Source organism: Haloarcula sp. Atlit-7R (assembly GCF_003666065.1).
Classification (GTDB): domain Archaea; phylum Halobacteriota; class Halobacteria; order Halobacteriales; family Haloarculaceae; genus Haloarcula; species Haloarcula taiwanensis.
In genome coordinates, this window is sequence record NZ_QXIK01000011.1 from 53,502 (window position 1) to 108,399 (window position 54,898).

Below are 54,898 nucleotides of genomic sequence, written 5' to 3' on the forward strand. Positions count from 1 at the left end.
GTCGCTATCGGGTTACTGGTCGTGCGGTCCGTGGTCGGTATCGGGACCGTTCTCGGTGTCGTCCCGATGGTCGTACACCACCTCACTGAGCACGGGTTCGACTTCCTGATCGCGCTGCTGGTACTGAGTGCGATCTATTCGGTCGCACCGCCGAGCGTCCCCGACTGACCGGCGTTTCGACGGTCGCACCATGAACCATTTGGTGTCGTTCAGTGTACTACCTCGTATGTCCAAACACACAACAGGGTTCACACGGCGATGCTTCTTGGCCGGGGCTGGGACTGTGGCCGTCGTCTCGCTTTCGGGGTGTCTGGGAACCAGTGAGGAGATGGACCCGGTCAGCATCGAAAGCGGCCAGAACTGTGACCAGTGTGGAATGGTTATCGACCAGCACCCGGGGCCAGCCGGCCAAACGTACTATCAGAACAATTCGCCCGAGGGCCACGACCCGCCGGCACGGTTCTGCAGTACGACCTGCACGTATCGCCACCGATTCGCCAAAGAACAATCGGGGTGGACGCCCGCGGAAACGTTCCTCACCGACTACAGTACACGCGACTACGAGACCCAGACCGACGGGGGCAAGACAATTATCTCTCGCCATCTGGGGCGAGAAGCCTTCGCTTCGACGGAACGCCTCACTGTCGTCGCGAACTCCGAGGTAGAGGGTGCGATGGGGACCGCTATCGTTCCGTTTAGCGACAGCGGGGACGCCGAGTCGTTTGCCGAAGAACACGGCGGTCAGACGCTCCCCGCAGAGGAGATATCGCGGGAACTAGTCGGCGGAATGTAGGCGAGTTCCCACGCGGTGAGAACGTTCGATACCCTGTTGTTTCGGTGGATAGAACGCTGTCTTGAAGACAATGTCCACGGTTACTGAGCAAGTGCGTTCCCACGTCGAGTCCAAACCGGGAGTTCATTTCAACGCGCTTGCAGCAGATCTCGATATCGCGACTGGCCAGGCACAGTATCACCTGCGGAAACTGCGCCGTGCCGGCGATATCGTCGCCGAAGAGATTCAGGGTAAAACGCACTATTACAGCCGGGAGTACGACCCCTGGGAGCGGCGTGTACTCGCCTTTGCCCGGCGGGAGACTGCGCGGACGATTCTCTTGCATCTTCTGGAAGCGGAGTCCCTGTCAGCAGACGAACTGACCGACCGGCTGGGCGTCGCCCGGAGTACGGTTTCCTGGCACGTTTCGGCACTGGCCGACGCAGAGATACTCGAGAAGTCGTACGGTGACCGGGGTCGTGTCGTCGTGACCCTGACTGACCCGGACGAGACACAGCGGCTGCTTGCGGCGGTTCGTCCGTCGCTTACAGATCGTCTTATCGACCGGTTCACGCGGCTGGTCGACGAAGGGCTCGCGGCCGCGGCAGACGACGGCTGAACTCAGGCCGCATCCGTCGCGAGCATCGCCCCCACAAACGTGAGTCCCCACCAGAACAGCAACGAAAGGGAGGCGACCCACGTCGGGACGAACGCCGACCGGCCCGGAACAGCGACGTACAGGACCTGATCGAACACGAGTCCGCGGTAGGCTCCCGCCGGGGTCATGGCGAGCGCGCCGCCGAGGGTGTCCGTGGTAACACCGGTGTCAAGCGCTGCGAATACCGCCAGATCACTTCCGACAGTGAGGACGAGCAGCCCGGCGAGTGCGAGCACAAGCGCCCGGCCCCGGCTGCCGGCGAGCGCTGACAGCAGGAACGCGATAGTCAGCGAGGAGAGCGCATACAGGACGGTCAGCGCGATAAACCGGATGAACAGGAACGGTGAGTCGACGCCGCGATGGCTCGCAAACACTGTCGTCTCCGGTCCTGCAGTCGTCGCCACGTTGATGCCCAGCGCCAGCAACGGACCGACGACAATAGTGAGCAACAGCAGGGCGCGGCCCGCGTACACTCCGCCGACGTACGCCCACGTCGACAGCGGATAGGTGTCGAGGATGTCGAGTTCGCCCCGGACGGCGGGGTCAGCAATCGCGCGATAGCCGACGGCAAAGGCAAGCGTCGGCACGAGTACTTCGACGGCGACGAGCGTATCAACGACGGTTGGAACGTAGCCGCCGGCTGGGCCACCGCCGGCGTGGGCGAGGCCGAACAGAACAACCCCCGTGACCACACCGAGGGCGATATATGTGCGTGTCCTGACTGCGCTCCGGACCTCTCGGACGAAGACCGTCCAGAAGCGACCGCCCGCTGTCATGGCTTCTCTCCCCCCGGCGCAGCGATAGTGGTTCTGTCCTGTTCGAGAAGCGCTGTAAACGTCTCGTGGAGCGGCCCGCCGGTCTGTTCCCGCAGAGATGCAACCGACCCGGTTCGGACAAGGCGACCGGACTCGAGCACAACCAGTCGGTCAGCCGTTTCCTCGACGAGTGGCAGTTCGTGCGAGCACAGAACCACGGCGCGACCGGCGTCGGCAATCGATTCGACGATGTCGAATATCAGACGGCTCATCGCCGGGTCGAGCCCGCTCGCTGGCTCGTCGAGCATCACAATCGGCGGGTCGCCGGCCAGTGCCTGCGCGATTCCCAGCAGGCGCGTCATTCCCCCGGAGAGTCCTGAGACGGGGCGGCTGGCCACTTCTTCGAGGCCGACACGTTCAAGCAGTCGGTCCGGATCGTCGTCGACGAGGTCCGCGTAGAATCCGGCCGTCTCCCGGACGCTGAACCCCGGCCGGAAGGTCGGCCGCTGTGGCAGGTAGCCCAGTTGCCGTTCGGCGTCAGGCCCGCTGTACGAGACGGTGCCGCTTGTGGGTCGCTCGACGCCCAGAAGCATGCGCAGGAGCGTCGTTTTCCCGGACCCGTTCGGACCGATGAATCCGGTGACGGCGTTGGACGGGATGTCGAGTGACACTTCTGAGACGGCCGTCACATCACCGTACGATTTCGTGACATCCGACGCCGTGAGGTACGTCTCGCCGGTCATGCTGGGTCCTCCATGGCTGTCTCGTTTCGAAGTCGCCTGACGGTCTCGGGATTCGCAGGGTCCGACAGAGGTGCCCTGTCGACGATGCTTCCCCGGCGAAAGCCGGGTGTGGTGCCGCGAAGCGCTCGGAGACCCCGGACGCTCGGGGCCGACCTGAGGGCGATGGCGGCGTCAGTCTGATGGAGCCGACGGTCGACGGAATCGGTGGGTGAGTAGGACTGGGCCAGCACCGGGCCAGTTTTGCCAGTGAGGTCGTACGCGCCGCTCCAGTAGTTCCCTCTGCCGTCGTGTGTGTACACGCGTAGCGGCCCCGGCCCGGAGACGGCGTGGCGGTCGTTTGCGATGAAATCGTTCTCGGTGACGATGTTCGACGGGACGACTGTCGACGCTCTCACACCGATGTCGTTCCCGTACAGGACGTTGTGCTCGTACAGGGACTGGTCGGCGTTGGTCGACATCGCCTGAGTAGTGTCGACCACCACGTTGTGCGCAATATAGCTCCGGGAGCCGGCTAACATGACGCCACTCCCGGAGTGGCGCACGTCGTTCCCGACGATGGCGTTCGCCACGGGGTTCGTCATGACGACGACACCAGCGTACTCCTGTCCCCGGGCGACGTTGTCGGCAACGAGCGACCGGGAGGTGTACATCAGGTGGACGCCGAAGCGGTTGTCCCGGAAGGTGTTGTTCCGGATGACGGTCCCGTCGGCCCGGTGGAGATACACGCCGTCACGCCCGCCGTTGAACACCGAGTCCTGCACGACAATCGGCCCATGCATCCCGATAACGCCCATAAACCCGTCCTGCCAGTCTGCCGTCCCGTTGACCGTGACGTTCTCGACGACCGAGCCGGATGCCTGTCGCAGAACGACGCCGCTTGCGGGCGTCTCGGCGGTGAGATTCGCGACGTACAGTCCTGAAACGTTGCGACCGGTCACGGCGGCGTCGCTGTTGCCGTAGGCGGTCGTGACGGTCGCGTCCCAGGCGCTGTCGTTGGCCGTCGCTGGGTCGCCGACTGTCCTGTTGCCGACGCCGACGATTTCGAACCCGGTGACGCCGACCCGGTCGGCGGTCACTGTCACGACAGTACCGTTCCCACCACCGTCGAGCGTCGCTCCGGAACCGCGGAGTGTGAGTGGTTTGTCTATCGTCACCTGCTCATTGTACGTCCCGGTCGGGACAACGACCGTCGTGTTCGGCGGGGCCGCATCGACGGCCGCCTGCACCGTTGGGGCATCGGTTCCGACTTCGACAGAGACAGGTCGGTCTCGACGCTGTCGTGTTGCCTGTACGATTGCGTTCGCATCATTTCGCCGCGGACCGACCTGTTTTCGGACTGCCGCCGCCTGCTGGAGGTCGAACGAGTGTGTCTTGAGGGCCTCCCAGTCGACGATTCGACCGCCACAGCTATCGGTGAACGCTTCGGCGTCGTCCCGGTCGGCGAACGGCACAACTGCCGACCCGGACGGGACCCGCGCCGACCCGTCGACGACGTAGTAGGCCTGATTAGCTTCGACCCAGTCCGGCGGCGTTGCGGTCCGGAGCGAGCCGTCGTCACCGCACCTGACTGGCCGGTCACTGTAGTCAGAAACGTACACCGCAAGTGGATAGCCGAACTGCTGCTCGTGCCCCGGTTCCGTGAGCGCGGTCACAGCCTGATCGATGCCGACGTAGCCGACAACGTAGCGGTACTGTGAGTAGAAGACTTGCGCCCGCGGAACGCTGATGCTCCGATTCCGGGCGATCTGTTCGTCGGCCATCGTGATCCCACGCTGGACAGTGTTATCAAACGGGACTGGTTCAGGACGGGCGCTGGTTGTATCGACGGCAAACGACATCGCAACGATCAGTGTGCCAAGAACTACCGCAAGGAGCGCGACGAGTTGCACAGTCGACAGGGCTAGTCGCATCTGCCGGTACTACGAGTGAGGCCCCATTACAGTATGTGGTGTGGCTCTCGAAACTGGCAGCGCACCCGCACACGGTCACCCACACCAGACCGGAGCACAGTTCTAGGGCGTTCAAGTGGCGTCGTTTTGCTACCCTGATAAAATCGCCTACGTTTTACCGGTCGGCTACTTGTAGCTGCACTCCCATTACTCAGCGTAGAAATGGGCACCGACCAGAACCGAAATCCCCGGGCCGAGCAGACAGTCTGTCCGTACTGCGGCGTCGGCTGTACGATACAGTACGCGGACAACGGAAAGGCGACCGGCACAGCGGGGCCAGTGAACACGAAAGGAGAGATCTGTCCGAAGGGTGGAGCCGCGTACGACGTGGTCGAACACGGGGACCGACTGACCGAGCCACTCGTCCGTGAGAACGGGCAGTTCGCCACTGCGCCCTGGGAAACCGCCATGGCTCGCGTGGCCGACCGGCTCAATGACATCGTCGACCAGCACGGGCCGGACGCCGTCGAGTTCTTCGCGTCCTCGAACTGCACGAACGAGGAAAACTACGTCTTTCAGAAGATTGCGCGGATGCTCGGCACCAACAACGTCGACAACTGCGCTCGCCTCTGTCATTCGTCGACGGTCGCCGCGATGAGCGAGCGGTTCGGTGCCGGAGCGATGACGAACACGCTCGATGACCTCGCGGAAACCGACTGTTTGCTCGTCACCGGCGCGAATCCGGCCGAACAGCACCCCGTCATTTTCCGGTCGTATTTCCTGCCGGCGATTCGGAACGGGGCCACGCTCATCCATATCGACCCGCGCGAGACGGACACGACCGATGCCGCCGACATCCACCTCGATGTTCGCCCCGGATACGATATCGAACTCCTCAATTCGATGGCGAAAGTCGTTCTCGACGAGGACCTCGTCGACGAGTCCTTTGTCGAGGAACGTACAACCGGCTATTCAGACTTGACGGCACATCTCGACAACGTCGACGTCGGATCGGATGCCGACGTAGCCGGCGTCGACCCGGAAACCGTTCGGGAGGCAGCCCGAGCATACGCCGAGGCCGATACAGCGGCAATCGTCACCGGGATGGGAATGAGCCAGCACACGTGCGGGACCGACAACGTCCACGCGCTGTTGAACCTCGCGCTGTTGACCGGCAACGTCGGTCGCCCGGGCACGGGTGTGAACCCCCTCCGTGGCCAGAACAACGTCCAGGGGGCCGGCGACGTTGGCGCGCTTCCCAGCGTGCTCCCCGGCTACGAACCCGTTACGGACCCGGATGCTCGACAGCGTGTCGCCGACGAGTGGGGTGTCGAGCCGCCGAGCGAACCCGGCCTGACGGAGACGACTGCGACACATCAGTTCGGCGACGCGGTCAAGGCTGCGGTGGTGTTCGGCGAGAACCCGGCCGTCACGGAACCGAACGCCAGTTCTGTCAGGGCCGGCTTTGACGACCTCGATTTCTGCGTCGTCATCGACCTTTTCGAGACAGCGACCGTCGACTACGCCGATGTCGTGCTGCCGGGAAGCAGCTGGGCGGAGAAAGCGGGGACCGTGACCAACACGGACCGGCGGGTGATGCGGATGCGGCCGAACGCCGATCTGCCCGGAAACGCCCGTCGGGACCTCGATATCCTCACAGACCTCGGTCATCGGTTGGTCGACCAGCCAGACGCGTTCGACTACGACGGGCCTGAAGCGGTGTTCGAGGAGCTAACGCGGGTCACTCCGCTGTACGCCGGTATGAGTTACGACGGCATCGGTGAGGGCTACCAGCGCTGGCCGTTCCCGGCAGAGGCCGATTCCGGAACCGACGTGCTCCACACGGAGACGTTCGCCTCGGGCGAACAAACGGCGCCGCTACGCCCAGTCTCGCCGACACCGCCAGCCGATGCCGTCTCCGGGGACCAGCTCGTGCTCACGACGGGACGCGCGCTCCAGCACTTCAACAGCGGCGCGCTCACTCGCCGGTCGGAGACGCTCATGCGAATGCGCGGAGAGGACGTGCTCGAAATCCATCCAGACGACGCTGCCGCTCGCGGTATCGAGGACGGCGATGCTGTCGTCGTGGAGAACAGCCGGGGCAGCGTGACAGTGTCGGCGGCTGTGACGGCGGCTATTCGGCCCGGTGTCGTATTCTGCACGTTCCACTATCTGGACCCGCTCGCAAACGCCCTAACCGGTGACTCGCTCGACCCGGTCGCCGAGATTCCCGAGTACAAGCATTCGGCGGTGACGGTGCGGAAGGCAGGGTAGCAGAGCCGGCGGGGGACTGGGCGTGCAGGTTGCCGGTTCGAACGGCTTGCGGAGCGTGGTCGATGCGCTCTAGACACCAATAAAACAGTTTCTACGTTTCTCAATGGAGTGGATTAGTCGCAATAGTAATTCCTGTCGGACGCGTAGATGAATGTATGTTGGATAGTCGAAAAAGTCGTAAGCTCAGTGCAGCAGTCGTCCTCTTCCAGGGGGTCGTGACTGCGCTCTTCCCGCAGATAAGTGTCAAGTTCATCAAATCCATGATCGGGAAGAACTTCGACAATGCGTCGGAGTTGCAGGTGAAGCTAGCGTATCGCCGGCAGTTGCGCGCAGTCGGCGTTGGTATGGTTGCCGCAGCCGGTACGGATCTCCTGTTGCAGAGCGCTGGAGAGACAGACGACGACCTGCCCGCGGCTGACGGGGACGGCGAATAGCGAAGGCAACAACATCGCCGGAACTCCAGTCTCCCAACTCCTTCATCAGCGAGAGTGGCGCGGACCGGTGGGGTTGAAGTTCATCACGCGGGCACCTTTCTCGAACACACTGAAGCCGGCTCAGTCGTCGCTGTCGACTGTCGCCTCGGTGCCGGCGGTACGGACCTGTGTGGCTTCACTCTCCACGTTAACGCCTTCCCAGTCGTGGTCCGTGTGGTACCCCTCGCGTTCTTTCGCGCTCTGGGCGACACGGATGAACTCCGCCTTATCACGGGCCGCAGCGATGGTCTGTCCGCCACAGTAGGAGAGTCCGGAGCGAATGCCGGCACAGAATTCCTCAGCCACAGCAGCGACCGAGCCTTTGTACGGAGTCAGTGCTTCGACTCCCTCGTCAGCGCTGACGTTGTTCTGTTTGTCGTCACGGTCTTCGGCCGCGGCGGTGGTCGCCATCCCCCGCGACCGCTTGTACTGCGTCCCGTCGACTTCGACGATCGCACCGGGAGCCTCCTCCGTGCCGGCAAAGAGGCTGCCGAGCATCACGGTATCGGCACCGGCCATGAGGGCTTTCACCGCATCACCAGACGTGCGAATCCCGCCATCCGCACAGAGGGTGATGTCAAGATCCGCAGCGGCTGTGGCGCAGTCATCGACAGCGGTCAGCTGTGGGACGCCGGCACCCGCGACCTTCCGGGTGGTACAGTGTGACCCTGGTCCGATGCCGACTTTGACACAGTCGGCTCCGGCGGCGGCAAGGTCTTCAACACCTGCGGGCGTCGCAACGTTGCCGGCGATGAGGTCAGTGTCGGGAAACTCGTCAGCGAGCGTCTCGACGGCATCAAGCGCCCGCTCAAGATGACCATGGGCTACGTCGACGACGAGCGCATCAACGCCGGCCGCAATGACGGCCGCGCTCCGCGCCACGTAATCCTCATTTATACCGACGGCAGCACCGACCCGTTCGTCCGCGGTCTTCACTTGCGTGACCTGTTCGGCCTGTTCGTCCGGCGTCAAGAAGCGATGCAACACCCCAAACCCGCCTGAACGCGAAAGCTCGATTGCCAGTGCTGCCTCTGTGACAGTGTCCATCGCGGCCGAGACGAGCGGCGTGTCTAGTTCAACGGTTGGAGTAAGGGGCGTCGAGAGGTCGATGTCGCTCCGACTGTCGACCGGTGATCGTTTCGGGACGAGAAGGACGTCGCCATAACTCAATCCAGTACGTAACTCGTTCATGCCCCGCTGCTAGTGTACCGCCTAGAACAAAAGTAGGTCGGATTGGAGAGTTCCCCCGGAAACGTGAGTGGCCGAAACAGAGGTTGCGCTCCAGCAAGGAAGCGGATGACGGGTGGCGGTGGGCACCGTGTGTGCCACCCACTGCAGTCAGAGGCACGATCGGGTTCTGAATCCGAGGCATGGGGTGAAACGCGTGGGCTCAAAGTATGAAGAAGCCCAGAGCGGGAGCCAGAACCCGTGTTTACGTAAGCCGCCGTTGGTCATATCTTTTGTGGTAAGCCTTAACACAGTGGCAGGTCTGCACAATCCAGTCAGCACCGGAACGCGCAACTCTGCCGATCACACGAACGAATGGTACGTTGCTGTGGGGTGGGAGAGGTGGGTGCAACGCACCATCGGAAGTCGTCGAAACTGACGATGGGGTCCGGCCCGGGCAATCGTGTGAGAATAGCCAGCGCGATTGGGCAGGCTCAGAACCCATCTAGCTCCGCTACCAGTATATATAAAATGCTTGCGGGATCCGTTCGCTGTCTGTTGGTTTGACCGCAAGTCGCACAGTTCTCACGGGCGTTACTCCCGTCCGGTCGCGTCAGCAATACACCCGAATGCTACTAGCGACGGAATGGTGGGCAGCCGGGGGGAGTGTGCACCGCACCATTCACGGTCGTCATCCACGACGACGGGTTCTGGACCCGGGCCGTTTGCTGAGGGTGCCCGGATTCAGTGGGGGAGAGGTGGCGCGGGAACCAGAACCCTATTAGAGATAATAGGGTTACTTGGGAATAACGACTGTGACGTTTTAGTTCATTTTATTGGCTCTGTGGTTACTGAGCGTCCGCAATCGCAGCATGGGCAGTCGCGATGAGCGCGCACCCGCTTGTCAGCCGGGATTATTCCACGGCTTCGAGGCCCGTAATCTCGAATCGTGTCCCACCCATCGAACTCTCAGTTGCGTGAATCTCCCAGCCATGAGCGTCAACGACTCGTTTGACGATGTTGAGACCCAGACCAGTCCCCGATTCGGAAGTCGAGTAGCCGGCCTCGAACACTTTTTCCCGGTCCTCGTCGGGGATGCCTGGACCGTCGTCTTCGATGTAGAATCCGTTGGCGTCTCCGAAAATCTCGCCGACTACCACAGTAACGTCTAGACCTGCGTGATCAATCGTGTTCCGGAACAGGTTTTCGAGCAGGTGCCGGAGTTGGTCGGGGTCAGCTTTTATCACTGGCTGTGCATCGGCCCCACAATCACAGTACAGCTCGGCCTCGTCTGCAGGGTCAGAGACAAGCTTCCACGCAGCCGCAGCGACTGCGTCGATTGCGACAGGTTCCAGTGACCCGATCTCTTGTTGCTCCCGCGCGAGCCAGAGGAGGTCCTCGACAATGCGTTCCATCCGATCAGTCGCGGTCTCGATCACATCGAGATGATCGCTCGACTGTTCGGCTTGAACGAGTCCAAGCCGACCCTGTATGACGTTGAGCGGGTTCCGCAGGTCGTGGCTGACAGTTGCGGCAAACTGCTCCAGCTGTTCTTTTTGATCCTGCAGTTCCCGTTCACGCCTCGTACGTTCGGCTATGTTTCGACCGGTGCCGACAAGCCCTATCATGGTACCGTCGGCGTCAGTTAGTCGGTCAGCAGTGAACTCGTAGGGAACGCGGTTCCCCTCTGCGGTACGGAAATCCGCTTCGATGGTCGAGTGCCCCGTTGTGAGCGCCTCCTCAATCGCCTTAGAGACTGCCTCCCGTTCCTCTTCCGGAAAAAGACTGCGTACGTCAAGGTCCGTCATCTCTTCGTCGGTGCACCCGGCCAGCTTTTCGAAGTGTTCGTTACAGCGCTGGACGTTGCCTTCGGAATCAAGCACGTAGAATATATCGGCAAGTGAATCGAGCGCCTGATCGATAAAAGTCCGTTCTGTCCGGAGTTCGTTTCGGATCTTTAGCGAGTGTATGGCGTGCGAGATGCTGTTCCCGAGTTCGGTGAGTAGCTCCTGTTCGTCCTCTGCGAAAGCGAACGGACGGGACGAATAGACGCACAGAAGGCCATAAAGCGTGTCATTGTATTCTAGCGGAACCGCAGCACTGCTCCGATAGTCGCGGTCGAGTGCTTCCTCTCGCCAGACCTCGAACGCCGGGTCAGCCTGAATGTTCTGCGACGTAGCAATGCGTCGGTGCTGGACGGCCCTGCCCGCGGGGCCCTGTCCGGTCGGAGAGTCGTCCGCCGTGACAACAATCGTATCGAGATACTCGTCTTCGACGCCGGCCCAGGCCTGTGGCTCGATTCGGTCTGTCTCAGGATTGGGCTCGCCGATCCAAGCAAAACGGTAGGGTTCAGAGTCGCTAATAATCTCACAGACACGCGTTTTGATCTCCGAGAGCGAACTCGCCCGGATGAGAGCCTGGTCGATACTGCTTACGAGAGCGCGAACCCGTTCAAGTTCAGCAGCGCGCTGATTGGTGCGGTACTGGTCGACGGCGTTTTCGATACGATTTGCGAGGAGTTCGTATCGTTCCGTGCCGTGCCCTTTCCGCAGATAGTCGGTTGCACCGGCGGCAATAGCATCGCTGGCGACCGCTTCGCTCCCCTCTCCGGTAAAAAGAATAAACGGGAGATCAGGGTACTCCGTACGGACGGTTTCGAGGAGTTCGATGCCATCTGTCTCGGGCATCCGGTAATCGCTGACAATACAGTCAATAGACCGCGTCGCGAGTCTGTCGAGCCCTTCAGCAGCACTCGTCGCAGGGACGACAGTGAGTTTATCTGATTGCTGTGTGAGTATTTCTGATGCCACATCTAAAAAGTCCGGTTCATCATCGATATGAAGCACAGCGATACTCGACATCTCTGACACGATACCGACTGTACCGAACTTCGGAGGATAAAGTTGCTGACCCGAGTATCAGAACCTATACTCTAATCTTGGACGTGGTATGTGTCAATAGCGGAAATTTTCAGCACTGAATCACCTGACACCCGTTATTTCTGATTTCGGCGGGTCGTAATAGTATCACAGATAAAAACCGGGCCACTCGACTGATAAAAGCCCACTACGTAGTAATTCCAATGGCCTACACAGGTGACAGGACTCCCGATTCAATTCAGGTTCTGTATGTAAACAACGATGGTGAGTTTGCTGAGCTAACACAGACGAAACTCGCACATCTCTCATCGGATTTTGACATGACAGCTGTCGGGACTGTGGAGGCTGCTCTCGACTCGCTCGAAACATCGACTATCGATTGTGTGGTCACCTCGTATTCACTGCCGGACGGGACGGGGATCGACCTCCTGAATCGGCTCCGGGCTGGCGAGTACGAACTACCGACGATTCTATTTACCGGCCGCGGGAGCGAGCGAATTGCGAGCGAAGCGACACAGGCGGGTGTTTCCGACTACATTCCGATCCGCGCGGGCCAGAACAGTTTCGAGGTGCTCGCGGGCCGCATCCAGACGCTCACCGATGCCGCTCGCAAACAGGCGGCCGCCGAGCGGCTATCCGACCGCTTCCAACGAACCTTAGAGCGGGCGACTGACGGGATTTATGCCGTCGACAGCCAATGGCGAATCGAATACGTAAACGAGAAGATGGCTAACCGGGTCGGCCGCGACCCCAAGGCTATCGTCGGTACGGTCATCTGGGAAGAGTTCCCCTCGGTAGTTGGGACGGAACTCGAAGACAAATACCGAACGGCAATGGAAACCGGTGACCCGGTGTCGTTCGAACAGTACCTTGGCGAACCCTTTGAGTACTGGGTCGAAGTGCGGGTATTCCCGGACGATGACGGGCTCACCGTCTTTTCACGTGAAACGACGGCCGAGCGGGAGCGCGAACTGGAACTGGAGCGCAGTGAAGCGATCCTCGAAACCATCCACGACGCCGTGTTCGTCCTGAACGATGAGGGGACGATCGAATTCGCGAACGCGGCGTCGAAACGGCTGATTGCCGGGGAACGGGCAACGCAGGTCGCGGGGCAGCAGTTAGAGACAGTCGTGGGTGACCGCGTTTCCACGTCTGATGCGGAGCAGTTTACATCTGCGGTCCGCTCGACGCTCAATGACATAGAGGGCGACGGTGGCGTCACGGGGTTGTACGACGCGGACTTACAGCTTGATATCACGACCGGTGGCAATAAACGCACACTTGATGTCCGAGTGACACCGTTCCAGAGCAACAAGAGCAGTCAAGCGCTTGTCGTTGCTCGGGACATCACGGAACAGAGCGAAGCCAAGCGACAGTTGGAGCGAGAGCGCGACGCGCTCCGGGAACTCCAGAATATCATGGCAAGCAGCGATGTCTCGGCCGAAACACGCCTTCACGAACTTCTCGAACTGGGGTGTCAAACGCTCGGTCTCGACATCGGCATCGTCTCACACATTCAGGGGGATGAGTACACGGTCACGGCAGTGCACGCGCCGACTGCCGAAATCGAATCCGGGGATCAGTTCGATATCGGATCGACGTACTGCGAAGAAGTCGTGGGCACAGATTCCCTCTGTTCGTTTACCGATGCGGTGGCCGACGGGAAAGAAACCCACCCAGCATATCGTGAGTTCGAGTTAGAATCGTACATCGGCGTCCCATTGGTCGTTGACGGGAGTCAGTACGGGACGGTCAATTTTTCGAGTCCCACAACGCGGGTCGCTCCCTTTGGAGCGCTCGAGCGGACGTTCGTGAAGCTACTCTCAGAGCTCGTGAGCGCCGAAATATCGCGTAGACAAGACCGGGCGGAGCTCCAGCGACAGGAGTTCCTGTTCGAACGAGTGCAAGACATCGCGGATATCGGTGTCTGGGAGTACTACCCGTCTACAGGCGACCTCGACTGGTCCGATGGAGTGCGTCAGATTCACGGGGTCGACGACGATTACGAGCCGATTATCGACGACGCAGTCGAGTTCTACCATCCTGAGGACAGGGGGACGATTACAAGGGCCGTCGAGCGGGCAATCGAGGCCCGGGAGTCGTACGATCTCGATCTCCGAATCGTTCGGACAGACGGTGAGGTACGCGATGTTCGGGCATGGGGGGAGCGCGTCGACGGTTCGCAGGGCGACGAGCCCGTGCTTCGGGGGGTTTTCCAGGATATCACCGAGCGACGAGCCGAGGAGCGCGCGCACCGAGAGCTTGCAGAGGAATACGAGGCGCTGCTCAACACCTCCGGTGACGCCATATTCATGCTCGATGTCGAGACAGCCGGTGACGAGCCAGCGTTCGAGTTTGCACGACTCAGCCCCGGCTACGAGTCGCAGACAGGACTCACTACCGAGGACGTTCGAGGGCAAACACCGCGGCAAGTCTTCGGTGACGAGCGCGGTGCTGAGCTCGCAGCGAACTACACTCGCTGTGTCGAACAGCGTGCGCCAATCTCGTATCGTGAGGAGCTGGACATCGCTGACGACGCACGGTTCTGGGATACGAGCCTCGCACCGGTCATCCTCGAAGACGAAATCGTCCGGATCGTCGGCATCGCCCGCAACGTGACTGAGCAGGTCGAGCGGGAACGCAAACTCGAAGCGACGAACCAGCGACTGGAGTCACTCATCGAGGCGACGCCGCTCACTGTCATGGAAATCGACACGGACGGGACGGTCATCCGCTGGAACGATGGAGCCGAGAATATGTTCGGCTGGTCGAGCGAAGAGGTACTTGGCGAATTCAATCCGATGGTCCAAGACGAGCACGAGGCTGAGTTCGCCTCTCACCGGGAGCGCGTATTGAGCGGCGAGCCGATTCGGGGCAAGGAGGTACGACGGAAGACGAAAGCCGGTGAGGAACTAGATCTGCTCCTGTCGGCTGCCCCAATCACTGCTCCCGACGGAGAGATAGCGAGCATACTGGCCGTGTTAGAGGACATCACTGAGCAGAAACAGTTAGAGGCGAAACTCCGGTCGCTGCAGGAAACAGCACAGCGGCTCAGTGGCGCACGGTCGAATGACGAGATCGGAGACATCGCGATCGAGGCTGCCGTCGAGATTCTCGGGTTCGAACTCACCGGTATCTGGGAGTACGCCGACCGGACCGACGAGCTTGTTCCGCTGTCGGCGAGTGCAGCCACGAGGGATCGGTTCGGTGAGCTGCCACGTGTGCAGTCCGATTCGGCGTTTGTTTGGGAGGCGTTCCAGGCCTCAGGAGTGCGTCGATACGACGACATCCAGTCCGTGACATCGTTCGGCGAAACCGGCACGGCTCTCAGAAGCGGTCTGTTCGTTCCGCTGGGCGAGTTTGGGCTTATCGGCGTCGGAACGACACAGGAACAGACCTTCTCTGAAGCGGACGTGGATTTGTTCCAGATACTGGGTGCAACTGTCGAAGCAGCATTCACACGCGCAAGCCGCGAGACCGAACTGCAGCGACAGAACGAGCGGCTCGATGAGTTTGCCAGTGTCGTCGCCCACGATCTCCGGAATCCGCTGTCCATCGCCATCGGGTTTCTCGACATTGTCGAGGAGACAGGCGACCTCAGTCACGTAGACCGGATCGAGGCGGCACATGATCGCATGGAGCGGCTGATCGACGACCTCCTGACGCTATCGCGCGGTGAGACCACAGTTACGGATGCGAAACAGATCGACCTCAAGGCTGTGACGACGGAGGCCTGGGGATACGTCGACACCGCTGAAGCGACGCTGACGGTTGCTGACACGGTCCCGACAGTGGCTGGTGACGCCGGGCGGTTGACGCAGCTATTCGAGAACCTCTTCAGAAACGCTATCGAGCACGGCGGGGACACCGTCACCGTCACTGTCGGGCAGTTAGACGGCGGCGACGGGTTCTACGTCGAAGACGACGGTGACGGGATTCCCCCGGGGAAGCGTGAGGAGGTGCTCGAACACGGCGTCACGTCTACCAAAGGGGGTACTGGCTTCGGACTCTCAATCGTCGAAGACATCGCCAATGCGCACGGCTGGAGTGTCCGTGTGACAGACGGCTCTGCTGGCGGGGCGCGGTTCGAGTTCTGCTACTGAGAGAAGCACAGTAGCGACTTCTCGGCGCTGGGACGCAGGCGTGGAACCCGTTCCGGGACCGGCAGAAACAGAACTACGGCCAGAGCCCGCGCGCTTCGTGGGCCTCAGCGATGCGTGAAAGGGCGACGATGTATGCCGCATCACGCCACGTGATGTCGCGCTTTTCGAACTCCGTCCGAACGGCGTCCCAGGCCGCTCGCATCTCTTCGTCGAGTTCATCGTTTACGCGCTCAAGCGACCATGACCGACGGTTGATGTCCTGTAGCCACTCGAAGTAGCTCACCGTGACGCCGCCGGCGTTCGCCAGAATATCCGGAATCACGACGACATCGCGGTCAGCGAGAATTGAGTCAGCAGTGGACGTAGTCGGCCCGTTCGCCCCCTCAACGACGAAATCCGCGGCGATGTCGTCCGCGTTCGCCTCGGTGATGACGTTGCCGAGTGCTGCCGGAATGAGAACGTCGACGTCCAGCGTCAGCAGTTCGTCGTTCGAAATCACGGTGTCGGCGTACTCGGTGACCGCTTCCGGTTCCTCGTCGTGTGACGGGACTGTCGCGGTATCGATTCCGCCGGGGTCGTACATCGCCCCGTTCACGTCGCTGATCGCGACGACAGTCGCACCCTGTTCGTCGAGTAACCGTGCTGCGTTCGCACCGACGCTGCCGTAACCCTGTACCGCAACAGTGGTGTCCGACAGTGGCTGGTCGTAGTACTCACAGACCTGCTGTGTGATAATCGCGACGCTCCGGCCGGGCGCGTCTTCACGCCCCTTGCTCCCACCGACGATAGGCGGCTTGCCGGTGACGACGCCCGGTATCGTCTCGCCCTCTTGCATGGAGTAAGCGTCCATTAGCCAGGCCATCGTCTGTGGGTCCGTTCCCATGTCCGGGGCTGGTATGTCTCGGTTCGGACCGATGACCTCGCGGAGTTCCTGTGCGAACCGGCGGGTGAGCCGTTCTTTCTCGTCTCGGCTCAGCGTTTTCGGATTGACCGCGATACCGCCTTTCGCGCCGCCGAAGGGGAGGTCCATCACCGCGCACTTCCAGGTCATCCAGATCCCGAGTCCGACGCACTCATCCCTCGTCACGTCGGGATGATAGCGGAGGCCACCTTTGTACGGCCCTCGGACGCTATCGTGCTGTGCTCGAAACCCGGTGAACACTTCCACCGTGCCATCGTCCCGCTCAATCGGGACGGTGACCTCGTGGACGTTTTTCGGGTGGTTCAGCCGTTCGACGATGTTCGGGTCGATATCGAGGTGGTCCGCGGCTCTGTGGAGCTGCAGCCGGGCTGTTTCGAGCGCCGTTTCCGACCCTGACGACGACTCACCCGACGGAGAGGCGGAGGTCAGTTCCGGTCCCATCGTTATTCCAGCGGTGTCAGTCGGTTGCGCATTTCGCCGCCGCAGTCCCGACAGTTCTCCGGTTGGCTCTCTGCAGTGATGACTGTGCCACACGCAAAGCACTCGTACGGTGTCTTCTCGTCGTGGTCTTGCTCTACATCTCTCATGTGTATTCACGAGTGACGGTGTCCGACCGCCAGCACTCGACTAAGGAATAGAAGGACATCAAAGGAATATTCAGAGGTTAAACAAAGAAGTAGGGTGAGATTGGCTTGTTTATTATTGAACCCCCTTCACGACTCAAGACCCGGGACGCTCCGCTCTTCGAACAGTGTGGTGAACAGTTTCCGCTGGGCAGTCCGGACATGCTGGTAGAACGCCGGTGGGGAGATTTCGAGCATCGTCGCGATGTCTTCGCCGGACTTCGTGCGCGGTGACTCGAAGTAGCCGCTGTAGTAGGCGGTCTGGATCACTTCGAGTTGCCGCTCCGTGAGGTCCGTGAGGAACTCCGAACCCCGGTCCTGCTCGACACCCCGTTCGAGCGTCTCCTTGCGCTTGAGTTCAACGCCAGAGAAGGTACTATCGACCAGTTGCGCGATATTTCGAACGTCGACGCTCTGTGGCACATCAACGACGAGTGTCGTTCCCGCCGAGTCTGCGGTCGCTTCCCGGAAGATAGCGCCGTGGTCGGCGAGTTCTATGGCGAGGAACGGCTGTGACAGCTCCAGTCGCAGGACGCCGGTGTCAGTGTCATCGTCGCTTATCTCTGTCACGTCGTCAATCGTCGTCATATCGGCCGCGGCTGCCGCGACTGTTTGCACGTCAGCATCTTCGACTGTAACGAACACGCTGTTGCCGGCCGGCGCGTGTTGGATGCCACCCTCGTAGGAAAGCGTACACCCCACAGACCGGGCCAGTCGCGACAGGAGGAACCGCTCGTCATCGATGGCGAACTCGACGCGGGTCACCGAGGTCGTGAGCAGCGCGTGTTTCCGTTCGATGGCGCTGAGTGCCGAGGCAATCGTTTCGCCGAGTTCGTGCAACACAGTGCGCGTTGTCTCGTCGAACGCGTCTTTCGTGTCCGCATAGATGGTGAGAATCCCGTGCCTGAGGTCGTTGTACACGAGTGGGATACTCAACACAGAGAGGAAATCGCGCGTGAGTGCGTCCGACCGCCACGGCGCGTTTCGGAGGTCGGCGGCGACGTTGGGAATCATCGTCACGTCGCCGGTCGCAGCCGTCTGGCCTGCGGGCTCGGTCTCAGAGGGCGCGACGGTGACTTGCTGACTGTCGAGATACCCCTGTTCGGTGCCGGCCCACGCTCGCGGTTCGACGGTACTACCTCCCGGGTCGACACTCCCGATCCACGCAAACTTGAATCGGTCCGTATCAGTCAGCCGTTCACAGACAGTGTGGTTGATCTCGTCCTGCGTTTCGGCGCTGACGATTGTCTGGTCTATCTCCCGAATCGTGTTGTTGATGTGATTCAGGGCGGTCAGTTGCTCGTTTTGCCGCTGGAGTTCGCGGTCCTGTTCCCGGAGCTGGGATTCCCGGACGACCCGGTCAAGGGCGGCTTCGGCGGTCGCTGCGAGCAGGTCGGTGAGTTCCTGTGTCACGTCGTCGAACACCCCGACCGCAGTCGACCCGGTGACGAACACGCCGTGATTGCCGAGCGGAATGAACATCACGCTCCGGAGGTCGGTCGCCCGGTTTTCCAGCCGATCCGACGTATGGACGTCGTCGAACACGAGTGTCTCGTCGTTGACGAAGGTGTGGCTCGGGAGCGTGTCGTCGTTCGTTCGGACGGCCGGCAGCGGCCCGTGGTGTTCGGTCATCGCCTGGGACTGTGCCACTGGCTGGAGTTCGTTCGTCTCGGCGTCGTGCAGATAGATGGCACTCGCAGAGACATCGAACACACTGAGCACGTCATCGACGATATGCTGGGCGATTTCCTGATTGGTCTCTGTGTAGAGGAACTTCCGTGCGGTCTCCTGCAGCGTCGTCAGTGCTTCCTCGCGCTGTTTCCGTTTCGTGATATCCCGGCAGCTATACAGCAGCGTTCCGTCCTGAATCGAGACTTCGCGGACGTTGACCAGCAGCGTGTGCTCGTGACCCGCTTTGTCGGTGACGGTACACTCGATGTTCTTGAGAACGCCCTTCTCGGCGAGTTCCGCTCGGTCGAACAGGTCCTCACCGAGGAGCGTATCGATCGTTTCCTGCTCGCGGATCTCGTCGTCGGTGTAGCCGAAGATGAAGTGGACGTTCGGGCAGACGTAGGTGTACTCTCCGTCCTCGTTCGTCATGAGAACGGTGTCGGTCATATTGCTGAGCGTAACTCGGTGGAGCTCCTCGGACTGGCGGAGGTCGCGGTCGAGGGTGACCTGCTCCGTGATGTCGATTCCTTCGATCACAATCGAGGTTACGTCGCCGAAGTCGTTCTCGACCGGCCGAACTGAGAGCTCGATAACGCGGTCTGTGGCTGTGGTCGGCTGGTGGACGACCACGTTCCCGAACTGCCCGTCGCGTGCGGCTTCTACGAGTTGCCGGATGTCGCGTTCAGTTGCCTCGGATCTGGACCACCACGGCAGCGTCCAGAACGGGTCACCGATGACCGCGTCCACGTCCTCGTCAATCATCGCCTGTCCCGTCTGATTCACACGGGCGAGCGAGCCATCCGGGTCAAGGACCCACGTGGCCGTCTGTGTGTCGTGAAAGACGGCGTCGAACTGCCGTGCCCGTTTGCGCTGCATGGTCGCTCGCCGCGTGGATCGGAGCACCTTCTCGGTTCGTTCGACCAAGTCGTCTATCCGCAGGCCGTCTGTCCCTGTGAGGGGGATATAGTCGGAAACGCCGGCCTCGATTGCCTCACTCGCCAGGGCCTCACTGCCGTCCGTTGCCCCGAGAACGACTGGAGGGTCCGGAGCCGAGTCACGGAGCTGTCGGACCACGTCGATGCCACTCCCGTCGCCGAGTGTCGCTGCCGTGACCATGCAGTCGACTGAGCGCTGACGCGCTATGTCCAGAGCGGCCGGTGTTGTCCCGGCGGTGAGGATAGTGGCCCCAGTACTCGATGCAAGCGCATCCGAGAACTGCTCGCACCAGTTCGTAGAACCGACCACGAGTACCTGTGCCGTGTCGAGCGGATTCCCGGCGTCACTCATCTGCCTCTCCCGGGCACGGAGCTATCACTGAGGCCACTGTCGCGGTGAGTGGACACTCGTTCGTGATGCCGCCACCTGTCGGAAACGAAGGGGTTCAGTCGCCGGAATGTGGATGTGGGGTTCAATAATAAACACCTAATGTCCGATATACTTCGTTGCTAAACAATTTATTATTTCCTCATTCCTGCGGTCGTTCCGATAGAGTGCCATGGGTCGACGACCGGACCGCACGGAGAGACATGACGGACAGCACATGGACTGACACAGGCGGTCCTCGCTCGTCGTCCAGAGGTCCAGCGGCTCCCGTCCCAGATCAGCTATGATGGACGTACAACGTCGCTTGATGGAAAAGAGAGCTATCAGGCACATCGAGGCACCGATGTCGGTACCAGTGTTCCAATCCGTGACCCGGATCTGGCACTTCCCCAGCGGAGACGCTCTGCTCGAACGTACCGGGCATCGCGACTGCCTGATTCCGGACGTCGACCGGGTCGATGTTCCAGTGCGCGGAACGGAACAGGTTGCGGATGCTGTGGCACTCGATACGGACACCACTGTTCGGATAACAGATAAAACAGGAAATATAGTAGTAACAAAATTTGATAGTAATTTGAATATAGGATAATATTTCCTGAGCTAAAGCGCCGACGTAAGCCGCTCTGTTAGCTTTATCTGTAACTATACATATGATTATTTTCTGGTAAAAATGGATAGCTTTTGGTATCTCGATGGGTCTCATGGACACATGTCTGATGTAAATCCGTACCAGAGCCTGCGGACGCAGATCGATGCAGCAGCACAATACGTGGACATCTCAGAGGGACAACTGGAACGGCTGAAAGCACCCGAGCGTATACTGGAAACAAACCTCTCTGTCGAGATGGACGACGGGTCAGTCGAGGTGTTCCGTGCGTATCGGTCGCAGTTCAATGGTGACCGTGGCCCGTACAAGGGCGGAATCCGCTATCACCCGCAAGTAGACCGCGACGAGGTCAAGGCGCTTTCGGGGTGGATGGTGTACAAGACGGCGACGAGCGACATCCCGCTCGGCGGTGGGAAAGGCGGCATCGTCATCGATCCGAGCAACTATTCCGAGAGCGAACTCGAACGGGTCACGCGCTCGTTCGCGAAGGAGCTGACGCCACTGATTGGAGCCGACCGCGACGTGCCTGCCCCTGACGTTAACACGGGCCAGCGCGAGATGAACTGGATCAAGGACACCTACGAGACACTGGAACACACGACCGAGCCCGGCGTCATCACCGGAAAGGACCTCGCAAGCGGCGGCAGCGAAGGCCGCGTCGAAGCGACCGGACGGTCGACAGTCGTCGCGGCGCGTGAAGCCTTCGAGTATCTCGGCAAGGACCTCAAAGGCGCGACGGTGGCGGTCCAGGGCTACGGGAACGCCGGCTGGATCGCGGCGAAACTCATCTACGAGATGGGGGCCAATGTCGTCGCCGTGTCCGATTCGAGCGGGGCGATCTACAGCGAATCGTCGTTCGACCCCGTCGCAGTCAAGGACTACAAACGCGAAACCGGGAGTGTCATCGGCTATCCGGACGCAGCGGCGGAATTAACGAACGATGAATTGCTCACACTCGATGTCGATCTGTTGATCCCGGCCGCCCTTGAGAACGCCATCGACGAGTCTCTGGCACGTGAGATATCCGCGGACGTTATCTCTGAGGCCGCGAACGGTCCGATTACTCCCGCAGCAGACGACGTTCTCAGCGACCGCGAGACGCTGGTCATTCCAGATATCCTCGCGAACGCGGGCGGCGTCATCGTCTCGTACTTCGAGTGGGTCCAGAACAGGCAGCGCTTCTACTGGTCCGAAGAGCGCGTGAACGAGGAACTAGATTCGATTATCGTTGAGCAGTTCGAGAACCTCGTCGATGCCTACGAGGAGCGAAACCTCCCGTCCCTCCGAACCGGCGCATACGTCGTCGCACTCCAACGGGTCATGAACGCCAGCGAGCAGAACGGAACCTGGCCGTAACGGGTTCCGGACCACATCTGGCCGCCGCGCCCGTTACTGTATTTGGGAGCGCTCTGTCACCAAACGACACGATATTAAGGCCATCCAGTGACGAAGGCAACTATGCCAACCGACCGGGTCACAGTCTCTCTCGACGAGGAGACCAAAGAGACGTTAGAAAGTCTCGCCGACCGAACTGGGGAGAGCCAGAGCCAACTGATCCGCGAGTCGATCGCGTTCTACGCGGCAAACTTCGACTCAGCCCATGCGAGTGACAGCGACCACCTTCAGACGTACTACGAGATGCTTTCGACGGGCGAGCACGTCCTGCTGGACATCGACTTGCTGCACGCACTCCTGAGTCAGTTTACCGACCCGGACGAACGTGATGAGGAGGTTCTGGACATGGTCGATCAGGTGGCGCAGTACCACGCACAGGAGTACGCCGAGCGGTTCGATTCGCTCGAAGACGTTCTGGAATGGCTCTCACTGTGTGGGTTCCTGACCGTTCGCCGCGACGAAAAGGGAAGTTTCCACGTGGTGTTCCCATCTGAGTCGGTGCGGTGGTTGATAATCCGGTTCATCCGTGGTAGCATTACTGCCCTCCCGTTCGAAATCGAAATCGAAGAGAGTGTTTCCAAAGTACTGTTAAGAGAACGGAAGCCGTGAGTACCCCCGCTCTGGACCCGGATAGACTCGTATCCGGGGAGTGAATGTTTCGTACTAGTTTCTCACCGGGTGCCACAGAGTTCATACGACCGATGTTCCGGATACACACAGGTCTTAACAATGTTTTTGCTTACCTGCCGGGACCGTGACAGTGGCTATCAAAACTAACAATCATGAGCATTACAAAACGACTCAAAGCCGTCGGCCCAGGAGCGATGGTCGCCGCCGCGTTCATCGGCCCAGGCACGGTCACGACTGCGAGCGTCACCGGGGCAGAGTTTGGCTACGCGCTCCTGTGGACAATGGTCTTCTCAATCGCTGCAACGATTGTTCTCCAGGAAATGAGCGCGCGGCTGGGCCTTGTCTCGGGGGAGGGGCTCGGCGAAGCACTTCGAGAGCGGTTCGACAATCAAATCGTCGAGTACGTGAGTATATTCCTCGTTGTCGGCGCCATCGGCGTCGGAACCGCCGCCTACGAGGCCGGGAATATCCTCGGCGGTGCCGCAGGGCTCGCGACGATCACAGGTATCGACTCGACAGTGTGGGGAGTCGTGATGGGACTCGTGGCCGGACTCCTGCTCTACACTGGGCGCTACAAACTGATCGAGCGAGCGCTCATCGGGCTGGTCGCCGTGATGGCGTTCTCGTTCGTAGCATCGGCCATCCTTATTGGTCCTGACCCGGGTGCGATTGCGATGGGGTTCGTCCCCGGTATCCCCTCGGGGTCGCTGTATCTCATCACCGGCCTCATCGGAACAACCATCGTCGGGTACAACCTGTTCCTGCACGCGAGTAACGTCCAGGAGCGGTGGAGCGGTCCCGACGATATCGGTCACTCGCGCATCGACACAGTGCTGTCAATCGTTGCGGGCGGCGTGATCACGATTACGATCATGGTGACCGCGGCCGCAGCATTCGAGCCCGGCACCCAGATCAGCGATATCGGTCAGATGGCCGAACAACTGCGACCCATCGCGGGACCGTACGCCGAACTGTTCTTCAGCATCGGCATCTTCGCCGCCGGATTCACGAGCGCGACGACAGCGCCGCTTGCGGGTGCGTGGGCGACCACAGGTGCACTCGGCTGGGATTCAGACATGCAGAGCACACAGTTCCGCGCCGTCTGGGGGACCATCCTCAGTGTTGGGGTGCTTTCGGTGTTGCTGGGTGGCAGTCCCGTCCAGATTATCGTGTTCGCACAGGTTGTTAACGGGATTTTATTGCCCATTGTCGCGGTGTTCTTGATATACGCGATGAACCAGCGGGACCTCCTCGGCGAGTACACGAACGGGTCGATAGCGAACGCCCTCGGCGCGATTGTGACGCTCATCGTCGTGTGGCTCGGGGTTCGGACGCTGCTCAGCGTCGCGGGGGTGCTGTAGATGGGCGGCCGGCGGATCGGTGTCGACGTCGGTGGCACTTTCACTGACGTGACGCTGTCGCTCGACGGCGAACTCGTGACCGCAAAAGTCCCGAGTACCGAAGACCAGAGCGAGGGCGTCATCGCCGGGATCGAGAAGGCCTGCGAAGCGGCTGCAATCGACCCTGAGACCGTAAGCGAGTTCTCTCATGCGATGACCGTCTCGGTCAACGCGCTGCTCGAAGAGGACGGCGCAAAGACCGCGCTCGTCACGACCGACGGGTTCCGAGACGTTCTGGAAATCGGCCGCCAGGATCGCCCGTCGCTGTACGACCTGTCCGCCGAAAAGCCGACACCGCTGGTTCCCAGACGCCGACGCTTCGAAGTGGCCGAACGAACGACCACCGACGGTATCGAACAGCCCGTCGACGAGAGCGAAGTGCGGGCAATCGCCGAGCAGTTGCGCGAGATGGCTGTCGAGTCCGTTGCCGTCTCACTGCTGCACGCGTACGCGCATCCCGAAAACGAAACGCGCGTCGCAGACATCCTGCGGGATGAGCTCGACGTGCCCGTCTCAGCCTCACACGAAGTCCTCGCCGAGTTCCGCGAGTACGAACGAACCTCGACGACGGCCGTCGACGCGTACGTACGACCGGCGATTGACCACTACGTCAGTCACCTCACCGACCGTGCTCGGGACCTCGGGGTCCCACAGCCACGGATCATGCAGGCCAACGGCGGCATCACCGACGCTGATACCGTCCGGCGGAACGCTGTGACGACTGTTCTCTCGGGCCCTGCCGCCGGCGTCGTAGGGGCAGGTTCGATGGCGGCCGACGAACAGGACGGGCTGGTCACGTTCGATATGGGTGGGACCTCTAGCGACGTGAGTCTCGTCCGTGATGGCGAAGCGGAACGGACGACGGAGGGCGTCATCAACGAGCGGCCGATCAAGACGCCAATGGTCGACGTCGAAACAGTCGGAGCCGGCGGCGGGTCCATTGCCTGGGTTGACGCCGGGGGGGCACTCCGGATTGGACCACGTTCCGCTGGGGCCGAGCCCGGCCCCGCCTGCTACGGGAAGGGCGGGACTGAGCCGACCGTCACCGACGCGAACCTCGTGCTGGGCTACATCGGCGAAAGCACTAGTCTGGGTGGCGAACTATCACTCGATGCCGATGCCGCCCATGACGCGCTTACCGACCTCGCCGACGAAGCGGGCCTCGACGGTCCCCTCGACGCCGCTCGTGGCGTCTATCGCGTTGCCAATGCGAACATGACCAGAGCCATTCGCTCCGTGACCGTCGAGCGCGGGTACGACCCGCGGAAGTTCGGGCTGGCTGCGTTCGGAGGTGCTGGGCCGATGCACGCGGCCTCCATCGCAGCTAGCCTCGATATGGATCGGGTGGTGATTCCACGCGCCTCCGGCGTGCTATCAGCGTACGGCCTGCTCGCCGCCGACGAGAAGCGCGACGCCGTACGGACGTATCAGCGCTCGCTCGACGCTGTCGACCCCGACGATGTCGATGCAGTCTACGAGGCGCTGGCCGAAGAACTGTTAGCCGAGGTCAGCGACCGCGAGGCGGCGACAGTGCGTTACTCCGCCGACCTCCGGTACGCCGGCCAGAGTTTCGAACTGACCGTGGATGTCGACCGGCCGTTCGACACCGCGGACGCACGCGAGCGGTTCGGCACAGCCCACGCGTCCGCGTACGGGTATCGAGCGGACGAGTCGGTCGAACTGGTGAACTGTCGCGTGACGACGACCGTCGAACGAAGCGCGCCGCCGGTCGAGTACGCCGCCGAGGGCGACCCACAGAAGGGGTCCCGAGAGGCGGTGTTCGCCGACGAGGTCCGCGAAACGCCGGTCTACGGGCGGGCGCAACTGCCACCTCAGGATAGAATCGACGGCCCCGCGATTATCGAGGGCGATGAGAGTACAATTGTCGTCCCGCCGGCCTGGAACGTCCGGGTCCGCGATGACGGGACGCTGATTGCGGCGGTGAGCGACACATGAACGACGAAGCCACAACACCGAGTGACGAACAGGAAGCAATCGACCCTGTAACGCTGGAAATACTCAGGAACCAGCTTGAGAGTGTTGCAACCGAGATGGGTCACGTGCTCATCCGCGGTGCGTACTCGCCGAACATCAAGGAGCGCCAGGACTGCTCGACGGCGCTTTTCGACGCGTCGGGTCGGATGGTCGCACAGGCGGAACACATCCCGGTACATCTCGGCGCAATGCCCGATGCGGTGGATGTTGTCCTCCAGAAGGACCCGAAGCCGGGTGACGTGTTCATCGTTAACGACCCGTTCGCCGGCGGGACACACCTGCCGGATATCACGCTCGTCTCGACGATAGCACCCAACGACGAAGTGATTGGGTATGCCGTCTCGCGAGCCCATCACGCCGACGTTGGCGGGAGTTCGCCGGGGAGCATGCCGCCGGGCGCACAGGAGATTTACGAGGAAGGGCTCCGCCTGCCTGCCGTCCGACTCGTCGACGGCGGCGAACCCAACGCGGCGGTTCACGACCTCATCCGTGCCAACGTCCGAACGCCTGACGAGCGCGAGGCGGACCTCCGTGCTCAGCGCGCTGCGAACGAACGAGCCGAGGAGCGCATCGGTGAACTTCTCGAAGAACACGGGTCGATCCTGCTTGATGCGTTCGATGCCGTCATCGAGTACTCCCGAGAGCGGGTCGAGGCGGAACTCGACGCGCTCCCGGACGGGACGTATCGAGCGCAGGATATCCTCGAAGGCGACGGCGTGACCGACGATGACATCCCGGTCGAGGTGGCCGTCACGATCGATGAGGCCTCGATTTCCGTCGACTTCGCCGGGACTGCCGAGCAGGTGGCGGGCAACCTGAACGCGCCACTCTCGGTCGCAAAGAGTGCGGTCTACTTCGTCGTCCGGGCCATAACCGACCCGGAGATTCCCCCGAACCACGGCTGTTACGAGCCGGTGTCCGTGTCCGCACCAGAAGGGTCAGTGCTCAACCCGGACGCGCCAGCAGCGGTCGTCGGCGGCAACGTCGAGACGAGCCAGCGCGTCATGGATGTCACGCTGGCGGCGCTCGCCACGGCCGTCCCCGACAGGGTTCCCGCCGGTGGACAGGGGACGATGAACAACCTCATCATCGGCGACCGAACCGGCGATTTCACGTATTACGAGACGATCGGCGGCGGGTTCGGTGCCCGGCCCGAAAAGGACGGGATGGACGGCGTGCAGGTCGGTATGACGAACACGCTCAACACGCCTGTCGAAGCGATGGAGACCGAGTATCCGCTCCGGGTCGAGCGGTACGCGCTGCGTCCGTCGAGTGGCGGCGACGGCCGATACCGTGGCGGACTGGGCCTCGAACGCACGGTCACCGTCGAGACCGACGCAACCGTGTCACTGCTGACTGAGCGCCGACGAACGGCCCCCGATGGAATCGACGGCGGCAAAGACGGCGCGACAGGAGAGAATCTTGTCGACGGCGAGCCAGTGCCCGCGAAGGCGTCCGTTGATGTCGAGGCCGGGTCGACCATCTCCGTCAGAACACCCGGCGGCGGCGGACACGGCAACCCAGCAGAGCGTGACCCGGAAGCCAGGGAACGTGACCGACGCGATGGAAAGGTAGCCGACCGGTGACGTGCGGGTTCAGTTGTCCCAGATAAAGTGCGACCGAGCCACGAAGCGTTTTGTTTCGAGCGTGACTCTCATACGAGGGCAACACGATACTGTGTACTGAAATGAAGGTCCCGGTCGGAATCACGACCCTCCACCTCTCACAGAGGAGTGCGCTTCTGTTGCTCCTTGCCACCGGCCTTCTCGGGTTCGGCGGGTACGACTACGTCCAGCAGTCACAGGCGGTCGGCAACGCTGTAGCCGTCCAGGCGACCATCACCGACGCTCGTGTCGATCGAATGGACGGCGGACGAGGAATCGACTACGAGCCGGAGATTCACTACACGTACCAGTATCAGGGCGAGACATACACCAGCGAGCAGGTGTTCCCGAGTACGGGCGTACGGACGTACTCCGACCGATCGAGGGCGGAGTCGGTGGTCGACTCATACGAGCCGGGTACAACCACCCGCGCGTACGTGTCACCGGCCGATCCAGACGGCGCGTTCCTCATTCGAGAGCGGACGCCGTTCCCACTGCGAGCCATCGCTGCAGGCGGCGTTCTCGCTGCCATCGGCGTGCTGTCCGGACTGGGAGCCAAGAACCCGGGTCAACAGGAGCTACGTCCGGCGAGTGAGAGCCAGCCAGCGCCTCGCGAGTCATGGGTTGTCCGCCACGGCAAGGCTCTCCACCGGCTATCGAAACAGCTTCTCGGGGCCTGCTTCGTCGGGTTCTGGCTCTCGATGGTCACGCTGGTGTTCGGCCTTCTCAACACCCCCGGTGAATTTGGAGGGCCGCCACAGGAGGTGCAGGTGGACCTTCTGGGTCCGGTCGGCCTCCCGATGATCGCAGGGGTCTGCTTCTGGATCGGAATGATCCTCTCACTGTGTCTGTACGCCGTCTGGTCGTTCACCGAGTACCAGCAGCTCCGGCGGCGACTCCCGAACCCGAAGCCGCCACGTCCGTTCAGGCATCCGAGTCGGCTCGTCACGATACTCGGAACCGAAGACGGCGGTTTGAGCGAGTACGGACAGCGTATCCGGCTGACTGGATGGGCAGTGCTGGTTGCTGTCGGGATGGCGGCGACACTGGCATATATACTCTTTACTGCAAGCTAACCGAGTCCCGGCCTAGGACGTATCGGCCGATTGTGCCACCAGCAATGAGCCATCTGCTGTGTCAATGGCTTTCTGCACACCGAGCCAGTTCGTGATAGAGCCGTCGGGACCACTGAGTGGCACTATCGTCACCCGGTTTCTGAAGCGTGTGCCGTCCGCGCGATAGTTCCATAGTTCGACGGTTCGCCGTTCCCAGATGTCGACCCCCTCCTGAAGCGTTGCGACCGCCTCGGGATCCGTCGCTGGTCCCTGCAGCAATCGAAGGTTCTCGCCGCGAAGCGTTGCCAGCGAGTACCCGGTCATCTCCTGGAACGTCTGTGTCGCATATCGGACTGGATTGTCCTGATACGCCGGGCCAGTGAGCGTCAGCCCAAGAGGACCCGTCCCGAGTCGAACCATTTTCGCGATGTATTCTCGCTCGAAAGACGTCACAGAGCTAGTCTCGAACCCATCGAGGGACCGAATGATGTCTGCCGGCGAGTCCTCGGCGTGGTCCGGACCGACAGTCCGGAGCTGGTGTGTTTCGACAAGGTCCGGAAGCCGCCGGCGAAACTGCTCCTCGTCGAGCAGCATGGTTTCGATAAGTGCGTCCCTGAGTGGGGCCATGTTCGCAGTTGCCAGTTCTAGCTTTCGGGGGCACAAACTCCCGTCGGTATCCTGCCAATGGCTGCTCGGACCTGCCATTCATGCTGATGCAGCACCTGTTACAGATACGCGCTTGCCTCTACAATGTCTGAACGCGAGTACCCGGTGGTCGGCCTCCCGACACCCAGCGAGACATACGGCCCCAGCGATGCTGTTGCCCTCCAACTCGATGCGCTGGAAACGAACGACGAGCCATGTGACAACGCGGGGATCATGACGGCGTACAATTTCGCCTCCCCGGCTAACCGCCGCTCGACTGGTCCCCTCGACCGGTTCATAGCCATGGTCCAGTCACCGCAGTACCGCCCGATGATCGACTTCGAGGAGGCCGTGCGAGGCCCCATCGAGCAAGACGAGAACTACGCTGAGCAGCGGGTGACGATTACGGGACCGGATGGACGGACAACCACCTACGAGTTCGGTCTGTCAGTGCAGTCCGTCGGTGAGTTCCGAGGGTGCTGGCAAACCGACCGTGTTGTCGTGGTCTGATCGGTGGCAGCGGCAACTGAGTCAGTGACCTGTAACGTTTGTGAGCGGGGCTGCAAAAGCTACGACCAGTTTCGCCCGCTCGAATGTTCTTTCGATCTATCTCATACGCTTTTCCTCAGAGAACGCGCTACAGGTGTCTGCCTGCCAGCCACAGAGCAGTGACATGGGTACTTTCCTTCGGTTGGAACAGCCACCGCAGAGCCGCGTCAAACACAGGCGAGCAATAGGGTATATTTGAAATGGTTACCGTCAAAGGGTACGGTATGAGGATTTCTATCGTCGGAGGGGGATTCGCAGGGCTGGCAGCAGCGCAACTGGCTGAAGGGGTTACGTCGGACGTACAGCTCTACGATAAGGGCGCATACAGCGGTGATCGAAGAGGGGCTTGGGGGGAGATGGTCTGGGACTACTCGCGGCTCCCTCTAGATCGACATGTGCCAGGGTACGTTAGAGAGGCTAATACCGGGATATTTGTCGGTTCCAGTGGGAAAACAGCTGTAACTGTTCCTGATGGCGTTATTTTGAACAGAGGAGAGTTAGAGAAACACTGGGCAGGCACGCTCGAACGGACAGAGATTGTAGAGAACGCAGAAGTCGACGAAGCAGAGTTTCGGAGGCTATCTGCGGAGTCGGATTTACTGATTGATGCCACTGGTCAGTTCCCGATCTCACGCCGGTTTACGTCCCTGTCGTATGACGTAGCGTGTCCGACGCTGAGCGGGAGGATAGAGGCTGACTTCTCCCATCTGTATCCTGAGCCAAGAGCACTTGCGTACGAGAATTACTTCCTCTGGATCGTGCCACAGTCACCGGAGGAGGCAACTGTCGGCCTCGGCTGTCGAGAGGACAAGCCCCCTGCCGAGCTGTACGAAGATATGCGACAGTTGCTTGCAGAAATCGATATCGAGCCCCCAGAGCGTGAGGCCCTGTACGGCGGCACTGATGTCTCAAACGGGTTGCGGAGTCTCTCACACTGTTCGTACGAGCTCAACGACTGCACAGTGCATATCGCGGGTGACGCCATCGGATTGGCAAACCGCCTGACGGGCTTCGGAATGATACATGCGGCACAGTCCGGCCGAGCTGCTGTGCGGTCCTTCGTGCAAGGGAATTCGTATAAACGCAGGTTGTTGTGCCAGAACTTCTGGACGAAAGCAGTTACTGGTGTGGCTTCACCCATCCATCACACCATCGGGTTAGACGGAATAGCTCGGTTGGCAAAGTCGGACATCGAGTATCAGGAGAGCTTTGAACCGCAGCAGCCAGCAGATATTCTGGGCGCTGTTCGAACCTTCATATAGAGCCACCAATCACTGTTAGACACGCAGTCGGCCAGAGAGCGGTGTTCGGTCGGGAGGCGTAGAGACTTGGTACATAGTGTCGCTTAATTTATAGGTAAGTCTTATTCGCTACCGATACTCTGCTCTTGTCTGTCTGAGGAGTGATAATCTGTCTCACGACTGATCAGCGGCGACTGCCTGAGCAGTCAGCGTAGCACAGATAGAGATAGTCCGTCCCAGCTCGCCACACCAGCTATGAAGGCTAATCCGACACCATATCTATTAAATATAGCTACCTTTTATAGTCAAGTAATGTATCCAGTTGGAACAGCTATACAGCATATCTAAGTAGTATAGCTAGAAATTGTAGCTAGCAAAGAAGTTCGGATAAGTCAGCGGGGAAGAATAGCCAGTAGATGCAGCTACTAGTGCTGGCCCTGTGCGATAGTTTGCCCACGCAGAGATAGAGTCAAGTACAGCAAACAGGTCACCTGTAGAGGGCAAAGAGCGGTCGTAGTTCTACTCAGTATAGAAGAACCGATAAGACATTAGCGAGAGGGGGCTGACTGCTCCCAGTCGTACCCCCACTCGCGGAGCTTTTCCGCGACAAGGTCCGGATTGTCCATAGCGACGACAAGGGCAGCCTCCAGCGCGTCAGTCTTGTATACATCCTCGCCGACTGCATCTTCTAGATTCCGGAGGAAGGTGGACTCCCGCTCCTCGACCTCAGGCCGAATAAAAATCGGCCGTTGCTTGCGGTCTTGCTTGACTGAATCACGCCGGAATTTGTATGGGATGTCTGGCTGGGTCGTAGTTTCGACGGCAGGAGATTCGGTTTCGGTAGCTGGCACCTCATCCTGCTGGTCATCCGCTTCCGGCTCTGTATCTGTGTCCGCCTCTGCGAACGGATCGTCACCTGAGCCGGATTTCATGCTGTTGCCTCCTGCTCTCGGGTCTGTCGGAGGCGTGCAGCCAGCTTTTCGAACTGCTCTAACGTTTCGATTTCATAGTCACGTTCCCGGCTCCGGTGTTCTTCGATGTATTTGAACGCCGAACACTGTTTTCGCCAACATCCCTCAAGCAGGGACGTCCGCTCGCGGAACACGACCGGAATGTCATACGACTCAGCCCGGAGCCGTTTGAGCATCTCTTCCTGATCGTTCGTACCTTTGAATCGATTCGGCACAGCAGCTAGCACGCCCACGTTGATATCTAACGTGTCTTCGAGTCCAGTAACGAGGTCTGCAAGGCCCTCGACAGACTGCTGGCCCTTCCCGCTCGGTTCGAACGGGATGACCAGATTCCGCGTGGCGTGCAACGCGTTGTACAGTTTCACATCCGCAGTCGCAGGCGGGTCGATGATGACAGTATCATACTCGGACGGAACGCCCGCGTCTTTTAGCACACGAAGCAGTTGGACGTTCGGGTTCCAGTTTTCGCCGAAATCCGCTGCCTCTTCTTCGCGCCGCCGCAGATGTTTTGAGAGGACCTCCAGGGAGTTGTGTGCAGGGAGGACGTCGACGCCCTCGGAACTTTCAATGAGATCAGCGAACGGCCCCCGTGGCCGTTCGACGAGGTGTCGAACTAAACTGTCGGCCTCTGAGTCCGTTCGGCGGTCCGCGACATCGAACAGGAATGAAAGGCTCCCCTCCTGTGGATCCATATCTATTGCCAGTACGTCGTGACCAGCGCGAGCGTCGGCGACAGCGAGGTTCGCCGCCATCGTTGTCTTGCCGACACCGCCGGCCTCGCTGTACACGGTGTAGGTCAGCATACTATATCGGATTCGCCGCACAGATATAAAGATTAGTCAGACGGTATAGCTATATGGTATAGCTACGGAAGGTACCTTTCCGCTTCCACACAACTGTTGCGTTCCCGCGAGCGGTTACTCAGTGAATAACCCTGCGAGTGTCTCGTGCATCTCAGCCCGCCGGTGAGATCGGGCCTCAGACTCGGAAAGATAGTTATCAAGGACGACCTGTGCGGATGCCGAACCCTGCTCAGCCGCAACATCTTCGAACCGATCCGCAACTCGTCTGACAGCAGCACCGTATGTGGTATACCAGAATCGACGACCCGTTTTCGGCGTCGGCGTGGCGCCATCAACGGTGATGTCTGCGGCCTCAGCCACTGACTTGAACCGACGACGGACGGTTTCAGCAGTTAAATGACCACTAGCCGCGGATGGAGAGGGCAGAAGATATCCAGACCACTCTGGATCAGCAAGCGCCTCTATACGTCGCTCTACGGTCTCCAGACCGGCCAGCAGAGCCACCGTCCCGGGGCCGTTTTTCCGCTCGCCATCACCGAACTCTATGTACGGATGGGAGTCATCGTCCGGATCGAGATTGAGCTGTCGGATGTGGAGCGATGCGACTTCACTCGGCCGCAGCCCCCATCCGCAACATGCAACCACAATGAATCGGTCGCGTAACTCAGACGCCGCTGTATATAGGCGCTGGACAGCGTCTCTATCGAGTGCTTGGTTATCCCATGATGGAGTCGTATCCCACCCAAACCGGATTTCGAGGTCAGCGAGCGGGTTGTACGCCGCAGTGCCGAACATCACCAGGTGCTTGTAGAACTGCCGTGTGTCCTGAACGTATTTACGGCGTGATGCGAGCGTCGTCAGAGCCTCATCCAGTTGGTCAAGTGCGTCAAACGTCGCTGCAACCCTATCCATTTCTGCAACACGTTCATCGGGATTCTCCAGCGGTGCGAGCAGATCTTTTGTATCGTGGATATTGGTATATACTTTCGTGTAGCGTCGCAAAATCGACCGACGTGTCTCGATTGTCGCATCAGCGCGCCCTCGTCGAGTCGAAAGTTCAGCGAGGTATTCCTCTACGGCTCGCTGTGTATTGTCAGCCAGGAACTCGAATGACCCCGATTCAATCGGTGCTTCCGGCACCCCAATTTCGTCGTAGAACTGCCCCGGAGATAGGTCAAACCGGCGCTGGAGGTGCTTGACGAATCCCGGAAACTGTCGGTTCAGCCATGCGTATGTGGGGGTTTCAGCTGTTGGATTGAAGCCATCCTCTTTCATCGCCGGCACAACGGCCTCACGATAGAATGATTTGCAATCGGCCAAGTCCATCGTTGAATAGCGAACTTCGGTCATTGGTCTGAGTGGGTGGGCAGTGTGCTGTCCCTACTGGGTACTCTGAGCCGCCGGAATTTCGTATGTATCGTATTTCAGTCGCAGTACTAATAATTTGTCTTGTGTTGTTTTCTCACGCAGAAACCCATAACAAGACAGATACCGGGATCTTGAGAAGGAAATAATATAAACTGCATATAGCTATACTAAATTTGTCCCCAGAAGATGAACTACAGGACTATAGCACCGCCAGGATGCACGATATCAGCTGAACCGCCGAACTCGACACACTCGGGTCAGGACACCGCTTCAAGTTAGGAACCCAACTCGATTTGTGTATTTAAAGAAATCAGGCCAGTGCTGCCGCTCACCACCACTCTACCTCTGTCGTCTTGGACCGTGACTACCCGATCCCAGTCTCCTTCTTCAACAATGTGAGCGTAGTATCCGCAGTCACGATCGGGGAATGCCCGTACTTACCCGTCAACTCGACCTAGACTAAGAGATCGACCCGCCAAATCGAGTACAGCAGACGGGCGAATGCGAACTAAAAGAACCGAAGGAGCAAATTCTTCGATGTTGTCGCTGCTATGAATCGCTTGATGCTCCGGTAGCTCGCACAGGCGTCTTCGGGAACGGCGTAGCCGCCGGTCAGCTCGGCGATCCGGTCGAGGCGGTCGGCCGTTCCGGCGAGGTCGTCCTCGAAGCCCCGGATCGCTTCGCGGAGCCGGGCTGCTTCGTCGTCGGAAAGCGACTCCGAGCGATCAAGTTTCCCAACGACAGGGAACAACTCGTCTTTCTCTTCTTCGGTGTGCTCGTGCATCTCCGCCGCGAGGTCGGGGAACGTCGATTCGACCGCCGCCAGCTCGGGGTGGGTCTCCCCGTGGACCCGGTTCACCTTCGCCACGAGGGTCTCAAGCGCGGGCAGTTCCTCACGGAGATAGTCGTGGTGGGTCTCGACGACGTGGTCAGCTAGGTCCGCGAGTCCACTCCAGTCGTAGTCGTCGCCAGCGTCCGGTCGCCGTCACAACAGTAGTCCGGCCCGAGAGACTCGAACACCCGGGCGTAGGCACCTCCTCAACGAGCGATGCAAGTGTTCGGTCGGGATAAGTGTCAGTCATACGTTGGAGTCGATGGCCTCTCTGGGTCAGTCAGAACGGCGCGTCGGGCGTCTCATCGGTGGCTCCCTGTCCGACAGCCAAGCTGGAGTCGCCAGCCTCGGACTTACCGATCAGTACCCGGAACTCGCCGGGGTCCTTCTGGCGGTACTCCCAGCAGAACTCCGATCCCGCCTCAGCGTCGAACTGGTGGTACAGCGGCTTGGGGGCGTGGTCGTTCACGAACATGAATGCTTCCCCAGTGTCGAGTTTGGCGTAGGCTTCGAAGATTTGCTCGTGGCGCTGGGCAGGAGGCAAATCTCGAACGTCGAGTTCTCGCGTAATCTCTCTGTCTTCAGCAACTGTCGTCGACGTCGCATTCTCCTGCATATCGTCAGACTGGCCCACGTCTTTTGCACCGTCGTGGCTACCGCCTTTCGTAATGTGCACGCGACAGCGCCCGGGTGCTGATTCAACAACCTCCCATTCGAAGGAGTCAGCATATTGCTGGCGGAACTCCTGGTGCAGCGGCCGAGGCTCGTGGGGAGCAATGATTTCCATCGTTCCGCCGTCGGGAATCATTCCGTAGCGGTGGTGGATGGTAGGGTGGCGTTCCTGTTTCGGGATTTCGCGAACATCGTACCGGGTAACGATGGCCTCGTCGACGGTCTCGGAGTCCGCAGTCTTGTAAATCTCGACGCGCCACCCGTCGTCGCCGCGACTCACGTACTCCCATTCGATTATGTCGCCGTGCATCGACCGTAGCTCGTGATACAGCGGCTTTGGATCGTGGTCGTTTACGAGTACGAACCCTTCATCCGCGTCCAATTCCTCGAAGATCGTTAGTAGTACCTCGTGACGGCGCTGTGGTTTCAGATCACGCACATCAATGGTCGCGGAGTCCTCATCGTCGAATCGGCCACCAACAGTCAGAGTCAACTCTCGGGGGACTGCATCGGGATCCGCGTACTCCCAATCGATCACCCATTCCTGTTCAATCTGGTAGCGAACTAACTCGGGATCGATATCTCGATCCGTGACGATACCGAGTTTGTCACCGGCTGCTGCATCGTTTAGGGCCTCAAATAGGTGCTCATGGAGTCTGTCTTCGGCCAAAGCCCGCAAGTCGAGTTCCGTTTCCGTCACCATACTTGATGATCCCTGACTGGACGGATGGGACTTATGTCGAAGGCGTTCGGGGGACTTGGGCTACCGAGCCGAATCTGTTCCCAACAGAAGCTTAGTGCTGGGCCTGTCTCCCCTCCGCTAAGTAAGTACTAGCGGGGACTTACCAACAATGGACAAACTCGAATCGCATGCGGTTCCAAACACCGTTGATCCAGAGAGATGGCGACTCGAGGTTACCGGTGCCGTCGCTGAAGCGGTACAGTTCACACAGGACGGGTTGCTGGCACTCCCTGCTGGCGAGATAACGGACGATTTCACCTGTGTCGGAGGGTGGCAGGCAAAGGACCTCTCGCTCGAGTGATATGCTCCGCGCCGTGAACGGCGCGGCTTCCCACGCATGTGGAATACCAGCTAATTGCGGCTATCGCTGGTAGAGGGTTCCGGCCCGTGGAACGCCGAGAGAGTCATTTGCGAGTGTTTCTCGCTCGTCTCACGGTGCCGTTCGAAAGACGCGCCGCGTCTCTCGTGATCACGAGACGGCTCCGCCATCTCACACGAGGTCGTGGTGCTGTCACAGGCTCTCCCATCCCGGGCGAGTCATTGCCTGCCGGTTTCAGTGGCATGCTCTCCCCCCACGGGTCAGCCCGGTGCGCAACGTTGGTGGCGCTGGTTATATCACCCTGAAATGCTGTGATGGCTGTCGACACTGGCGTTGACCCACCGCTTGTCGACACGATCCAGCGCATCGAGGTGGGTTACGTCCTCGTCGTCAACGGCGACTCCCGAACCTGGGATATACAGATGTCGTCAAGCGAGCCATCGACGCCCGTATCAACGTGCATACACTGACTGACGCCGGTAGACACCTCCTCCAACGGCAGGCCGAACGCTCAGAGGCCTGTGTGATCTACCGCAACCTGTCGCTGATGGGGGTCCACAATAATGCCACTATAACCCACATAGCGACGGCGAACAGCGGTCATAAGTGGGGACCCAGTCGGCCGGTGTAGTCAGAGGCACGTGATCACTGGGCAGGTGATGACCGACTAGTACCCTATCGGAATATATGTAGACCCAATAAATAATCATTACTGTTCGAGAGTATTTCGGCATCCGAGCCGCGAGACGGCCCGTCGCCGGATGCGACGACGGACCAGCTCTCGTGCCTCTGACAAGTATCCAGTACAAAGCGGTTTGCTTCGTGCTGGCGTTCACTCTGTATGTAGTAATTGTAAATGTAATTTGCGACTCACGTTAGAAGCAGAATATATCACGAAGTGCCTCAGAAAACGGACTCTAGGACTGAAACAACGGAGAGGCTGGGGAAAGGTGCCAGACCCATGCCTGTGTAATCCACCGTCGCGTTGCTGGAGGGCAACGGCACTGACAGCCGTTACAGACACCCAAAGTCAGCAAGATACCACGCGGTTTTTGACCGCTTGCCAGAAAGCGGAGGTCGGTGGCAACGGGCACAGAACTTGCCACTCCTCTGTCAGAGGCACGGGCGGGTTCTGAACCCCGCACACGGCACGGCTCAACCGAAACCATCCTAGACGCCAGTCTGTAGCGGGGATCAGAACCCGTGGCTACGCTATGCATTCCCTCTAATTAATTTTCATTCGCCCCTGTCATCCAGTTTCAGGCCTCCAGCGACCGGGTTCGCTGCCCGCTCAGACGCCAGCGATGACCGCACTCACAGACGTAGTTCTGCAGATGAGACCCAGACTACACACAGACCCCAGTCAGCGCAGAGAACAGATGAGGGACGGTCTCGGAGAAACGACGTATCATAGCCCATCCAGCGTCGACTGAATCGACGACGGGTTCTGGACCCGGACTACTCGCTGAATCAGATCGGTCCTATGGGGGTGCTGAGCGGGGACCAGAACCCGGCTGAAGATAGCAGGAGTCGGAATAAAATCGGTTGCGGTTTCCGTCGAACCGCAAGCAAGCGCTGGAATCGTGTTTCGACCAGTCGGCGCCAAGAACAACAGCGACCGGTCTCAGTGCCACGTAGACAGCCGACTCACCGGGAGTGTGAGTCGGTTTATAAAGGTGGTGGGCTGCTGGGGGTGTAGGAAGTGGTGTGCAACGCACCACCGGAAGTCGTCATCCACGACGACGGGTTCTGGACCCAGACCAATCGATGAATCCGGAGTGGATTGGGGGGGAGATGGAGCGGGGACCAGAACCCAACCGAATGGTATACACTTAGTATCAAAAACAGTTGTGACTTAGACTCATGGTTTGTTCTCTCATCGGTTACGACACAGCCACAGGCGGCCCGGCAACAGAATGGTGGCCAGCCGGGGGACAGCCGTGCTGCAGTTAGCGCTTCCGCCACCATCCGATATCGTCAATCTCAAATCGAGTTCCGGGTCCGGATCAACTACTGCCCCTGAGTAGACTCACTGATAGTCACTCCGGCCTCTGGAACTCATCACAGCCATTGGTAAGTATCCGCAAAAGTCGTTTTCGCCGTCATTTATCTGGTGATACACTACCAAGTAGATATCAACATTCCATCGATTGCCCGTTTGGCAGGGAGGCGGACCAATGACTACCCACCCGGCAGTCGGCGAGATCGTCGCCATCACGACCACCGACAGCGAATCGCTGTTGCTGGTCTCTCACTGCCACGAATTACACCGAGTGGACGGCAGAGTTCCCCACCATCGAGAGCTACTACGACCAGTACCGCCGCGGTGACTACGCACATGACGTTGTCATCGAACGTCGAGCGGTGGTCAAAGGATGACCAGCCACGCACCCCCTACGGCGTCAATCCGGAGGACTGCGAAGCTGACAGTCGGTTGGGACAGGATGCCTCCGTGAGAGCCTGACCACGCTGGTCCCGGGAGCAGTGTCCGAAGAGTGCTGATGGTCCCATCCAGTCTGTTGCCACGGGGCAAAGCCACCGGACGGCCCGGAGTTGCCACGAGCCACCTACCGCGTCCAGATAGCTCTCATTACGTCGCCGATAGCCCGTGCTGTGGTCAGCACTGCCCGGTTCGATTCCGGGGACAGACGCTGTAGTCACGATGCCACGAGAACCCCACCGACGACAGCGAGACCGACAGCACAGCACCGACATAGCCTTCGTCGACGAACTCGGCATGGACATCGGCCAAGAACAGACATCGAAGCCCTCCAGTCGCTCGTCAGTTCCCTCGGTGACGAGGTGTCACCCCCCATTTCGAGTGTTCTTGAGTTGCTGGTCGGGACCATCGAAGGTCTCCAAGAACGTGCCGACGACCTAGAGGACGACGTCAAACGGACTCACAAGTTGCTACCACAGCAGTGGGCAACGCCGCCAGGAGCGACCACCGACTCGACGATATCGAAACGCAGCAAGAGACGACCCACGACGTTGTCGAGAGTGCCATCCGAAAGCCCAACAGCTTGAGGCCGACACCGACCAGCAAGAAGACGCCGAATAGCTACCTGAGAGCATCGAACCCAGCAGTTCGCCGCTGGACTTCTTCGCGAACTGCCGGCAGTCCAAGGTCAAGACGATGTTCGTCGAGCGGTCGAGCCGCCAGAATACCTACCGGGCTATCAGCATCGCCAAACGCTGGCCTGAGTTTGCCACGAAGCGAACGACGGCAGCGGCGTGTTCGTGCCGAAAAAGAATATAGAAACAGCCCTCACCGCTGAACTCGGGAAGGAACCACACCGCCAGACCATCAAGCGCGCCCGGGAGAAACTCGTCGAGATCGGCGGCAGGGATATTGTTGAGAAAACGCGGCAGGTCGGACAGGACCAGACCAAGACCGAACTCCTCGCGATGGATATGGCAACAGCCGAAAGACTGGTTGAAAAGCGCTACGTCGACCTCGATCTGCTGGAGAACAGCGACCACAAGCCACGACGGGTGGCGTCACACCCGTTGTGGTGGAGTCGTCGCCCTAACCCTGTGGCACGCCCCGAATTGGACAAGAATCGGCACTGACCCGACGCTGTTGGACGCGGTGGCACGTGAGATAATCATCCTCGTCGTGGCGACGGATATTGCCTGACAGTTGGGACAGACTCCCTCTTCGGAGGTGGTTTCGTAGTACTCCGATTTCTGCTGTGAGAACACGTGAATGTCCCGCCCATGAACTGACGAAACTGCAAGATAAACGTAGTTGTCTCCCTAATAGACCTCCCGGTCAGCGTCGAATCCAGCAGACTGGTCAACACCATCCGCTGTCGCACTCTCCACGATCCAGTCTGGGGGATCAGCGTAATACTTTCACCCCTCATTTTCGGCGGCCTCAGTCAGTTCCTCCTCATCTGCGCATCGTTGGTCTCCTCTATTTCGCATCTCGGGTGATATCTCAGATGCTGGAATTAGTTTTGGTGATAGACCCAGCTACAGGCCGAAATCTTTCTGTGCGAGATCGATTGTGGAGCAACCCGTCTCCTGGTGGACTCAGAAAGGGCGAGGCCGCCTCGGTCACCGGGAGACTCCGTCTCCCGAGCTCACGGCGTGAAGCGCTGTGAACGTCCCCCGGCCCCGCAAGCACCGCAGGGACGAGGAGCGTAGCGGTGGTCGCGGGATGCCGAGCGTCCGAGGGCTTTCGGGTGTCGTCGCCGACGCTGGGTGTTCGGCATCGTTACTCGGAGGCCGGTTACTCTTCGAGGCGGTGGAGCAACTGCGTGACGTAGGGACGATTCTCCCAGCTCCGATGCGGGCTAATCGTCGTGATCAGCGTCCGAGCCTCTTCGGGGCTCAGATGTCCGTTCCGAGCGTAGTCGACGATGAGCCGCGGCGTCGGGACGATCCGCGGGCCCTGCAGTGAAGCGTGGATAAGTGGGAAGTTCGTCCCGCCGAACTCGTCGGTGAGAAACCAATCGACCGCGAGGACGTTGTTCGCAGCCGGGGCGTGGATGCCCTGGTACTGCGTGATATCACGGAGTTCAGATATCACTTCTGGTGATACGAACACCTCACACGACGTGAGTAGATACTGAAACGGGTCCGGGGTGTTAGTGTCGAGGGCCGCGTGTGATAGTCCGGGAATCACGAGCCCAGTGGATGAAACCCGCGTCGGCCAGCTTTGGGAGATGTACGTGGTGAAGTCCCGTCTTTACATGTTCGAGCGCGTCGCCATCGTGCTCTCCCGCGACTGTCTCCGATGTGATGTCGTCCTCGTCCCGCGGGTTCTGTTGGGCAACGGCCAGGAGAATGCGACGCCGGTACTCGTGGCTGAGTATTTCGAACAGTTCATTCAGTGAGCCGCCATTCTCTTCGGTTTTTTTCTGACATTTGCTGATAGCTCTCGTTGCGAAACGCCTCACTTGGTGATGCGTTCCGCGCAACCGATGCGCGAAGAGAAATGGATGACTGCGAACGGGTACTCCCGTTTCAAGCAGCCCCCACCATTGGGGCTAAACGCACAGTGTGTACTGGGCTCTGTACGGTGTCTTGGTTCCCGAGAGGAAAATGGTTGTGGGTGTTGTAGCATGATTGTTAAATTACTGCGATGTGGTTTCAGCAAAGCTACCACGTCTCTTCACCATCCGTCGGTATCAGCACTACGCCGATCCACAGTTGTTCTCGGCGACTGCGAACGCCCGCTCGATGTTATACACGACACACTTGATGACGAATTCGCGGAATTGCTTCCACCAGCGGCGCGACCGCACCAACGCGCCGAATTTCTGCTTAATCGCCGCGTTGACTGTCTCGTTCATGTTTCGTCGATTGTAGAGACCGCTGTCCAGTCGGGCATTCCACGCCTTGTGGAGCGGTGTGAACTCGCGGTGCTTGATGACCGGGCGAATATTGAGCTCCCGGGCGAGTTGCCGGAGCTTCTGGTTGTCGTAGCCCTTGTCACCGGTCAAGATCGAGATGTACTGTGCGTTCCGTTTCACTACCTGTGACGCAATCTGTGTATCGTGTTTTCGCGTTGTCGTCACGTGAACATCAAGAATGGCGTTGGTCGCTGTATCGACCAACAGCGTCGTCTTCAGTTGCTGTATGGTGAGGTTGGTTCGCCTCGTGTAGTGAGTAGAGGCATGCGCCCGCTCGAACCCGGACGCATCGATGCCAGTGACACCGTTCAGCGGCAAGTCCACAAGTGAAACGTTCAGCAGCACTCGCCAGACGGCCATCTCCAAGCGGTCGAACGCCTTGCAGAGTGTCGAGGGTGCAGGGATCGAATCGAGATCAAGGGTGTCACGAATGCGAGGCATCTCGATAAGTTCGTCAACAAGATCGCGGTACGTTGTCGTCTTCTTCACCTTGAGACAGAGCAGGACAACATGTTGCCGGAGCGTGAACCGTTCCGTGAATAGCGTGTCGAGAACCGCGCCACAGCACGGCGAGCCAGCACCATAGCCCGTTCAACGAATCGAAGAAGTCGTGACTTTGGGAGAGCATCCATCTTCCTCCAGCTACTCACCAGTCATGTTTGTCAGCAAGGGTTTCAACAAGGCCGCTATTTCACCATCCCGAACGATTCCAATAATGTCGTGTGCAGCGTTGAGGCGTGTTTTGGCTCGTCACTCCGTATCGACGATATCACGCTGATCGCGGTGGTATCTGACTGCGTCGGTATGAGTGTCGTAAGGCGCTCCCACTGATTCTCATGGCGTTCTTTGACCAGATAGTCGGTGACGCCAGCAGAAATGGCACGACTGGCGACCGCTTCACTCCCCTCGTTTATAAATATCATAAACGGCAGTGTCGGTGCCTGTGCACGGACTGCTTCAAGAAACGCAACGCTATCCGTATCTGGCAGGTCGTGATCACTGACAATGCAATCAACCTGTGTCTCCTTCCCCAAGATATCAATAGCCTCTCCGACCGACATCGCGGAGATGACCCGGATATCACCCTGCTCTGGAAGCACACGTTCACAGGCGGCGGCAAATTCCCCGTCAGTCGTAACTGTCAGAACATAACTCAGATCCACGATTCTATATTCTACCAAACCGCTGTCCATCAATCAAGGTGGCTATTCCCCCCTTTCTGAGCGTGCCATAGGGATATCCTTACGAGTTTTCCATCTATATTCGACTGAATCACCAACTCGGTAAGCAGACGTGCTCAGCGGACAGTTCACTCCAGAAGCCAGAAACAAACTACCCCGTAAACTGCCCTCTGACACCGTAATTAGGCATCCGTCTGTTTCGGTCGGCCGTCTACCTTACGCTGAAAGGGACCGACTGCCAGTGGGAGTGCAGTCGTGTAGTACATCAGGCGTGGCTTGAGGGAAAGTCCAAAACGAGCGCAAGTCACAACAGGGAACCCTCGAAGGCCGCCGCGACATAGTCAAATTGGACGCTCGTTCCACATCAGGTACTTCTCGCATCGATTTAGTTGAGATGGCGGGAGGCGTTTGAACTCAGTAACGGTGTGACAATATCTGAGCACGGAGGACTGATCATCCGAGGCTACAGTGGAACAGGAGAAAGTAAACTCAGATCACCCACTGGCACAAATATTGTGACATCACTCATGGAGTTTATAATCGATATTTGCTATGCCCTTGAGTGCGTCAATTCCGTGTCTACGGACCAGTGGACCCAACAGATAGAAGCAGTGCTGTGCGCTGTCTTATGTAAACGCCGCAGTCAACAGCGAAGTAGCCAGCAGTGTACTTGAGGGAGTAGACGACACTAAGGAACTGACAGTTTATCAAGCTCACGGGAAACCGCTTCTGGACCGCTCTGCGAGGGTCGACTCGACCATGACTGTCGCCGTGTCCCTCTCTGATTGATTGTTGAGCGAATTGAAGGGTCCGAGGCAATAATTGAACGCACTGACGACGTGATTAGTCCGTTCGCCTCCGAACGGCTTCGGTCGACCGACGAGACAGACGAGGTTGTTGCGGAGACCGTTAGAGAGTGTCTGTTTCGCGGGATTGTGGCTAACCAACGTGGTCGCACAATCGGTCCGGTTGTTGGTTAGTCAGAAATCTGATTTAGATATCTGTATTTGATTCGAAATCGCCTAACTGCAGACTTGCGGACATCTGTCACGAACTCGCTGGTAGATCAGCTCAGGTACTGACACTGCTAGCTGTCGACAATGTTCGCGAGTATAGTGCCTGAGACTGCCCATTGCTACTTCGCCTATCTCTGATCATTTTCTCACATGAACGGTATCCGAGCGTTTGATACCGACGAACCCGGCCAGAACCAATCCCACGGAGTGGCTCGATGCTGACAGTTCATGCTCACCATCGTCACTTATTCTTGTCAAACGGGCCCTCAGGTAGCCGGGGCCACAGGAATCCGCTCACCCAGGCCATATACGGTGAGCAGAGTGTCACAATGATACCAGTGAGCACACACCCGATGGCAATGCCGAGATAGGCTCTTTCCGGGAGCGCCGACTCTGATAGGAGACCAACTGTGAACGCACCATACACGGAGAATACGACGCTCCCGGTGAGAAGCATTATGAACCCAAAAAGGGCGAACGCCCCGGGGCCAGTCCGAGAGTGCTTTTTTATGAGGCTCCAGAGGTCGGCATAGAACCGTTGGACAGCCATAGTGGTCTCCGTGTGGCCTGGATCGTGGACGTCGACGTCCCAGGCGTAGGTGGTCTGGCTGTCGCGACGGTCGAGCCACTCACTCATCTCGCCGGTGTGATTACTGATCGTCGTCGTTGAGCAGTCGAATCGCTCGGCGAGTTCCTGCTGGGTGTATTGCCGGTCGGGGTTGGCGTACAACAGCTCGGCAATCGCGAAAAACCGGTCTCCTTTGGCGTCGAATTCATCAGCGAACGCCGACGGGACTCGCGCCATACGCTTCGGTTAGACAACCTGGGTAATAAAGGCAAGAACTATGGGTTGACGCTGATACAGGGGCCTCTTGATAGGCATAAACCCTCGGTAGAAGACCTAAAACGGTCGTCCCGGTTTTTGTCCCCTGCCATCGTCGGCAAAGGTGTCGATGGAAGCTACCGAAAATAGTGCGGACCGCTGTACACCGATGGAGAGGGTATCGTATACTGACCAGAACCGGCAGCGCGGGCAGAGTGATGGGCAATACGTACTCGGGGCGTTCGTTGCGGTCATCCTTGCCAGCCCACTGGCGACAGCGGTAGTTGAGATGCAGTATCATCTATCCGCAGTAACCGGCTTCTCGTGGCTGTCAGCTACGTTTCTCGCAGGGCTGATTATCGCTGTGATGGTGGCCGCGGCACTGGAGGGAGTGTAGCCATGACTGGACACAATCCTTGGGACACACTCTGTGAGTGTCTCAAAGCGAAACCTCGCCGCCGGGTCTTGACGGGCTTAGCTGCCAAGGAACCGACGGAGACAGTCCACTTCACAGAAGTCCGAGCCGATGAGTCAAACACTGGGACGCCGATCCACGCCGAATATATCCATCTCCACCTCCCAAAATTGGCCGACGCTGGCTACATCGTGTTGGATGAGCAGACCTATGAAATTAGTCAAGGGCCTCGGTTCGCTGAGATCGAACCGTTCCTCGAGTTAGTCCAGCGCCATGGAGAACGATTGCCGGATGGCTGGGTGTAACGCCTCGATGGAACATATTGGGGCGCTACCACAGTTGCCACTCGTTGACGAGTTCTACCATCGGCTCACGTTCGAGAAGCGACGTGCCACTCGTAGAGTTGAGCTTTTTCAGCGATCCGCACAGCAACGTGATGAATAGATCCAGCACCCTCTCGCCCAGACTCGGCGTCCCGGTCGAGGAGACCGACGACGGCCGCACGCTCTCCCTGTGTCTGATATCGAACTCGGTCGCCCGCCTGATCGCGAAGTTCGAATCCCAGTGTCACCAGTACACTCGCAGTGACAAAGATGCTCGTCGATAGTAGCGTTACGCCGTGGATGCCACGAATCGCGTGCTGAGCTGGAACCGGACCCTTCGCCCACGGTTCTACAGCCGACTCACCAGTGACGAGTTCGAGTTGCGTGCCGTCCGGGTCGGAAAACCGAAGGACTGTCTCATCGAACCGATCGAGTGGTCCCTCGACGGTGACATCATGTTCGGCTAGTCTGTCCTGCCAGTAGGACACCGAGTTCGACGGGATGGTCAGCGCAGCGGTGCTGATTTGTGGCTTGCCGGGACGACCATCGTCTTCGGCGGGATACGGAAAGAAGGTAAGAGCAGTGCCCGGTGAGCCAGTTTCGTCACCGTGGAAGAGGTGGCGTGTGAACTTGTCGTTGAAGTTCACCGTTTACTTGACGAGTCGGAGACCGAGCACGTCGCTGTAGAAGTTAACGTTCTTCTGGGCGTCACGAACAATGCCTATGATGTGGTGGATTCCGGATGTATCAGTGAGCATGTGAGTAGTAGGGGGAGAAACATCGTGAACTTGGTGTCAGTTAGTCTAGATTCTGCCGAGCTTCGTCGAAGCCACCAGCACCAGACCGCACGTCGGGAAGTGTCGTCCGTTCGGCGGGTAGGTCAAATCCTATCGCGTCTTCGAGATATCCCGCTGTGGCATACTCACCCCAGTACTGTTGTTCCGCCTTGTGCCTGCGACGAATACAGTGTTTCTGCATTCGTTGCAATCAATTCAGCAGGCTGCACACACTCTCAAACCAAGCACTTCTCTAACCCAGTGTGATTGACCGAGACTCCGAAAGACCACTTCATAGTGAGAGTATTACTCGGGTAGTGACTCAGTACACTGGTCCTGATGAACTCGGGTCGACCAAGACAGCAATCATGCAGGCGACGTATAATGCCCTGAGTGAGCACGGGTACGACAACCTCACCATTCAGGATATCGCCGACGAGTTTGAACGGAGTCGGACACTGCTCTACTATCACTACGACGGTCGTGATGATCTACTGGTTGACTTCCTTGAGTACGTCCTGCATGACTTTCTTGAGCAACTACCGGATGGCGAAGGGTCAGCACAAAAAGAGCTTGAAACACTTGTCGAGACGCTTCTCCCGGCAACACTGGATGAAGACGTGTATCAAGTCCAAATAGCCATGTTTGAACTTCGCGTAAACGGACCACACAACGAAGCGGCACGTGAGCAGTATCTACAGGTCGATAGAGAGATCAAGAACACGCTTGAGTCGATTTTTCAGCGTGGCGTCGACTCTGGCAAGTTTACCGATATTGATCCAGCTGTTGAAGCAGAGCTGTTCTTGTCCATCTTGACAGGCACTCGTACCCGCCGTCTCACCGTATACAAGCCCGAGCAATCCATCGCTGAATTGCGGACTGCAATTAATACGCAGATTGAGCGAATCACGACGGATTCGAACTAACTCTGGATCCGTTGTTCTTCGCCGGAATAGGTACATCAGTTCTTGAGATACCGCCAGCAACTGAGTTCGGTTGCGATACCGGCGTGCAGTATCTGTATTTCCGTTAGAGTCGCTGCGTTCGCTCTAAGCGCCCAGATTGTCTGTTGCTGGGATCGGTCAGAACCTTTTTTACAAATATTCAATATATAAAGGTATGTACGAGATCGAAGAGGCTGTCGCACTTGTTACCGGCGCTGCATCCGGTATCGGTCGAGAAACGGCAACGCGTTTCGCTGAAGAGGGGGCGTCTGTCGTTGTCGCTGACATCGATACGAACGGGGGTGCTGAAACAGTCACACAGATCGAGGACCGGGGCGGGACCGCAACCTTTCTCGAAACAAATGTTGGCCGCTTAGAGTCAATTCAGTCGACAGTTGAGGTAACTATCGACCGGTACGGACAGCTCGATTACGTCGTAAACAACGCAGCGACGGGGAACGAGCCTGCCCCCATAACTGACATTGAAGAGGATGAATGGGATCGCATCAATACATTCAATCAGAAGGGAGTCTGGGGAGGGATGAAACACCAGATTCCAGCGCTGCAGGACTCTGGTGGCGGTGCAATAGTCAATGTCGCCTCACTGGCCGGAATACGTGGCAGCCCTGGCCGAACACCGTACGGTGCAAGTAAGCACGGTATCGTGGGGTTGACGAAATCGGCTGCACTTGAATTTGCAGATCAGGACGTTCGTGTGAACGCAGTCTGCCCAACAATCGTCGACACGCCGGCCTTACGGTCACTGTCTGAATGATAGCCAGCACGTCCCGCAACAGCGTGGAACAACGCTCACCAGTTTTGAAGCCGGCCCGTAGTTGTCACTCATCGTGACCGAACTCTTGACAGCCGAATCTCTCCCTGTTCTCTGGTTGGGCACAGAGGTAATCAAGCCGTTTTTCCATTTCAGATCGCGACATACCCGTTTGACTTTCTCGGGACTCCGCAAGCCGGGCCTGACTGGCATTGAGTATTTTTTCTTTCCTCTCTAGTTCCGAAACGAGTCTTTCTACGTCCTGGTTGCGTGTTTCTAACTGATTGTTGAGTTCTTCAGCACGGGCTTGCGCGGCCTGTCGGTCTTCACGGGTCTCGTTCAACTGTTCGCGCAGTTCCTCGTTTTCAGCGCGAAGGGCTTCGTTCGTTGTCTGTACGTCCTGTGCAGAATCCTGGAGTGCAACTGTTGTTCCGACTATCCCGCTGGTGGCAACCACAGTGGCGATGAGGAGCCAGGAGCTGATATTGCGTGCAAGGGTGCTCACCGGCGGTTCACCTCCGCTGTAACTGTGGCACTGTACTGGTGCCGCTCCCAGTGTAGCAGTAGCGAGGGTTGATTGGTCATGCCCCAGCCTGGTTGGTATATACTACTAATTGTAGTTTCTAGTTGGTTACGCTTGGACAGCAGTGACTCATCAATCGGTGATAAGTAACAGTGTAGAGCATGACCGAACCAGTCGATTATATCATATCTGTTAGCAGTATATCACATCAGCTGTACGTTGCTGATTGGTTCGGTGCCTTCCAGTCTATTCAGCTAGTAGAAGTCTTTAGACAGCCAGAGGTGGGTGAATCAGAGTATCTCTAAAAAGAGAATCAGAGTGTAGCAGTTCAGCCACAGGAGTGGTTTCACTCTCAAGCGTTGTATCAAACATCCGGACTAGTCTTGAAATTAGCCATCAGCCGGGATGCCGACGGAGCAGTACTCGCCTCCAGCCGCGAGTTCGTAAGTCGGCGTTACGACGATCCAGAGTAAACTTTTTTTACGTTGTTCATCATCCAGATATGTGACTTCGATATCGACGCTTCGAGCGGTGAGTCGTGCTGCGAGCAAATACTTTGTCGTCTGGGTTATTATTCTGGCAGGCTTTGCTCTCATCAGGCCAGATCCGTTCGTCCCAGTTTTGAATTACGTGACCCCGCTGCTCGGGCTAATCATGCTTGGAATGGGGTTGACGCTTCAGCCGGCAGACTTTCGGCGGCTGATCGAGGACCCGGTGGACATTGGCATCGGCGCGGTCACGCAGTGGTTGGTGATGCCTGGCGCTGCGTACGGGCTCTACGTTCTGCTCAATCTTCCAGATACTGTCGGTATCGGCCTCATTCTAGTTGGTGCCGCCCCCGGTGGGACCGCATCGAACGTGATGACGTATCTCGGTCGAGGCGACGTGGCCCTGTCTGTCGCCATCACGACCCTCACGACTATTGCAGCACCGATCGTGATGCCGGCCTGGGTAGTGTTCACTCTCGGTGAGCAGATCAGCGTTACCTTTGCAGAGATGTTCCAGAGCATCATCCAGATCGTCATTATTCCAGTGCTGCTCGGGTTCACGCTCCGATATCTGCTGGACCGCTATTCGCCGAAGACCGCTGAAATCGGGACCGACGTGTTCCCGGTTATCAGTGTCGCTGCCATCGTCGCGATTGTCGCCGGCGTTGTCGGGGCGAACGTGGACAACATTCTCACGGCTGGTCTGCTCGTGCTGGTGGCAGTCGTTGCTCACAACGCTATCGGGCTTGGCTCGGGATACGGTGTCGGTCGGGCAACTGGGATGTCAAAAGACCGGGTTCGGACCTGTGCGTTTGAGGTGGGCCTACAGAACAGCGGACTGGCGGTTGCGCTGGCGACGACCCTGTTCGAGCCTGCAGCCGCGCTCATCCCCGCGCTGTTCAGCGTCTGGCACAACATCACGGGACCGGCGCTGGCGAGTTTCTTTAGCTGGGAGGGCGAGAATCAGAATTCCCCTTCAGCTGTGCCGAGCGACGACTAAACCACGGGTTTCCGCCGTACTCGATTGTCGGAGCTACCCGGTTTTCGGTGTTGCATGACCACTATCTCTCTGCGTCCGACAGACTCTGCCTGTGTGTCACCGGCGGTTGCCAACGCTGAACGAGTGCCGACATTGCGGGCAGTGATAAGTAGTCGTATATCCGGTGCTCGAAACGTTCCAGTCTCCCCCGACCATCCCGCTCTCAAAGTCACAGTCCGGGCAGAACAGTACCATCTTCGATGGTGTCCCGAAAGTGTCTGTAGGTTCCTTACGAGCCATTTGCATTGATAGCACAACATGAGGAATGCGGGGCAATATATGCTACCCCCCGGTTTTCAGCAGTTGATATCGGAGTGGGCAATCAGAGACCTCCTGCTGTTTTCGGACAGAGGCGCGTCTGATCACGCTGGGATTGAAAATCTGCACCTTAGACAGTGGTGTTCATGGAGAGTCTATCGACGCAGTACATCATACCTGAGAATGGAGTATCACCAATGTAACTACCTGACACCGGTGTCCGCGAGCACTTTTGTGGTAGCTACACTTCCATGTTGATGCTGCTACACTCACATAACACAATATGTCTCAACAGAAATCTGATTACGCGGACGATGCGGACATCGACGAATCGCTGGACGAGCTGGCCTCCGAAGAGACCATCGAAGAGACTGTCGAGAACCTAGAGGCAAACGGGTTCGATGTCATCGTTGTTGACTCAGCCGACGAGGCGCTCACGGAACTGCAGTCGCTCATCCCGGCAGAGGCGTCTGTAATGAACGGCCACTCAACGACGCTCGAAGAGATTGGCTTTGTCGACTACCTGACCGAGGGGGACCACGAGTGGGAAAGTCTTCCGGACCAGATCTGGAGTATCGATGACGACGCGAAGCGCCAGGCTGCCCGCCGAGAGTCACAGACGGCCGATTACTTCCTCGGTGGCATCAACGGTATTTCTAAGACCGGCGAACTCGTCGCGGCGGACCGTTCGGGGAGCCGCATCGGTGCGTATCCGTTCGCGGCCAGTAACGTCGTCATCGTCAGTGGCGTGAACAAAATCGTGCCGACGCTCGAAGACGCGCTCGACCGACTGGAGAGCGTCGCGTACCCACTCGAAAACGAGCGTGCGAAGGAGGCGTACGGCGTTGACTCCGCAATCGCCAAGCAACTCATCCTCCGTCAAGAACTCGAAGAGGGCCGTACGACCGTGGTCCTCATCCGGGATCACCTCGGCTACTGACTGTAGCACATCGAGCGGCCAGACGGTGATACTCAGTCGCGTCGCTTTCCGTTGCCGACCTTCGTATATTATCAAAGGAAGTTCCTGTACACTGGCACAGGTCGACAGTCGGGGCCGACTCCCAGTAAGAATCCTAAAGAGTTTGTTAAGAGCATTTGCTCTCCGAATAGCTCCATCAAGTCACGTCTAACTGAGCGATTAACTGCCACCGTCAGCCATCGTACCGCCACCGGGCATCGACTGGCAGTTTCCTTCGGGTTTCTGGATCGGTTCGACTGACCCCCAGGAGTGGAAGTCCCACTGCATTGACCCAGCTTCAATACGGCGCGGATATCCGGAGTCCGCGAGAATATAGTATGTAACCGGCCGTCGGGAGCTACTCTGAGAGATTTCGTACACCAACACCGCTTCACCATCGATGGTGTCACGGCCGGCCGGCGTGACGTCTGGATTTTCCTCTGGCCGGTTGGAGAACCGACTTGGATCAACCTCGTCACGGTCCATCCCCTGTTGCATCGTTCCTCGGAAACACTGCCCGCCAGCAACGGTATACGTGCTGTTTCCAATGTGATACAGCTCCATCTGTTGACCTTGCTGGTCGAACGACCAGTACATATCCCCCTGATAGAGCCGACCAGTCATCTCAACAGTCCGTCCCGCAGACTGCATCGTGGCTGTCATCGCATACGATTCCGGGAACCGTGCGATCTGACCGAATTGTGTCGGTCTGTCGTCGGTTCCGCTGACGGTCGATTTATCCGTAGCGGTTGTCGCAGCGGGTTCTGGCGTTGATTCGGCACCACCGCCACTCTCTGTCGCGTCTGAGCCGCTGTTCTGGTCGCCGCTACAACCGGCAAGTGCAATTACTCCCGAGCACACGCCTCCGAGTAACTGGCGTCTGGATAGTTGGTGCATGGAGACGGACACCTCAACAGTCTGATTCTACCCGACAGTGCATGACTATTGTTATCAAGTATTTCGATATATTCGCCAGTAGATTCACGTGTTGTGTGTAGACTCAGACGGCAGAAGTTGAGTATAGCTATATAGAATAGTCAAACAGTCCGACTATTTCGTTACGAAATAGTGGAGCAATAAAGTGCTCGCTATGCCCGAATATTCATACACGTATTATATGTGCGTTCCAGTTGTTTACTAGATAAATGACTGACGAGAGCCAAACCGACGAGGCTGGGAGGGATACGGGCCTATTTGAACCACCAGGGGGCACTCTAACTGAGGTTCGGTACGACCCAACCAGCGAGCAGGAGCTTGCTTGGGTCATTGTTCAGGCTATCGCTGATCTGGCGGGGCGAGAAATAAACACGTATCATGAGTCGCCGTTGCACGACTACATCGATATCGGAGCCATTGAGACACTACTATTTGGTTCACCACCGAACCGGTCGACCGGGCCAGCAACGCAGACCATCAGTTTTCAATATCAGGGTGTTCTGGTGACAGTTCGCGCTGACGGACTGATACAGCTGTCAGCCGCTGACAACAGCAGCGGAAAGCAGGACTAATCGCAATGATACGGGTCCGTCCGGCTCAGTAGATTGTCGCTTGTGTATCTCGATAGACATTTTAACCAGTTGATCGACACCAGAACTGCGGACCAAACGTCGGACGACCACTCGGTAGGAAACAACATCTTGATACAGCGAGAGAATCCCGCCCTCCCCGTGAGTGACGAGTGTTCCGATTGGTCGGAACCGAGGAGCGAACAGAGTGGGTGGGAATCGCGTAAGCTCCGGGCGACAACCGCCGGGACTGTCGCCTGACTGAATACCAGATGTCAGCGTTTAGTTACACAGTCACTTACACAGCTCTGTGCGAACAGACGTAGACATGGAGCGGGACGGCAACCTCCACGAACGGGTCAAAGAGTATGCCCGTGAGAACGGTGTCCGTCACCCACGAGCATACCGCGAGCTAATCGAAAAGGGATTAGAGGCAGCTGATGCCGACTAAGACGCTCGAAGCATCACTCGCACCACCGACAGCCCACAAAGAGCGAAAGCTACAACAAATTCGCGACCTGTATCACAAGGGGCTACACGAGGCGTTCGGCGCTGGCGCTGATACGAAGTCGGCAGTCAACGACATTGTGACGTCCTACGACCTGCCGTATCAGGTCAAAGACGCGCTCAAGAGCTACGTGCCGAAACTGCGGGACACGTACAACGCTTCGGAGCTAGACGACGACCACCCGACACGGATGGTCAACCGTGCCGCCCGGTTCGACTATTCAGCGGACCGGAACCACAGCTACGTGGGGGAAGTACCCCAACCCGGACACGGGCCGAATTTCTGGATACCACTTCGCATCAACCGTCGCGTCACAACGTTTGAAGGCGATATAAACGGCGCTATCAATATCGCACAACGGGCAGACCCGTGGTGAGAGAGTGTGCCACTGAAACCGGCAAACAATGACTCGCCACGGGACGGGAGTGGCTGTGACAGCACCACGACCCACACCGAACAGAGCCAATCAGAGCAGATGACGCTCGGTGAGTTCGGGTCGGAACCCACTGCCAGCGATTAGCTGGTATTCCCATGCAGGGAAGCCGCGTCGTTCACGACGCGGAGGCTGTCACATTAGGAGGAATCGGAGGACCTGACAAGACGTATGAGTTGGGGTGTGTCAAAAGCCCCTGGCAGATGTGAGTGACGAGCCAAGAGATAGACGAAATTATCTCTAGTTTCTTCAAATAAGCAATCATTTGACGCAAAAACAACGTTCGGCCAGTCCATAATGAAAGATAGTTTGGTTATACACATTACTCACGTGTAATTCTCAAATGACGTACCGATAGGTTACACAGGCACTGTCTAGTTCTGGATGACCTCAGCTGGCGTTCGTCCGTCGAGTGCTTGGTTCGGTCGTTCGTGGTTGTAGTGGTGTCTGAAGCGTCGTAACCACTGTTTCGCGCTGGATTGACTGCCCCGCC

General features: G+C 58.7%; 46 protein-coding genes and 6 pseudogenes (1 of these 52 running past the window's edge). 29 read left to right on the forward strand and 23 right to left on the reverse strand.

Translation table 11 applies throughout. From position 1 onward, the window contains the following. The 3 genes from D3D01_RS17700 to D3D01_RS17710 form a co-directional block, all read left to right on the forward strand. Positions 1-168, forward strand: the 3' portion of a protein-coding gene (locus D3D01_RS17700) for a hypothetical protein (RefSeq protein WP_101351590.1). Its footprint begins 153 nt before the window's first position; 168 of the gene's 321 nt are visible here — the last part of the coding sequence; the start codon falls outside the window, past its left edge; the stop codon is at positions 166-168. 58 nt (positions 169-226) lie between these two features. Further along, positions 227-793, forward strand: a complete 567-nt coding sequence (locus D3D01_RS17705) for a nitrous oxide reductase accessory protein NosL (protein ID WP_101351591.1) — start codon at positions 227-229, stop codon at positions 791-793. Positions 794-863: 70 nt separating this feature from the next. After that, a complete protein-coding gene (locus D3D01_RS17710) occupies positions 864-1,391 on the forward strand; it encodes a helix-turn-helix domain-containing protein (protein WP_121513154.1) in 528 nt (175 codons plus the stop codon). A 2-nt stretch (positions 1,392-1,393) separates the two neighbouring features. Here the strand turns inward: D3D01_RS17710 and D3D01_RS17715 are convergent, their stop codons facing one another. The 3 genes from D3D01_RS17715 to D3D01_RS17725 are packed head-to-tail and all read right to left on the reverse strand — an operon-like array spanning position 1,394 to position 4,838. Then, positions 1,394-2,206, reverse strand: coding sequence for an ABC transporter permease (locus D3D01_RS17715; RefSeq protein WP_101351593.1), 813 nt, complete (start codon positions 2,204-2,206; stop codon positions 1,394-1,396). Beyond that, positions 2,203-2,928 carry an ABC transporter ATP-binding protein gene (locus tag D3D01_RS17720; RefSeq protein ID WP_101351594.1) on the reverse strand — a complete coding sequence of 242 codons (726 nt, stop codon included), beginning with the start codon at positions 2,926-2,928 and terminating at the stop codon, positions 2,203-2,205. The genes D3D01_RS17715 and D3D01_RS17720 overlap by 4 nt, the downstream gene beginning before the upstream one ends. Beyond that, positions 2,925-4,838 carry a NosD domain-containing protein gene (locus D3D01_RS17725; protein WP_101351595.1) on the reverse strand — a complete coding sequence of 638 codons (1,914 nt, stop codon included), beginning with the start codon at positions 4,836-4,838 and terminating at the stop codon, positions 2,925-2,927. Before D3D01_RS17725 ends, D3D01_RS17720 begins: the two co-directional genes overlap by 4 nt. Positions 4,839-5,039: 201 nt before the next feature. Here D3D01_RS17725 and fdhF point away from each other — a divergent pair, with 201 nt between their 5' ends. Together fdhF and D3D01_RS17735 are read left to right on the forward strand one after the other, a co-directional pair. Continuing rightward, entirely contained in the window at positions 5,040-7,091 is a 2,052-nt protein-coding gene (fdhF, locus tag D3D01_RS17730) for a formate dehydrogenase subunit alpha (RefSeq protein ID WP_121513155.1), read from the forward strand. Positions 7,092-7,246: 155 nt separating this feature from the next. Further along, positions 7,247-7,525: a hypothetical protein gene (locus tag D3D01_RS17735; protein ID WP_121513156.1), complete on the forward strand. Its 279-nt coding sequence runs from the start codon at positions 7,247-7,249 to the stop codon at positions 7,523-7,525. Positions 7,526-7,645: 120 nt separating this feature from the next. On the opposite strand, the gene D3D01_RS17740 is transcribed toward D3D01_RS17735, so the two are convergent. Then, on the reverse strand, positions 7,646-8,755 hold the full coding sequence (locus tag D3D01_RS17740; protein ID WP_121513157.1) for a guanosine monophosphate reductase: 1,110 nt from the start codon (positions 8,753-8,755) through the stop codon (positions 7,646-7,648). Between the two features lie 890 nt (positions 8,756-9,645). Then, complete coding sequence (locus D3D01_RS17745) at positions 9,646-11,592, reverse strand: ATP-binding protein (protein ID WP_101351922.1); 1,947 nt, start codon at positions 11,590-11,592, stop codon at positions 9,646-9,648. Between the two features lie 221 nt (positions 11,593-11,813). On the opposite strand from D3D01_RS17745, the gene D3D01_RS17750 reads away from it, so the two are divergent. Next, positions 11,814-15,713, forward strand: coding sequence for a PAS domain-containing protein (locus tag D3D01_RS17750; RefSeq protein ID WP_121513158.1), 3,900 nt, complete (start codon positions 11,814-11,816; stop codon positions 15,711-15,713). A gap of 73 nt (positions 15,714-15,786) precedes the next feature. Here D3D01_RS17750 and gdhB read toward each other — a convergent pair whose 3' ends face one another. The 3 genes from gdhB to D3D01_RS17765 all read right to left on the reverse strand — a co-directional run bounded on the left by gdhB (position 15,787) and on the right by D3D01_RS17765 (position 20,216). Continuing rightward, positions 15,787-17,076, reverse strand: a complete 1,290-nt coding sequence (gdhB, locus tag D3D01_RS17755; RefSeq protein WP_101351600.1) for a glutamate dehydrogenase GdhB — start codon at positions 17,074-17,076, stop codon at positions 15,787-15,789. Between the two features lie 2 nt (positions 17,077-17,078). Then, positions 17,079-17,222, reverse strand: coding sequence for a rubrerythrin-like domain-containing protein (locus D3D01_RS17760; protein ID WP_121513159.1), 144 nt, complete (start codon positions 17,220-17,222; stop codon positions 17,079-17,081). Positions 17,223-17,348: 126 nt separating this feature from the next. Beyond that, a complete protein-coding gene (locus tag D3D01_RS17765; RefSeq protein WP_121513160.1) occupies positions 17,349-20,216 on the reverse strand; it encodes a bacterio-opsin activator domain-containing protein in 2,868 nt (955 codons plus the stop codon). A 745-nt stretch (positions 20,217-20,961) separates the two neighbouring features. Between D3D01_RS17765 and D3D01_RS17775 the strand changes: the two genes are divergently transcribed. The 6 genes from D3D01_RS17775 (at position 20,962) to D3D01_RS17800 (ending at position 28,959) form a co-directional block, all read left to right on the forward strand. Further along, positions 20,962-22,215, forward strand: a complete 1,254-nt coding sequence (locus D3D01_RS17775) for a Glu/Leu/Phe/Val dehydrogenase (protein ID WP_121513162.1) — start codon at positions 20,962-20,964, stop codon at positions 22,213-22,215. A 102-nt stretch (positions 22,216-22,317) separates the two neighbouring features. Beyond that, complete coding sequence (locus D3D01_RS17780) at positions 22,318-22,863, forward strand: ribbon-helix-helix protein, CopG family (protein WP_121513163.1); 546 nt, start codon at positions 22,318-22,320, stop codon at positions 22,861-22,863. Between the two features lie 173 nt (positions 22,864-23,036). Then, positions 23,037-24,245, forward strand: coding sequence for an Nramp family divalent metal transporter (locus D3D01_RS17785; protein ID WP_101351605.1), 1,209 nt, complete (start codon positions 23,037-23,039; stop codon positions 24,243-24,245). Continuing rightward, positions 24,246-26,240, forward strand: a complete 1,995-nt coding sequence (locus tag D3D01_RS17790; protein ID WP_121513164.1) for a hydantoinase/oxoprolinase family protein — start codon at positions 24,246-24,248, stop codon at positions 26,238-26,240. Next, positions 26,237-27,865: a hydantoinase B/oxoprolinase family protein gene (locus D3D01_RS17795; RefSeq protein ID WP_101351607.1), complete on the forward strand. Its 1,629-nt coding sequence runs from the start codon at positions 26,237-26,239 to the stop codon at positions 27,863-27,865. The genes D3D01_RS17790 and D3D01_RS17795 overlap by 4 nt, the downstream gene beginning before the upstream one ends. 101 nt (positions 27,866-27,966) lie before the next feature. Continuing rightward, complete coding sequence (locus D3D01_RS17800) at positions 27,967-28,959, forward strand: DUF3592 domain-containing protein (protein WP_101351608.1); 993 nt, start codon at positions 27,967-27,969, stop codon at positions 28,957-28,959. A gap of 12 nt (positions 28,960-28,971) precedes the next feature. Here D3D01_RS17800 and D3D01_RS17805 read toward each other — a convergent pair whose 3' ends face one another. Then, the gene (locus D3D01_RS17805; protein WP_233563457.1) at positions 28,972-29,643 is read right to left on the reverse strand and encodes a PAS domain-containing protein; all 672 of its coding nucleotides are present in this window, start codon (positions 29,641-29,643) and stop codon (positions 28,972-28,974) included. 45 nt (positions 29,644-29,688) lie between these two features. Here D3D01_RS17805 and D3D01_RS17810 point away from each other — a divergent pair, with 45 nt between their 5' ends. After that, the gene (locus D3D01_RS17810; protein WP_121513165.1) at positions 29,689-30,093 is read left to right on the forward strand and encodes a DUF4864 domain-containing protein; all 405 of its coding nucleotides are present in this window, start codon (positions 29,689-29,691) and stop codon (positions 30,091-30,093) included. 263 nt (positions 30,094-30,356) lie between these two features. Beyond that, complete coding sequence (locus tag D3D01_RS17815; RefSeq protein ID WP_233563459.1) at positions 30,357-31,394, forward strand: hypothetical protein; 1,038 nt, start codon at positions 30,357-30,359, stop codon at positions 31,392-31,394. 527 nt (positions 31,395-31,921) lie between these two features. Here the strand turns inward: D3D01_RS17815 and D3D01_RS17820 are convergent. The 6 genes and pseudogenes from D3D01_RS17820 to D3D01_RS17840 form a co-directional block, all read right to left on the reverse strand. Then, positions 31,922-32,305, reverse strand: a complete 384-nt coding sequence (locus D3D01_RS17820) for a hypothetical protein (protein ID WP_101351612.1) — start codon at positions 32,303-32,305, stop codon at positions 31,922-31,924. Continuing rightward, positions 32,302-33,147, reverse strand: coding sequence for a ParA family protein (locus tag D3D01_RS17825; RefSeq protein WP_101351613.1), 846 nt, complete (start codon positions 33,145-33,147; stop codon positions 32,302-32,304). The genes D3D01_RS17820 and D3D01_RS17825 overlap by 4 nt, the downstream gene beginning before the upstream one ends. 114 nt (positions 33,148-33,261) lie before the next feature. Continuing rightward, on the reverse strand, positions 33,262-34,497 hold the full coding sequence (locus D3D01_RS17830) for a tyrosine-type recombinase/integrase (RefSeq protein ID WP_121513167.1): 1,236 nt from the start codon (positions 34,495-34,497) through the stop codon (positions 33,262-33,264). 382 nt (positions 34,498-34,879) lie between these two features. Beyond that, positions 34,880-35,095: pseudogene (locus tag D3D01_RS24940) on the reverse strand (transposase); the annotation flags it as partial. Positions 35,096-35,107: 12 nt separating this feature from the next. Then, positions 35,108-35,434 (reverse strand): annotated as a pseudogene (locus D3D01_RS24945) (hemerythrin domain-containing protein); the annotation flags it as partial. 193 nt (positions 35,435-35,627) lie between these two features. Beyond that, positions 35,628-36,722: a DUF2249 domain-containing protein gene (locus tag D3D01_RS17840; RefSeq protein ID WP_121513169.1), complete on the reverse strand. Its 1,095-nt coding sequence runs from the start codon at positions 36,720-36,722 to the stop codon at positions 35,628-35,630. A 148-nt stretch (positions 36,723-36,870) separates the two neighbouring features. Here D3D01_RS17840 and D3D01_RS17845 point away from each other — a divergent pair, with 148 nt between their 5' ends. The 4 genes and pseudogenes from D3D01_RS17845 to D3D01_RS24605 all read left to right on the forward strand — a co-directional run bounded on the left by D3D01_RS17845 (position 36,871) and on the right by D3D01_RS24605 (position 40,613). Further along, the gene (locus D3D01_RS17845; protein ID WP_121513170.1) at positions 36,871-37,062 is read left to right on the forward strand and encodes a molybdopterin-dependent oxidoreductase; all 192 of its coding nucleotides are present in this window, start codon (positions 36,871-36,873) and stop codon (positions 37,060-37,062) included. 332 nt (positions 37,063-37,394) lie between these two features. Further along, positions 37,395-37,550, forward strand: a complete 156-nt coding sequence (locus D3D01_RS23760) for a hypothetical protein (protein ID WP_158600498.1) — start codon at positions 37,395-37,397, stop codon at positions 37,548-37,550. Between the two features lie 1,707 nt (positions 37,551-39,257). After that, a complete protein-coding gene (locus D3D01_RS23765; RefSeq protein WP_157829447.1) occupies positions 39,258-39,410 on the forward strand; it encodes a hypothetical protein in 153 nt (50 codons plus the stop codon). A 332-nt stretch (positions 39,411-39,742) separates the two neighbouring features. Then, positions 39,743-40,613: pseudogene (locus D3D01_RS24605) on the forward strand (hypothetical protein). A 704-nt stretch (positions 40,614-41,317) separates the two neighbouring features. On the opposite strand, the gene D3D01_RS17860 reads toward D3D01_RS24605, so the two are convergent. Then, positions 41,318-41,713, reverse strand: a complete 396-nt coding sequence (locus tag D3D01_RS17860; RefSeq protein ID WP_394343408.1) for a hypothetical protein — start codon at positions 41,711-41,713, stop codon at positions 41,318-41,320. A gap of 7 nt (positions 41,714-41,720) precedes the next feature. Between D3D01_RS17860 and D3D01_RS23505 the strand changes: the two genes are divergently transcribed. Next, the gene (locus D3D01_RS23505; protein ID WP_147439945.1) at positions 41,721-41,924 is read left to right on the forward strand and encodes a hypothetical protein; all 204 of its coding nucleotides are present in this window, start codon (positions 41,721-41,723) and stop codon (positions 41,922-41,924) included. A 300-nt stretch (positions 41,925-42,224) separates the two neighbouring features. Here the strand turns inward: D3D01_RS23505 and D3D01_RS17865 are convergent. The 3 genes and pseudogenes from D3D01_RS17865 to D3D01_RS17875 all read right to left on the reverse strand — a co-directional run bounded on the left by D3D01_RS17865 (position 42,225) and on the right by D3D01_RS17875 (position 45,445). Continuing rightward, a pseudogene (locus D3D01_RS17865) lies at positions 42,225-43,075 on the reverse strand (IS5 family transposase). Positions 43,076-43,129: 54 nt separating this feature from the next. Next, the gene (locus D3D01_RS17870; RefSeq protein WP_233563462.1) at positions 43,130-43,636 is read right to left on the reverse strand and encodes a response regulator; all 507 of its coding nucleotides are present in this window, start codon (positions 43,634-43,636) and stop codon (positions 43,130-43,132) included. A gap of 1,245 nt (positions 43,637-44,881) precedes the next feature. Further along, positions 44,882-45,445, reverse strand: a complete 564-nt coding sequence (locus tag D3D01_RS17875) for an HTH domain-containing protein (protein WP_121513172.1) — start codon at positions 45,443-45,445, stop codon at positions 44,882-44,884. 148 nt (positions 45,446-45,593) lie between these two features. Here D3D01_RS17875 and D3D01_RS17880 point away from each other — a divergent pair, with 148 nt between their 5' ends. Together D3D01_RS17880 and D3D01_RS17885 are read left to right on the forward strand one after the other, a co-directional pair. After that, on the forward strand, positions 45,594-45,860 hold the full coding sequence (locus D3D01_RS17880; RefSeq protein WP_121513173.1) for a hypothetical protein: 267 nt from the start codon (positions 45,594-45,596) through the stop codon (positions 45,858-45,860). 2 nt (positions 45,861-45,862) lie between these two features. After that, a complete protein-coding gene (locus D3D01_RS17885) occupies positions 45,863-46,183 on the forward strand; it encodes a hypothetical protein (protein WP_121513174.1) in 321 nt (106 codons plus the stop codon). A gap of 83 nt (positions 46,184-46,266) precedes the next feature. Here D3D01_RS17885 and D3D01_RS17890 read toward each other — a convergent pair. After that, positions 46,267-46,959: pseudogene (locus tag D3D01_RS17890) on the reverse strand (VOC family protein); the annotation flags it as partial. A 386-nt stretch (positions 46,960-47,345) separates the two neighbouring features. Here D3D01_RS17890 and D3D01_RS17895 point away from each other — a divergent pair. Next, complete coding sequence (locus D3D01_RS17895; RefSeq protein WP_121513179.1) at positions 47,346-47,903, forward strand: TetR/AcrR family transcriptional regulator; 558 nt, start codon at positions 47,346-47,348, stop codon at positions 47,901-47,903. A gap of 193 nt (positions 47,904-48,096) precedes the next feature. After that, positions 48,097-48,696, forward strand: a complete 600-nt coding sequence (locus D3D01_RS17900; protein WP_233563466.1) for an SDR family NAD(P)-dependent oxidoreductase — start codon at positions 48,097-48,099, stop codon at positions 48,694-48,696. A gap of 64 nt (positions 48,697-48,760) precedes the next feature. On the opposite strand, the gene D3D01_RS17905 is transcribed toward D3D01_RS17900, so the two are convergent. Beyond that, positions 48,761-49,198: a hypothetical protein gene (locus tag D3D01_RS17905; protein ID WP_199722463.1), complete on the reverse strand. Its 438-nt coding sequence runs from the start codon at positions 49,196-49,198 to the stop codon at positions 48,761-48,763. Between the two features lie 549 nt (positions 49,199-49,747). Here D3D01_RS17905 and D3D01_RS17910 point away from each other — a divergent pair. After that, positions 49,748-50,704: a bile acid:sodium symporter family protein gene (locus tag D3D01_RS17910; RefSeq protein WP_121513181.1), complete on the forward strand. Its 957-nt coding sequence runs from the start codon at positions 49,748-49,750 to the stop codon at positions 50,702-50,704. A gap of 580 nt (positions 50,705-51,284) precedes the next feature. Next, positions 51,285-51,941, forward strand: a complete 657-nt coding sequence (locus D3D01_RS17915) for a lactate utilization protein (RefSeq protein ID WP_101351645.1) — start codon at positions 51,285-51,287, stop codon at positions 51,939-51,941. A gap of 198 nt (positions 51,942-52,139) precedes the next feature. On the opposite strand, the gene D3D01_RS17920 is transcribed toward D3D01_RS17915, so the two are convergent. After that, positions 52,140-52,583, reverse strand: coding sequence for a hypothetical protein (locus tag D3D01_RS17920; RefSeq protein ID WP_233563468.1), 444 nt, complete (start codon positions 52,581-52,583; stop codon positions 52,140-52,142). Between the two features lie 521 nt (positions 52,584-53,104). On the opposite strand from D3D01_RS17920, the gene D3D01_RS17925 reads away from it, so the two are divergent. From D3D01_RS17925 to D3D01_RS24610, 4 genes and pseudogenes are all read left to right on the forward strand, one after another. After that, complete coding sequence (locus D3D01_RS17925) at positions 53,105-53,467, forward strand: HalOD1 output domain-containing protein (RefSeq protein ID WP_121513175.1); 363 nt, start codon at positions 53,105-53,107, stop codon at positions 53,465-53,467. A gap of 307 nt (positions 53,468-53,774) precedes the next feature. Continuing rightward, positions 53,775-53,915, forward strand: coding sequence for a hypothetical protein (locus D3D01_RS24210; RefSeq protein WP_199725428.1), 141 nt, complete (start codon positions 53,775-53,777; stop codon positions 53,913-53,915). After that, positions 53,905-54,276: pseudogene (locus D3D01_RS17930) on the forward strand (RNA-guided endonuclease TnpB family protein); the annotation flags it as partial. The gene D3D01_RS24210 and the pseudogene D3D01_RS17930, both read left to right, overlap by 11 nt. A gap of 78 nt (positions 54,277-54,354) precedes the next feature. After that, entirely contained in the window at positions 54,355-54,492 is a 138-nt protein-coding gene (locus D3D01_RS24610; protein ID WP_233563472.1) for a hypothetical protein, read from the forward strand. 287 nt (positions 54,493-54,779) lie between these two features. Here D3D01_RS24610 and D3D01_RS17935 read toward each other — a convergent pair. Next, positions 54,780-54,898: integrase core domain-containing protein (locus tag D3D01_RS17935; protein WP_147439909.1), on the reverse strand; the 119-nt coding region annotated here is incomplete at its 5' end.

Bases quoted from the DNA above. Each gene is read 5' to 3' on its own strand.
- D3D01_RS17845 (WP_121513170.1), top strand. From the start codon at position 36,871: ATGGACAAACTCGAATCGCATGCGGTTCCAAACACCGTTGATCCAGAG.
- D3D01_RS17795 (WP_101351607.1), top strand. From the start codon at position 26,237: ATGAACGACGAAGCCACAACACCGAGTGACGAACAGGAAGCAATCGAC.
- D3D01_RS17710 (WP_121513154.1), top strand. From the start codon at position 864: ATGTCCACGGTTACTGAGCAAGTGCGTTCCCACGTCGAGTCCAAACCG.
- D3D01_RS17790 (WP_121513164.1), top strand. From the start codon at position 24,246: ATGGGCGGCCGGCGGATCGGTGTCGACGTCGGTGGCACTTTCACTGAC.
- D3D01_RS17885 (WP_121513174.1), top strand. From the start codon at position 45,863: ATGACTGGACACAATCCTTGGGACACACTCTGTGAGTGTCTCAAAGCG.
- D3D01_RS17920 (WP_233563468.1), bottom strand. From the start codon at position 52,583: ATGACTGGTCGGCTCTATCAGGGGGATATGTACTGGTCGTTCGACCAG.
- D3D01_RS17880 (WP_121513173.1), top strand. From the start codon at position 45,594: ATGGAAGCTACCGAAAATAGTGCGGACCGCTGTACACCGATGGAGAGG.
- D3D01_RS17900 (WP_233563466.1), top strand. From the start codon at position 48,097: ATGTACGAGATCGAAGAGGCTGTCGCACTTGTTACCGGCGCTGCATCC.
- D3D01_RS17840 (WP_121513169.1), bottom strand. From the start codon at position 36,722: ATGGTGACGGAAACGGAACTCGACTTGCGGGCTTTGGCCGAAGACAGA.
- D3D01_RS17780 (WP_121513163.1), top strand. From the start codon at position 22,318: ATGCCAACCGACCGGGTCACAGTCTCTCTCGACGAGGAGACCAAAGAG.
- fdhF (WP_121513155.1), top strand. From the start codon at position 5,040: ATGGGCACCGACCAGAACCGAAATCCCCGGGCCGAGCAGACAGTCTGT.
- D3D01_RS17895 (WP_121513179.1), top strand. From the start codon at position 47,346: ATGCAGGCGACGTATAATGCCCTGAGTGAGCACGGGTACGACAACCTC.
- D3D01_RS17915 (WP_101351645.1), top strand. From the start codon at position 51,285: ATGTCTCAACAGAAATCTGATTACGCGGACGATGCGGACATCGACGAA.
- D3D01_RS17800 (WP_101351608.1), top strand. From the start codon at position 27,967: ATGAAGGTCCCGGTCGGAATCACGACCCTCCACCTCTCACAGAGGAGT.
- D3D01_RS17725 (WP_101351595.1), bottom strand. From the start codon at position 4,838: ATGCGACTAGCCCTGTCGACTGTGCAACTCGTCGCGCTCCTTGCGGTA.
- D3D01_RS17875 (WP_121513172.1), bottom strand. From the start codon at position 45,445: ATGGCGCGAGTCCCGTCGGCGTTCGCTGATGAATTCGACGCCAAAGGA.
- D3D01_RS17805 (WP_233563457.1), bottom strand. From the start codon at position 29,643: ATGGCAGGTCCGAGCAGCCATTGGCAGGATACCGACGGGAGTTTGTGC.
- D3D01_RS23760 (WP_158600498.1), top strand. From the start codon at position 37,395: ATGGCTGTCGACACTGGCGTTGACCCACCGCTTGTCGACACGATCCAG.
- D3D01_RS17775 (WP_121513162.1), top strand. From the start codon at position 20,962: ATGTCTGATGTAAATCCGTACCAGAGCCTGCGGACGCAGATCGATGCA.
- D3D01_RS17745 (WP_101351922.1), bottom strand. From the start codon at position 11,592: ATGTCGAGTATCGCTGTGCTTCATATCGATGATGAACCGGACTTTTTA.
- D3D01_RS17715 (WP_101351593.1), bottom strand. From the start codon at position 2,206: ATGACAGCGGGCGGTCGCTTCTGGACGGTCTTCGTCCGAGAGGTCCGG.
- D3D01_RS17810 (WP_121513165.1), top strand. From the start codon at position 29,689: ATGTCTGAACGCGAGTACCCGGTGGTCGGCCTCCCGACACCCAGCGAG.
- D3D01_RS17815 (WP_233563459.1), top strand. From the start codon at position 30,357: ATGAGGATTTCTATCGTCGGAGGGGGATTCGCAGGGCTGGCAGCAGCG.
- D3D01_RS17765 (WP_121513160.1), bottom strand. From the start codon at position 20,216: ATGAGTGACGCCGGGAATCCGCTCGACACGGCACAGGTACTCGTGGTC.
- D3D01_RS17760 (WP_121513159.1), bottom strand. From the start codon at position 17,222: ATGAGAGATGTAGAGCAAGACCACGACGAGAAGACACCGTACGAGTGC.
- D3D01_RS17735 (WP_121513156.1), top strand. From the start codon at position 7,247: ATGTTGGATAGTCGAAAAAGTCGTAAGCTCAGTGCAGCAGTCGTCCTC.
- D3D01_RS17720 (WP_101351594.1), bottom strand. From the start codon at position 2,928: ATGACCGGCGAGACGTACCTCACGGCGTCGGATGTCACGAAATCGTAC.
- D3D01_RS17750 (WP_121513158.1), top strand. From the start codon at position 11,814: ATGGCCTACACAGGTGACAGGACTCCCGATTCAATTCAGGTTCTGTAT.
- D3D01_RS17830 (WP_121513167.1), bottom strand. From the start codon at position 34,497: ATGACCGAAGTTCGCTATTCAACGATGGACTTGGCCGATTGCAAATCA.
- D3D01_RS17820 (WP_101351612.1), bottom strand. From the start codon at position 32,305: ATGAAATCCGGCTCAGGTGACGATCCGTTCGCAGAGGCGGACACAGAT.
- D3D01_RS17925 (WP_121513175.1), top strand. From the start codon at position 53,105: ATGACTGACGAGAGCCAAACCGACGAGGCTGGGAGGGATACGGGCCTA.
- D3D01_RS23765 (WP_157829447.1), top strand. From the start codon at position 39,258: ATGACTACCCACCCGGCAGTCGGCGAGATCGTCGCCATCACGACCACC.
- D3D01_RS17705 (WP_101351591.1), top strand. From the start codon at position 227: ATGTCCAAACACACAACAGGGTTCACACGGCGATGCTTCTTGGCCGGG.
- D3D01_RS17825 (WP_101351613.1), bottom strand. From the start codon at position 33,147: ATGCTGACCTACACCGTGTACAGCGAGGCCGGCGGTGTCGGCAAGACA.
- gdhB (WP_101351600.1), bottom strand. From the start codon at position 17,076: ATGGGACCGGAACTGACCTCCGCCTCTCCGTCGGGTGAGTCGTCGTCA.
- D3D01_RS17740 (WP_121513157.1), bottom strand. From the start codon at position 8,755: ATGAACGAGTTACGTACTGGATTGAGTTATGGCGACGTCCTTCTCGTC.
- D3D01_RS17870 (WP_233563462.1), bottom strand. From the start codon at position 43,636: ATGGACAGCGGTTTGGTAGAATATAGAATCGTGGATCTGAGTTATGTT.
- D3D01_RS17785 (WP_101351605.1), top strand. From the start codon at position 23,037: ATGAGCATTACAAAACGACTCAAAGCCGTCGGCCCAGGAGCGATGGTC.